This window comes from Lacibacter sediminis (assembly GCF_014168535.1).
Lineage (GTDB): Bacteria > Bacteroidota > Bacteroidia > Chitinophagales > Chitinophagaceae > Lacibacter > Lacibacter sediminis.
In genome coordinates, this window is sequence record NZ_CP060007.1 from 1903164 (window position 1) to 1960834 (window position 57671).

Annotated in this window: 47 protein-coding genes, 1 tRNA gene and 1 riboswitch (2 of these 49 cut by a window edge); of the genes, 36 read left to right on the top strand and 12 right to left on the bottom strand. The window is 40.1% G+C overall.

Annotation, left to right across the window (positions count from 1 at the left end; all coding sequences use genetic code 11):
- Positions 1–769, top strand: partial view of a kynureninase gene (gene kynU / locus H4075_RS08175; RefSeq protein ID WP_182805807.1) — the 3' portion only. Its footprint begins 509 nt before the window's first position; the window shows 769 of its 1278 coding nt (coding positions 510–1278); its start codon lies beyond the left edge, outside the window; its stop codon occupies positions 767–769.
- 61 nt (positions 770–830) lie between these two features.
- Positions 831–1661 (top strand): orotidine-5'-phosphate decarboxylase, encoded by an 831-nt coding sequence (pyrF, locus tag H4075_RS08180; protein WP_182805809.1) that lies wholly within the window; start codon positions 831–833, stop codon positions 1659–1661.
- 21 nt (positions 1662–1682) lie between these two features.
- On the opposite strand, the gene H4075_RS08185 is transcribed toward pyrF, so the two are convergent.
- Together H4075_RS08185 and H4075_RS08190 are read right to left on the bottom strand one after the other, a co-directional pair.
- Positions 1683–2348: an SGNH/GDSL hydrolase family protein gene (locus H4075_RS08185; RefSeq protein WP_182805811.1), complete on the bottom strand. Its 666-nt coding sequence runs from the start codon at positions 2346–2348 to the stop codon at positions 1683–1685.
- Between the two features lie 2 nt (positions 2349–2350).
- Positions 2351–2770 carry a YciI family protein gene (locus tag H4075_RS08190; protein ID WP_182805813.1) on the bottom strand — a complete coding sequence of 140 codons (420 nt, stop codon included), beginning with the start codon at positions 2768–2770 and terminating at the stop codon, positions 2351–2353.
- Positions 2771–2861: 91 nt separating this feature from the next.
- Here H4075_RS08190 and H4075_RS08195 point away from each other — a divergent pair, with 91 nt between their 5' ends.
- From H4075_RS08195 to H4075_RS08205, 3 genes are all read left to right on the top strand, one after another.
- Complete coding sequence (locus H4075_RS08195; protein WP_220494902.1) at positions 2862–4046, top strand: acyl-CoA dehydrogenase family protein; 1185 nt, start codon at positions 2862–2864, stop codon at positions 4044–4046.
- A 244-nt stretch (positions 4047–4290) separates the two neighbouring features.
- Positions 4291–5667, top strand: a complete 1377-nt coding sequence (locus H4075_RS08200) for an HAD-IB family phosphatase (RefSeq protein WP_182805815.1) — start codon at positions 4291–4293, stop codon at positions 5665–5667.
- Positions 5668–5672: 5 nt separating this feature from the next.
- Positions 5673–7451 carry a chloride channel protein gene (locus tag H4075_RS08205; protein WP_182805817.1) on the top strand — a complete coding sequence of 593 codons (1779 nt, stop codon included), beginning with the start codon at positions 5673–5675 and terminating at the stop codon, positions 7449–7451.
- On the opposite strand, the gene hxpB is transcribed toward H4075_RS08205, so the two are convergent.
- The gene (hxpB, locus tag H4075_RS08210; protein ID WP_182805819.1) at positions 7446–8105 is read right to left on the bottom strand and encodes a hexitol phosphatase HxpB; all 660 of its coding nucleotides are present in this window, start codon (positions 8103–8105) and stop codon (positions 7446–7448) included. The two genes, H4075_RS08205 and hxpB, sit on opposite strands and share 6 nt — an antisense overlap.
- 40 nt (positions 8106–8145) lie before the next feature.
- On the bottom strand, positions 8146–8877 hold the full coding sequence (locus H4075_RS08215) for an SIMPL domain-containing protein (RefSeq protein WP_182805820.1): 732 nt from the start codon (positions 8875–8877) through the stop codon (positions 8146–8148).
- 103 nt (positions 8878–8980) lie between these two features.
- On the opposite strand from H4075_RS08215, the gene H4075_RS08220 reads away from it, so the two are divergent.
- Positions 8981–9751 carry a lysophospholipid acyltransferase family protein gene (locus H4075_RS08220; RefSeq protein ID WP_182805822.1) on the top strand — a complete coding sequence of 257 codons (771 nt, stop codon included), beginning with the start codon at positions 8981–8983 and terminating at the stop codon, positions 9749–9751.
- A gap of 123 nt (positions 9752–9874) precedes the next feature.
- On the top strand, positions 9875–10702 hold the full coding sequence (locus tag H4075_RS08225) for an ion transporter (RefSeq protein ID WP_182805824.1): 828 nt from the start codon (positions 9875–9877) through the stop codon (positions 10700–10702).
- Between the two features lie 48 nt (positions 10703–10750).
- On the opposite strand, the gene H4075_RS08230 is transcribed toward H4075_RS08225, so the two are convergent.
- The 4 genes from H4075_RS08230 to H4075_RS08245 all read right to left on the bottom strand — a co-directional run bounded on the left by H4075_RS08230 (position 10751) and on the right by H4075_RS08245 (position 15099).
- Positions 10751–11266: an acyl-CoA thioesterase gene (locus H4075_RS08230; RefSeq protein WP_182805826.1), complete on the bottom strand. Its 516-nt coding sequence runs from the start codon at positions 11264–11266 to the stop codon at positions 10751–10753.
- Positions 11267–11387: 121 nt separating this feature from the next.
- A complete protein-coding gene (gene queA, locus H4075_RS08235; protein ID WP_182805828.1) occupies positions 11388–12437 on the bottom strand; it encodes a tRNA preQ1(34) S-adenosylmethionine ribosyltransferase-isomerase QueA in 1050 nt (349 codons plus the stop codon).
- A 164-nt stretch (positions 12438–12601) separates the two neighbouring features.
- Entirely contained in the window at positions 12602–14326 is a 1725-nt protein-coding gene (locus tag H4075_RS08240) for an ABC transporter ATP-binding protein (protein WP_182805830.1), read from the bottom strand.
- Positions 14323–15099 (bottom strand): AMP nucleosidase, encoded by a 777-nt coding sequence (locus H4075_RS08245; protein WP_182805832.1) that lies wholly within the window; start codon positions 15097–15099, stop codon positions 14323–14325. The genes H4075_RS08240 and H4075_RS08245 overlap by 4 nt, the downstream gene beginning before the upstream one ends.
- Before the next feature lie 47 nt (positions 15100–15146).
- Between H4075_RS08245 and H4075_RS08250 the strand changes: the two genes are divergently transcribed.
- From H4075_RS08250 to cydB, 3 genes are all read left to right on the top strand, one after another.
- Entirely contained in the window at positions 15147–15584 is a 438-nt protein-coding gene (locus H4075_RS08250; RefSeq protein WP_182805834.1) for a type I restriction enzyme HsdR N-terminal domain-containing protein, read from the top strand.
- A gap of 269 nt (positions 15585–15853) precedes the next feature.
- A complete protein-coding gene (locus H4075_RS08255; RefSeq protein WP_182805836.1) occupies positions 15854–17233 on the top strand; it encodes a cytochrome ubiquinol oxidase subunit I in 1380 nt (459 codons plus the stop codon).
- 2 nt (positions 17234–17235) lie between these two features.
- Positions 17236–18270 (top strand): cytochrome d ubiquinol oxidase subunit II, encoded by a 1035-nt coding sequence (cydB, locus tag H4075_RS08260; protein ID WP_182805838.1) that lies wholly within the window; start codon positions 17236–17238, stop codon positions 18268–18270.
- An 81-nt stretch (positions 18271–18351) separates the two neighbouring features.
- Here cydB and H4075_RS08265 read toward each other — a convergent pair whose 3' ends face one another.
- The 3 genes from H4075_RS08265 to H4075_RS08275 all read right to left on the bottom strand — a co-directional run bounded on the left by H4075_RS08265 (position 18352) and on the right by H4075_RS08275 (position 21336).
- Positions 18352–18759 carry a DoxX family protein gene (locus tag H4075_RS08265; RefSeq protein WP_182805840.1) on the bottom strand — a complete coding sequence of 136 codons (408 nt, stop codon included), beginning with the start codon at positions 18757–18759 and terminating at the stop codon, positions 18352–18354.
- Between the two features lie 238 nt (positions 18760–18997).
- Positions 18998–20140, bottom strand: coding sequence for a fibronectin type III domain-containing protein (locus H4075_RS08270; protein WP_182805842.1), 1143 nt, complete (start codon positions 20138–20140; stop codon positions 18998–19000).
- 200 nt (positions 20141–20340) lie between these two features.
- Positions 20341–21336: an acyl-CoA reductase gene (locus H4075_RS08275; RefSeq protein WP_182805844.1), complete on the bottom strand. Its 996-nt coding sequence runs from the start codon at positions 21334–21336 to the stop codon at positions 20341–20343.
- Between the two features lie 67 nt (positions 21337–21403).
- On the opposite strand from H4075_RS08275, the gene H4075_RS08280 reads away from it, so the two are divergent.
- The 5 genes from H4075_RS08280 (at position 21404) to H4075_RS08300 (ending at position 24640) form a co-directional block, all read left to right on the top strand.
- A complete protein-coding gene (locus tag H4075_RS08280) occupies positions 21404–21754 on the top strand; it encodes a 4Fe-4S dicluster domain-containing protein (protein WP_182805846.1) in 351 nt (116 codons plus the stop codon).
- A gap of 120 nt (positions 21755–21874) precedes the next feature.
- Entirely contained in the window at positions 21875–22360 is a 486-nt protein-coding gene (locus tag H4075_RS08285) for a YybH family protein (RefSeq protein WP_182805848.1), read from the top strand.
- Between the two features lie 104 nt (positions 22361–22464).
- Positions 22465–23466 (top strand): D-alanine--D-alanine ligase, encoded by a 1002-nt coding sequence (locus H4075_RS08290; RefSeq protein WP_182805850.1) that lies wholly within the window; start codon positions 22465–22467, stop codon positions 23464–23466.
- A 21-nt stretch (positions 23467–23487) separates the two neighbouring features.
- The gene (locus H4075_RS08295) at positions 23488–24321 is read left to right on the top strand and encodes a PASTA domain-containing protein (protein WP_182805852.1); all 834 of its coding nucleotides are present in this window, start codon (positions 23488–23490) and stop codon (positions 24319–24321) included.
- Between the two features lie 10 nt (positions 24322–24331).
- Positions 24332–24640, top strand: a complete 309-nt coding sequence (locus H4075_RS08300) for a rhodanese-like domain-containing protein (protein ID WP_182805854.1) — start codon at positions 24332–24334, stop codon at positions 24638–24640.
- A gap of 55 nt (positions 24641–24695) precedes the next feature.
- On the opposite strand, the gene H4075_RS08305 is transcribed toward H4075_RS08300, so the two are convergent.
- Positions 24696–27119 (bottom strand): TonB-dependent receptor, encoded by a 2424-nt coding sequence (locus H4075_RS08305; protein WP_182805855.1) that lies wholly within the window; start codon positions 27117–27119, stop codon positions 24696–24698.
- 62 nt (positions 27120–27181) lie between these two features.
- A riboswitch (TPP riboswitch) is annotated at positions 27182–27302 on the bottom strand.
- A gap of 103 nt (positions 27303–27405) precedes the next feature.
- Between H4075_RS08305 and H4075_RS08310 the strand changes: the two genes are divergently transcribed.
- The 21 genes from H4075_RS08310 to H4075_RS08410 form a co-directional block, all read left to right on the top strand.
- Positions 27406–28128 carry a head GIN domain-containing protein gene (locus H4075_RS08310; RefSeq protein WP_182805857.1) on the top strand — a complete coding sequence of 241 codons (723 nt, stop codon included), beginning with the start codon at positions 27406–27408 and terminating at the stop codon, positions 28126–28128.
- Positions 28129–28154: 26 nt separating this feature from the next.
- Positions 28155–28883: a head GIN domain-containing protein gene (locus H4075_RS08315; RefSeq protein ID WP_182805859.1), complete on the top strand. Its 729-nt coding sequence runs from the start codon at positions 28155–28157 to the stop codon at positions 28881–28883.
- 109 nt (positions 28884–28992) lie between these two features.
- Positions 28993–29064 (top strand) — tRNA-Met (locus H4075_RS08320).
- Between the two features lie 81 nt (positions 29065–29145).
- Positions 29146–30015, top strand: a complete 870-nt coding sequence (gene era / locus H4075_RS08325) for a GTPase Era (protein WP_182805860.1) — start codon at positions 29146–29148, stop codon at positions 30013–30015.
- A gap of 95 nt (positions 30016–30110) precedes the next feature.
- The gene (gene der / locus H4075_RS08330) at positions 30111–31421 is read left to right on the top strand and encodes a ribosome biogenesis GTPase Der (protein ID WP_182805862.1); all 1311 of its coding nucleotides are present in this window, start codon (positions 30111–30113) and stop codon (positions 31419–31421) included.
- Positions 31422–31464: 43 nt separating this feature from the next.
- Positions 31465–31755, top strand: coding sequence for a hypothetical protein (locus tag H4075_RS08335; RefSeq protein WP_182805864.1), 291 nt, complete (start codon positions 31465–31467; stop codon positions 31753–31755).
- Positions 31756–31941: 186 nt separating this feature from the next.
- A complete protein-coding gene (locus H4075_RS08340) occupies positions 31942–32517 on the top strand; it encodes an RNA polymerase sigma-70 factor (RefSeq protein ID WP_182805865.1) in 576 nt (191 codons plus the stop codon).
- Between the two features lie 50 nt (positions 32518–32567).
- Positions 32568–33677 (top strand): FecR family protein, encoded by a 1110-nt coding sequence (locus tag H4075_RS08345; RefSeq protein WP_182805867.1) that lies wholly within the window; start codon positions 32568–32570, stop codon positions 33675–33677.
- Between the two features lie 241 nt (positions 33678–33918).
- Entirely contained in the window at positions 33919–37278 is a 3360-nt protein-coding gene (locus H4075_RS08350; RefSeq protein WP_182805869.1) for a TonB-dependent receptor, read from the top strand.
- Between the two features lie 25 nt (positions 37279–37303).
- A complete protein-coding gene (locus tag H4075_RS08355; protein WP_182805871.1) occupies positions 37304–38827 on the top strand; it encodes a RagB/SusD family nutrient uptake outer membrane protein in 1524 nt (507 codons plus the stop codon).
- A gap of 34 nt (positions 38828–38861) precedes the next feature.
- The gene (locus H4075_RS08360) at positions 38862–39749 is read left to right on the top strand and encodes a LamG domain-containing protein (protein ID WP_182805873.1); all 888 of its coding nucleotides are present in this window, start codon (positions 38862–38864) and stop codon (positions 39747–39749) included.
- Positions 39750–39842: 93 nt separating this feature from the next.
- Positions 39843–43148, top strand: a complete 3306-nt coding sequence (locus H4075_RS08365) for a VCBS repeat-containing protein (RefSeq protein WP_182805874.1) — start codon at positions 39843–39845, stop codon at positions 43146–43148.
- Between the two features lie 28 nt (positions 43149–43176).
- On the top strand, positions 43177–44613 hold the full coding sequence (locus tag H4075_RS08370) for a glycoside hydrolase family 30 protein (RefSeq protein WP_182805876.1): 1437 nt from the start codon (positions 43177–43179) through the stop codon (positions 44611–44613).
- A 20-nt stretch (positions 44614–44633) separates the two neighbouring features.
- Positions 44634–46094 (top strand): glycoside hydrolase family 30 protein, encoded by a 1461-nt coding sequence (locus H4075_RS08375; protein ID WP_182805878.1) that lies wholly within the window; start codon positions 44634–44636, stop codon positions 46092–46094.
- Positions 46095–46112: 18 nt separating this feature from the next.
- On the top strand, positions 46113–47789 hold the full coding sequence (locus tag H4075_RS08380; RefSeq protein WP_182805880.1) for a glucoamylase family protein: 1677 nt from the start codon (positions 46113–46115) through the stop codon (positions 47787–47789).
- Between the two features lie 2 nt (positions 47790–47791).
- Positions 47792–49135, top strand: coding sequence for a glucoamylase family protein (locus H4075_RS08385; protein WP_182805881.1), 1344 nt, complete (start codon positions 47792–47794; stop codon positions 49133–49135).
- Between the two features lie 55 nt (positions 49136–49190).
- Positions 49191–49607: a DoxX family protein gene (locus tag H4075_RS08390; protein ID WP_182805882.1), complete on the top strand. Its 417-nt coding sequence runs from the start codon at positions 49191–49193 to the stop codon at positions 49605–49607.
- Complete coding sequence (locus tag H4075_RS08395) at positions 49607–51391, top strand: family 43 glycosylhydrolase (protein WP_182805883.1); 1785 nt, start codon at positions 49607–49609, stop codon at positions 51389–51391. Before H4075_RS08390 ends, H4075_RS08395 begins: the two co-directional genes overlap by 1 nt.
- Position 51392: 1 nt before the next feature.
- On the top strand, positions 51393–52061 hold the full coding sequence (locus tag H4075_RS08400; protein WP_182805885.1) for a GDSL-type esterase/lipase family protein: 669 nt from the start codon (positions 51393–51395) through the stop codon (positions 52059–52061).
- 13 nt (positions 52062–52074) lie between these two features.
- Positions 52075–54363: a beta-glucosidase BglX gene (bglX, locus tag H4075_RS08405; RefSeq protein ID WP_182805886.1), complete on the top strand. Its 2289-nt coding sequence runs from the start codon at positions 52075–52077 to the stop codon at positions 54361–54363.
- Between the two features lie 386 nt (positions 54364–54749).
- Positions 54750–57671: the 5' portion of a PAS domain S-box protein gene (locus H4075_RS08410; protein WP_182805888.1), read on the top strand. Its footprint extends 831 nt past the window's final position; the window shows 2922 of its 3753 coding nt (coding positions 1–2922); its start codon is at positions 54750–54752; its stop codon lies beyond the right edge, outside the window.

Consider the following 57671-nt stretch of genomic DNA (forward strand, 5'->3'; position numbering starts at 1 on the left):
AGATTTGTTGCAGATTATTGTGCAACACCGGGAAGAGTTGGCATTGGTGTTATTCGGGGGTATCAATTACTATAGTGGACAAGTATTCGATATGCAAACTATTACACAGCTCGCAAAGCAAGCCGGTGCAAAAGTTGGTTTCGATCTGGCACATGCAGCTGGTAATATTGAATTAAATCTACATGATTGGAATGTTGATTTTGCCTGCTGGTGCAACTACAAATATCTTAATTCCGGTCCGGGTGCAGTGGCAGCAGCTTATGTACATGAGCGTTATCACACCGATCCATCAATGCAGCGTTTTGCAGGTTGGTGGGGATATGAAAAAAACACCCGCTTTCAAATGGAGAAGGGATTTAAACCGGTTCAATCAGCTGAAGGTTGGCAATTGGGCACACCTGCTTTGTTGTTATATGCATCGCAACTGGCTGCATTGGAAGTTGTGGAAGAAGCTGGCTGGGAAAACATCAATCGCAAACGAAAATTACTTACTGAATATTTGTGGTACATCCTCGACGAAGTAAATACTTCACAAAAACAACCCATCATTGAGTTTATCACTCCACGTAAAGAAACCGAGCATGGTTGCCAGGTGAGTATGAATATGCTGCAACGTGGCAAAGAAATTTACAATGCGTTGATGGAACAGGATTTCTTTGTCGATTGGCGTGAACCATCGGTTATCCGTTTGGCTCCCGTGCCGCTGTACAATACATTCGAAGAAGTGTGGAAGTTTGGTGAGGCGATGAAGAAAATCTTAGCGTCTTAAAATCACTCAAGATTCGTACCCCGTACTTCTTACATCGTACATCTTTCTATATCTTCGCCGCATGACGAGGCAGCAACTTATTGAGCAGATCAACCAAAAGCAATCATACCTGTGTGTTGGTTTAGATACTGATCTTACCAAGATCCCAAAACATTTACAATCGCATCCTGATGCGATGTTTGAATTTAATAAAGCCATCATTGATGCTGCCTTGCCGCATTGTGTGAGTTACAAGATCAATACAGCTTTCTATGAAGCAATGGGAGTGAAAGGATGGGAGGTGATGGAACGCACAGTCAATTATATTCCCGACACACATTTTAAAATTGCTGATGCCAAACGGGGCGATATTGGTAATACGTCCACTCAATATGCACGTGCTTTTTTTGAAGCAATGAATTTTGATGCAGTAACTGTAGCACCCTACATGGGTGAAGATAGTGTTCGTCCGTTTTTAGAATACGAAGGTAAGTGGGCGATTGTGTTGGGCTTAACATCAAACAAAGGCGCCAACGATTTTGAATTGAAACAATTGCTCAGCGAAAATGGTGAAACATATTTGCGTGCAGAGTTTTTATACGAACGTGTATTGCGAACAGTTGCTAAATGGGGCACGCCTGACAATTTAATGTTTGTTGTTGGAGCAACACAAGCTGAAGAATTTGTAAACATCCGCAGCATTATACCCGATCATTTTTTATTAGTGCCGGGTGTTGGTGCGCAAGGCGGCAGCTTAAAGGATATTTCCGAAAAAGCGATGAACGATGATTGCGGACTTTTAGTAAACGCAAGTCGTGCAGTAATTTATGCATCAGGCAGAGAAGATTTTGCAACTGAAGCAAAAGCTATTGCTGAACAGTACCAGTTTGAGATGAAGAGTTACTTATCGTAATGTAAAAACGGTGGTGAAAGTTTATTTCAGTTCTTTCATCATCACCTCCTTCACCTTCTCCGCCCAACGTGCATAATCTTTTGCTGAAGGATGAAGCCCATCGTCAGCAACCAATGTTTTATCAGTTGCTGCATCTCTTGTGAACGGCGTAATGTTGATGTAATGCACTTTATATTTCTTCGCTATTTTTTCATTGATGGCATTGAACGCATCGATCTCCTTTGCAATTTTTTTCCTGTTCCTGTCTTTTGCAAATGGCGTTACACCCCAATCAGGAATACTCAACACAATTACATGGTTCGTTTTATCACCTGCATAACCAATTGCCTGTTGCAATAATTCTTCAAACTGTTGTGCATATTCTTTTTCGCTGCGTCCACGGTATTGATTATTGACACCGATCAACAATGTTACAAAATCAAAGGGCACAGCCAAACGCACACGGCTTAATTGTTCTTGTAATTCATCGGTCGTCCATCCGGTTTTAGCAATAATCGCCGGATCATCGATATTGATTTTTTCTTTTCGTAGAAGTGCAACAACCTGGTGCGGAAAGTTTTTTTCCAAGGGCACACTTTCGCCAATGGTATAAGAATCACCAAGAGCCAAATAGGTAAGTGGTTTGCTTTGCGTAAATGCAGTAGTCATAAAAAGTATAGATATAAATAAGCTGAAGTAATTTTTCATGTTCATTCGTTTTTTGGAATACCCGTTTTAAAACTGCCGCTGCCCATCGTCCACCGGGGCCTGATATCGTAGGTTAAACGACCGGCAATAATTGCAGGATCTGTTTTAACCAACAATTCGATCTCTTCTTTTGTTTTGCAGCCGGGAGCCGATGCATCAAAAATAAAAAGTCCAACCCAGTCGCCGCCGTCACCAAACGGTCCGGCAACTTTCAGTTTTCCTTCTTTATGCAGGCGAGCCATATTCGCCATATGGCCTTCCTGTATTGTGGCGGCAGTAGTTGAATCCTGCGAACGATTCGGTCCTTTTAACAGCATCACAAACCAATAAGGCTGTATTTTTTCTTTCGGTTTTTCAGTTCCCTGTTGAGCATAAGTTGTGCAGGTTGCAAACAATAAAAAGAAGAGCAGGAATTGTTTCATACAGAAGTCGTTTGTATGGCGAAAAAGTACAACTTTTTTGTGTGGATGCGCACACGTACATTTGTTATCTTTTAAAACGAACGTCTTTGCTATGTCAGTGAAACAAGACTTATTTCAAAGCCCCGATTATTTTTTAGTAGATGAATTGTTAACCGAAGAACATAAGTTAATTCGAGATGCCGTTCGCAGCTACGTAAAAAAAGAAATTTCTCCCATCATTGAAGACTATGCACAAAAAGCAGAGTTCCCGGTGCAGATCGTTAAACAAATGGGCGACTTAGGTTGCTTTGGTCCAACTGTGCCGGTTGAATATGGCGGCGGTGGTTTGGATTATATCAGTTATGGTTTGATGATGCAGGAACTTGAACGTGGTGATAGTGGTGTGCGTTCAACTGCAAGTGTGCAGGGAAGTTTAGTGATGTATCCGATCTATGCTTATGGTAACGAAGAACAACGTAAAAAATATTTACCGAAGTTGGCAAGTGGTGAATGGTTAGGTTGTTTTGGATTAACAGAGCCCAATCATGGCAGTGATCCGAGCAGTATGTTGACGAATATAAAAGATGCAGGTGATCATGTTATTTTGAATGGTGCAAAAATGTGGATCAGTAATGCGCCATTTTCGCAGGTCGCAGTTGTTTGGGCAAAAGATGAAGAAGGTATTGTGCGTGGTGTGATTGTGGAAAGAGGAATGGAAGGTTTTTCAACTCCAACAACACATGGCAAGTGGAGTTTGCGTGCAAGTGCAACAGGTGAATTGGTTTTTGATAATGTAAAAGTGCCTAAAGAAAATATTTTACCGAATGTAAAAGGATTGAAAGGGCCGTTGGGTTGTTTAACAAAAGCACGCTACGGCATTGCATGGGGTGTGTTAGGTGCGGCAATGGATTGTTATGACACTGCTTTGCGTTACAGCAAGGAACGTATTCAGTTCGACAGACCAATCGCCGGATTTCAATTGCAACAAAAAAAATTGGCAGAGATGATCACTGAAATAACCAAAGCGCAATTATTAAATTGGCGCCTTGGTGTATTAATGAGTGAAGGAAGAGCTACGCCGCAACAGGTGAGTATGGCTAAACGTAACAGTTGCGAAATTGCAACCAATATTTGTCGTGATGCACGGCAGATGCTTGGAGGAATGGGCATTACTGGTGAGTACTCTGTTATGCGCCACATGATGAACCTCGAAAGTGTGATCACGTATGAAGGTACGCACGACATTCACCTGCTCATTACAGGAATGGACGTAACAGGTATCAATGCGTTTAAATAATTATTATTTATTTCTGGTGGAAAGGATATCTCAACAGGATATCCTTTTTTTATGGCTATCTTTCTAACAGAAAGAATTTCAACAGTTTTTAAACTTTCTCAGGCAATCGGGTTCTTTTTTTCGATGCAACCATTTTTTATGGCATTCATCTTGCAATACACCCGGCGGGAATTTATTGTTCTGCCAGTACTCTGTGTCAACTGACTGTAATTCATCCCGATTTCTAACTAAAAAATGTATCTGTATGGTAACAGTAATCATCCCTGTATTGAATGAAGCCGAAACAGTTGAGAGTGTTATTAAGTTTGCATTTGAAAATAAACATGTGTCAGAAGTAATTGTAGTGGATGATAAATCATTCGATGACACTGTTAAACGATCAATCGCAGCCGGGGCAAAAGTAATTACCAGCACACAACTCGGCAAAGGAGCTTCCATGAAAGAAGGTATGCTCTGTGCAACAAATGATATTCTTCTTTTTCTGGATGGCGATATTAATCCTTATCCGCCAAAAACAATTTGTAACCTGATCGATCCGATCATTAACGATACGCATGACTTTGTAAAGGCAACATTCGAACGTAATGCCGGCCGTGTAACAGAGCTTGTTGCAAAGCCATTGCTCAATATTTTATTTCCTGATCTCTCAGACTTTGAACAACCGTTGAGTGGTATGATCGCAGGCCGTAAACAGTTTTTTGAAAAGATCGATTTTTATGATGATTATGGCGTTGATATCGGGATACTCATCGATATGTATCTGCAAAAGGCACGTATTACCGAAGTGAATATTGGCTATATCGATAATAAAAGTAAACCGTGGCAGGCATTGGGTAAAATGAGTAAAGAAGTGTCACGTGCCATTATTCAGAAAGCAATGCAGCAAAACAAACCCAATGCGAACCTGGAAGAGCTGCAGTCTTTTTCCGAAATACGTGACCAAATGGATTTTGCTATTCGTGAAAGTTTGATGGGGTTGGAAAAGATCGCCATTTTTGATATGGATAATACAATACTCCGTGGCCGTTTTATTGATACCTGTGCCAAACTTTATGGCTTTGAAAAGGAATTACTCGATATACGCACCAGTGGAAGCGATGCAACAAGTGTAACAAAAAATATTGCAAAGCTGCTGAAGGGATTGAATCTTTCGCAGATACTTGCTGTGGCAGAGAGTATTCCTGTTGTGCATCACACAAAAGAAGTGATCACCGAATTAAAGCGCAGGGGTTATGTAGTCGGTATCATCAGCGATAGCTATGATGTTGTTACCAATCACATCAAAACAAAAATTGGTGCCGACTTTTCATTGGCCAATGAACTGGAGTTTTCAAAAAGTGTGGCAACGGGCGAAGTGAAATTGCCATCCTTCTTTTTTAATACACAACATTCACTTTGTAAACACACCATTTGCAAAACAAATGCTGTGCAGCATATTCTCAAACATTACAGTATAGATATCAATAACGCTATTGCAGTTGGTGATGGCGAGAATGATCTTTGTATGATCAAGCATGTAGGCGTTGGAATTGCTTTCTGTTCATCCAACGAATTATTGAATTATCTTGCCGACAGGCAGATCACAGTTCCTTCATTTGATGAACTGTTGGAATTCGCCTGATCACTATGTCCATTAGGTCTGTTGTAAAAAATATTAATCAGTACAGGGCCGCTCATATCAGCGACAGAAATTTTCTTTTAGTCGCAAGCATCATCGTGGGCGTGGCTGTGGGTTTGGTTGCAGTAGCCTTAAAAAAATCAGTTCATGCCTTACAGTATATTTTGCGTGAAGGATTTAAGGGGCACAACTGGCAGTATCTCTATTATCTTCTGCCACTCATTGGTATTCTTATTACTGTTTTTTTTGTACAGAAGATAAGGAAGGGCAAAATAGGCAATGGTATAAGTAATATTATCCAGTCGATTTCAAAACGGCACGGCAATATTTCACCTGATAATATGTACAGCCATATGGTAAGCAGTGCTGTTACAGTTGGCTTTGGTGGTTCAGTAGGTTTGGAAGCACCGATTGTGATAACAGGTTCCGCTTTCGGATCAAATATTGCACGTGTTTTTTTATTGAGTCATAAAGAACGGGTGGTTCTGCTTGCCTGCGGTGCAGCAGCGGGCATTGCAGCAGTATTCAATACACCTGTTGCCGGTGTGTTATTTGCGATGGAAGTATTGCTGGCTGAATTTTCAATTCCTACATTCATTCCGGTATTGATCGCTTCCGCAAGCGGAGCAGTAGTTTCCCGGCTGCTTTATAATGAACATTTATTTTACCTGCTCACTAAAGATTGGCGAACAGATGCAATTCCATTTTATCTTTTATTAGGCGGTTTATGCGGATTGGTATCGGTTTATTTCATGCGGGTTTATTTCTGGACGGAAAAGAAAATTGCTTCTGCAAAAAAAGTATTACCGAAAGCAATTGGCGGCGGATTGCTGCTTGGCTTTCTTATTTTTTTATTCCCTGTTTTATATGGCGAAGGTTATTCAACCATTGCAGCATTGTTTAAAAGTGATACATCAAAATTATTGAGTAATACGTTTTATAAAGAGTGGGTAACTAATCCTTATGTGTTATTGCTGATTGCCATCGGAGTTGTATTATTCAAAGTAATTGCATCGGCAGTTACCATTCATGCAGGAGGTAACGGGGGCATTTTTGCGCCAACATTATTTACTGGAGCTGTTACCGGTTTTACATTTGCTCATTTCTTTAATACAACCGGATGGAAAGAGTTACTTACTGTTAATTTTGTAGCTGCAGGAATGGCCGGCATTCTCAGCGGGGTAGTGCATGCGCCGCTCACAGCTATCTTCTTAATTGCAGAAGTAACAGGAGGCTATACACTGTTTGTTCCATTGATGATTGTGGCAGCAGTGAGTTATTTTATTACCCGTGCGTTTGAACCTTATTCCATTTATACAGAGAAACTTGCGCAAAAAGGATTTAAAATTGATGATAAAGAACTTGTGTTGCTGAATAATATTAAACCTGAAGCGGTTGTTGATCGAAACTTTATTGCGTTACGACCCAATGATGCTTTTCGAAAATTATCTGATGCTTTTTTAATTACCGATCAAACGGTATTCCCTGTCTTAAATGAAGAACGCAAGCTGATTGGGCTTGTTTATCTTGACGATGTAAAATCAATTTTATTAAAGGAGGAAGTATTTGACAGAAAGCTGATCTCTGAAGTGATGGTAAAACCACAGTACACTGTTTCGGTAAAAGACGATATTCAAAAAATTATGCGATTGTTTGATATCTCAGGATTATGGTGCCTTTCAGTAATAAACACCGACGGAAGCTTTATTGGCTTTGCCGATAAACGGAAACTACTTGCGCTTTTGCGTGAAACGCTAACGTCGCATCAGTTGATGGAGCAATTATAAAAACAACTGCAATTTCTGTTCGTCAAATTCAGTAAGCGAACCTAATTTCAAATCTGCAGCATTCCATTTTGGATGTTCATAGTCTGCAACAGCAGGAACAATTACACATTTCATTCGGGCAGCCTTTGCAGCGATCATGCCATTGAATGAATCTTCAAATGCAATACAGTCCATTCCTGCCACACCTAATTCTGCAGCGCAATTGAGATATACCTCAGGATGTGGTTTGCCAAACGGAAGTTTTTCTGCCGATGTAATTGCGTCGAAACTGTTTTGCAGATGAAGTTTTTTCAACACCACATCAACCAATGAAAGTGGAGAAGAGGTTGCAAGACCAACTTTCAGCGAATGGGCTTTAACGAACGGGATAATATGATCAACCCCGGGAAAGGCAATCCCTTTTTCGTCAATTTTTGAAATGGCTTTACTGATAATGGTATCAATTGCAGCTGCCGCATGCTCCATCGGCACATCAAAATAATGGAACCAATGCTGGATCCATTCTTCCGTGCGCAAACCCGTAGAAGTATGGTATTGCTCAAGTGTAAGTTCTTTGCCGAATTCTGCAAGCGTTTCGCTGCCGGCCTCCTGCCATAACGGTTCACTGTCAATGAGTAAACCATCCATATCGAAAATAACCGCCTTCAACTTCATGACGCAAACTTTAACCAAAAAAACTTACTGAAAAAATAAATTAATGTAATGCATAAACAACATCAATTGAAAATTCAATTTTTATTTTTTTGAAGCTTACATTACCGCTACCGTTTCCGTCACCAGATACTTTGTCTTCAGATAATATTGAATTGGAATTGTTGAGCCTATGTTGCATTGGATAAACTAAATTGTTCTGGTCCTTCTCTATGATTGTGATCGCATGACTTATTTTTTCACCAATTGCTTCCGTTAAATAAATGCATTTTTCTTTGGCTGCTTTTATGGCATTAACTTTTAGTTGTTTCCTGAATTCTGTCATCTGTGTATGCCAGACACGTGCAACTCTAAAACTAACTGTTGCTTCATCATTGAGTTTCTCTGCCAGTAGTTGCATTTTACTATTTTCAGAAAATTTTATTTGATAAGAAATGGATGATAATAATTGCGGGTCAGTTTTTTTCTTACGCCACCAATCATCTCCGTTTGCACCTTCAAAAGAGGCGATAGTTATTAGCGAATCAGGAATGCCAACAGATTTGCAATTACGCAAAAAATCCTGTTTGATTGTTTCCAATTCAACTTTTTCTTCTCCCTTTTTTTTATATTCTTTTAGATCTACCTGCACATATATTTCATTTGGCACAATTTCCATTTCTGAAGTACCTGTTACAGTGATCGTTTTTGGATAAGGGTTGCAGGTCGGAAGGTTTTGTGCAACTAAAGTTCTGGTAAAAAGTAAAATGACGACAAAGACGTATAACTGTTTCATGATCAAAGGTTATTTGTGTGATAATTATTGGAAAAATAATGTTTGGAATGTTACCAAATTGTTATCTTGCACGTCCCATCAGGGACGTCAATCAACTTTAACCATGTCAACTTTTTTCGAACGAATTAAGAATTTGAATTTGTTGCGTCGTGTGGTGTACGGTGTTGTTGGTGCAGCTACTTACCCGGGCATTGCCCTCATTAACAAGCTGCAGGTAAATGGCGCAGAACGATTAAAAGATCTTCCTAAACGGAATGTGTTATTTGTAAGTAATCACCAGACCTATTTTGCTGATGTCATCACCTTCCTGCATATCTTTTTTGCAGCGAAATGGGGCAGGTACAAAGGCCTCGGGATTCCTTATTATCTGCTGAATCCCATCACAAAAATTTATTATGTGGCAGCTGCAGAAACCATGAAAGATACATGGCTCACCCGTTTGTTTGCGAGTGCCGGTGCACTCACGGTGAAGCGTACGTGGCGTGCAGAAGGTAAAGAAGTGCAGCGTGGCCTTGATCCGGGGGATACAAGAAAAATTGCAAGAGCGTTGAATGATAGCTGGGTAATTACATTCCCGCAGGGAACAACAAAACCATTTGCTCCCGGTCGTAAAGGAACGGCATACATCATTAAACAGAACCAGCCCATTGTTGTGCCGATTGTGATCAATGGATTTTGGCGTGCATTCAATAAAAAGGGATTGAAGTTTAAAAAGCGAGGAAGCCTTCTTTCTGTTACAATTAAAGAACCAATGAACATTGATTACAATGCTCCTGTTGAAGAAATTCTTGACCAGGTAATGGATGCAATTGAACAAAGTAAGAAATACATGCTCAAAGGAAAACACCACCTGATGAGCGTGATCGATAAATAATTCTGGCAGCAGACCAAACAAAAGGATGAATAACGATTCATCCTTTTTTGTTTTTAAGCCATGCCGGAATGGGTTGTACTACTTGTATTATTCACTAACTTTAAAATTGCCAAAAACTACTGCATGTATCACGCAACGAGGAAAAAAGTACATATCCTTCTTCACCCGGAGCTGGGTGAAACCAAATGGGATAAGACCGTTAATGCATTTATTATCTTTCTCATTATATCAAATGTGTTAGTGGTTATTCTTGAAACGGTACCATCGTTACATGATAAATACCTGACATTCTTTTATTACTTCGATCTGATCTCCGTGATCATTTTTACAATTGAGTATGTATTGCGGGTATGGAGTTCTGATCATGATCCCCGGTATAAACATACTTTTTTCGGACGCATCAAATATATGTTTTCGGCTGAAGGGTTGATCGATCTGCTGGCAATACTTCCTTTTTATGTGCATGTTATTGTTGGGCTTGATCTGCGGATGCTGCGTATTCTTCGCCTGCTTCGTTTTTTACGTCTGTTCAGGCTCACGGCTTATATGAAGTCGGCAAAAATGATCAGGAATGTATTTGTAAAAAGGGCAAGCGATCTGAAGCTGAGTGTGGTGCTTATTCTTATCCTTATCATTATCGCATCCAGTATAATGTATTTTGCTGAACACACTGCGCAGCCCACTGTTTTCTCCAGCATACCTGCAACACTATGGTATGCTATTGTAACGCTCACCACTGTTGGTTTTGGTGATATGATACCTGTTACAATAATCGGAAAAGTAATGACAGGTGTCATCATGCTGAGTGGCGTTGCCATCTTTGCTTTACCCGCAGGGATTATAACAGCAGGCTTCCTGGAAGAGGTGCAGCACCTGCGTGGTAAGAAAACAATAAAATGTCCTCATTGCGGAGAGAGTTTTCACCTGGAGCAACAGCATCATGAGCATTGAGGAGCAAAATCATTTTGTTGATCCAATCTGTTCTATTGCTAATAGAATTTACTCACCTGTAAACAAAGCCTTCAATTCCGCTGCATCATTTGGTTTCATCTTTCCGCCAAGAATTAAACGCAATTGTCTGCGACGCAATGCACCTTCAAACAGTTTTATTTCTTCTTCTGTTTCAGGAATTAATTGTGCTACAGGTTTAGGCTTGCGGTTTGGATCAAGCGCAACAAATGTATAATACGCTTCGTTGCTTTTGTAACGGTATTGCTGAACAGTATCTTCTCCCCACACTTTCATATGTACTTCCATAGAACTGTTGAATGCTCTTGAAACTTTTGCTTCAATATGTACTACGTTCCCCAGCTTGATGGGGTTCTCAAACGAAATATTATCAACGCTTGCTGTTACTACCGGTGAGTTACAATGCTTGCCTGCTGCCAATGCAGAGGCAATATCCATCCAATACATTAAACGGCCACCCATGAGGTTACCAAATACATTAGTGTCGTTGGGAAGTACCAACTCTGTCATTATTATAAACGATTCTTTTGCTGTTTTGCTATTCATTTGAATAAGTTTGATCACAAAGTCATCAGGCCGCAAATTACACGAAGAAAATACTTTGTGCTGCTTTCTGTATTTGTGGTAAAAGAAAAAATCCCTCTCGGTTGGGAGAGGGATTGTATAATCAGATCACCAACATCGCATCTCCATAACTGAAGAAACGGTATTTGTCTTTAATTGCTTTTTTGTAAGCTTCCATCGTAAGATCGTAACCGGCAAATGCACAGGTCATAATTAACAGACTTGTTTTTGGCAAGTGGAAGTTTGTAACCAGTGAATCGGCAATATTAAAATTATAAGGAGGGTGAATGAAAATATTCGTCCAGCCTTCGCTTGGTTTTAATAATTGCTGTGCAGTAAATGAAGTTTCCAATGCACGCATTGTAGTAGTGCCAATAGAACAAATACGATTCTTTCCTTCTTTTGCTTTGTTTACGATCTTACAAGAGAAATCATCGATCTTATAATACTCGGCATCCATTTTATGTTTGCTCAGGTCTTCCACTTCAATAGGACGGAAAGTTCCTAAACCTGTATGCAATGTTACTTCTGCAAAACGTACTCCTTGTATTTCCAAACGTTTGATCAACTCCTGGCTAAAGTGCATACCTGCAGTAGGAGCTGCAACAGCACCTTCGTGTTTTGCAAATACTGTTTGGTAACGCTCACGATCTTCATCATCAGGTTTACGCTTAATGTATTTTGGAAGTGGAGTTTCGCCCATTGCATACAACACTGTGCGGAACTCTTCATCTGTACCATCAAACAAGAAACGAATGGTACGACCACGTGAAGTGGTATTGTCAATTACTTCTGCAACCAGGTCTTCTGTATCGCCGAAATATAATTTGTTACCAACACGTATCTTTCTTGCGGGATCAACAATTACATCCCATAAACGGTTTTGCTTATTTAATTCACGAAGAAGAAATACTTCGATTTTAGCGCCTGTTTTTTCCTTACGACCATACATTCGGGCAGGAAATACTTTGGTGTTATTCACTACAAAAACATCCTTGTCGTCGAAATATTCCATGATATCACGGAACTGACGGTTTTCAATTTGGCCTGTTTTGCGGTGAACCACCATCAAACGGCTGTCTTCACGTTTTTTTGTAGGGTTTTGGGCAATGAGGTTGAGGGGTAGGTCGAACGTAAACTGTGATAACTTCATACTGCGTTTTATAATTTTAGTAACGGGTGCAAACGCAGCGTTAAGGTGAGTATTCGGGAGTGACTCTCCAAACCCCGTCTTACGGCACCGGGTTTGAACCTGTTACTTTTTAATGCGTGCAAAGGTAAGGAATTCAGGCGAAAATCAGGGAAACTTATCCACTCTTAACTAACCTGTGCTGTTCGCCCGGGAATAGCATCCAGTAATTGACGTGTGTAGGCAGTTTTGGGGCTGAAATAGATCTCTTCTGCGTTGCCCATTTCCTCAATTTGGCCTTTATTCATCACAACAATACGGTCGCAGATATAACGCACCACCGAAAGATCATGTGAAATGAAGATAGAGGTGAAGTTGAATTCCTGTTTCAGATCGTTTAGCAGGTTGAGTACCTGGGCCTGAACACTTACATCAAGAGCCGAGACAGATTCATCCCATACTATAAACGAGGGATGCAACGCCAATGCCCTTGCTATTACAATCCGTTGCCGTTGTCCGCCACTGAACTCATGCGGATAACGATTGAAATGATCTGGAGTTAGATTTACTTTCTCCAGCAGCTCCATCACTTTTTCTTTTGCCTTTTTTTGGTTGGGTTTGAGTTGATGCACCAGCATCGGCTCGGCAATAGCATCACCGATGCTGATACGTGGATTCAATGATGAGTATGGATCCTGGAAAACGATCTGCAGATCTTTGCGTTGTTGTTTGAATGCCGCAGATGATTTGCTCAGTATATTTTCACCATTCAACAAAATACTACCCGATGTTGTATCAACCAAACGAAGCAATGCACGGCCCAATGTTGTTTTGCCACAACCACTTTCACCCACAAGCCCTAAAGTTTCACCATTGTAAACATCAAAACTTACATTGTTCACTGCTTTGATGTAAGAAGAAGATTTTCCAAACAGTTTCTTTTGCTCAGGAAACCAAACGTTGAGGTTTTGAATTTGAAGAAGCGGTGTTGGGGATTTGTGGTTTGGAATTTGGATATTGGGATTTGGGTTTTCATTTTCCACCTTCCACTTTTCATTTTCTACTTCTAAGAAATCACTCACCACCGGCAATTTTTTTCCTTTTGAATGTAGTGCAGGTCTGCAAGCAAGCAATGCTTTTGTATAGGGATGTTGAGGATTGTCGAAAATATCTCGTACCGAACCTTGTTCAACAATTTGTCCTTTATACATCACTACAATCTTATCTGCAATGTCATGTACAACACCAAGATCATGCGTAATAAACAAAACACCCATCCCTGTTTCCTGTTGCAATTCTTTTATGAGTTGGAGAATGGTGTTTTGTACTGTCACATCCAATGCTGTAGTTGGTTCGTCAGCAATTAATAGTGATGGATTGCAACTCATGGCCATAGCGATCATTACCCGTTGCTTTTGTCCACCGCTTAGCTGATGTGGATAACGGCTAAGCATAGATGCCGGGTTCGGCAGCTTTACTTTTTCAAATAATTGCAATGTTCGCTTTGATGCTTCTTCTTTGTTTACTTTTTGATGCAGTTGTATGGCTTCCATAACCTGCATTCCACAGGTGAAAACGGGGTTTAGTGATGTCATTGGTTCCTGGAAGATCATGGCAATTTCATTACCACGAATACCTTGCATTTCTTTTGCTGAAGCTTTAAGCAAATCAATAACAGAACCGTCTTTTTTGGTGAAATTGATATTGCCGTTGGGATAAGAAGCCGGAGGTTGCGGAATTAATTGCAATGCAGATAGTGCAGTAACAGATTTTCCAGATCCGCTTTCGCCCACCACAGCAACAGTTTCTCCTTTGCCAACACTGAATGAAATACCATGAATGGCTTTCACCAAGCCTTCTTCTGTTTTGAAGTTTACTTCAAGATTCGTGATATCAAGCAGTGGTTTTATCATTCTTCAAAACGAAGATGTTTAACAGTGTTGCCATTATTGATGAGTTGTTTCAATGAATCAATGCCGATCTTGATATGATTTTCTACAAAATGTGTCGTTACTTTTTTATCACTCTCTTCTGTCTTTACACCTTCTGGTGTCATCGGGCTGTCGCTCACAAGTAACAATGCACCGGTTGGAATATGATTAGCGAAGCCAACCATAAAAATTGTTGCTGTTTCCATATCAATGGCCATGGCTCTCACTTTCTCAAGATAAGCTTTGAACTCTTCGTCATGCTCCCACACTCGTCGGTTGGTGGTGTAAACTGTTCCTGTCCAGTAGTCACTATCATAGTCACGAATGGTGGTTGATACCGCTTTTTGCAATGCGAACGATGGTAATGCGGGCACTTCCGGTGGGAAATAGTCACGGCTTGTACCTTCGCCACGTATAGCTGCAATAGGGAGAATAAGATCACCGATTTTATTTTTTGCTTTTAAACCACCACATTTACCAAGAAACAAAACAGCTTTTGGTTGAATGGCTGATAACAGATCCATCACTGTTGCTGCTGTGGCGCTACCCATTCCAAAGTTAATGATCGTGATGCCATCTGCAGTGGCACATTGCATCGGTTTATCCTTGCCCGTAACTTCTACACCGTTCCATTCTGCAAACAGATTTACATAATTGCTGAAGTTGGTAAGGAGGATGTAATCACCAAATTCTTTGAGTTGTTTGCCGGTGTAACGGGGTAGCCAGTTCTTAACAATGTCTTCTTTTGTTTTCATGCTTTCATCTTTTTGAATTCTGCTAAATTAATCATTTACTTTGGAGCATGATTAAGGTTGAATTTCCTGCACCCACATTTCGTATAAGAGAAGAAGACGGGAAAGAACTGATCTTTGATGACTTGCGTAAGCAATGGGTGCGTTTGACTCCCGAAGAATGGGTGCGGCAAAATCTCATTCAATACATGTTGCAGGTAAAACAATACCCGTCGGCATTTATTGGTATTGAAAAAGAAATTGCTTTGGGTGAATTGAAGAAACGTTTTGATCTGTTGGTGTTTGATCGTAATCACCAACCCTGGATGATGATCGAATGCAAAGCGATGGATGTGGAGTTAACGGAAAATGTGTTGGAACAGATCATACGTTACAACATGTCGGTTCCTGTAAACTACCTGGTGATCAGCAACGGAACATATACTTATGCCTGGGTAAAAGAAAAAAACCGACTCAACAGTATAACTGAGTTGCCGGTTTTTGATTAGCTTATAATCGATCCTACAAGTGTTTCAGGTGCTCCGTTTGAAAATAGGTGTGTTGATTCTCTTTCAGGTTAGCAACGGCTTTTTGATAAAACAAATCTACTGTTGCAGGAATGCTTAAAAAAAGGTGTTTTAACGGATTCTTTCTGAGGTACAAACACCTGTATGTATATCTCAAAAACATTTTCGGTGCTTCCTGAATGTGCTTTTGTTCCTCAAGTATCTTTGTTCTGCTGTTTACTTTAAACAGTATTACATCAATCACCACGCTCATGGATGTAGAGATTCTTTCCCGCATACAATTCGCTTTTACAATTGCCTTTCATTATATCTATCCCCCAATGAGTATAGGTTTGGGGTTGATCCTCGTGATCATGGAAGGGATGTATCTCAAAACCGGTCGCAAGATCTATGAAGACGCCACCCGTTTCTGGATAAAGATCTTTGCACTCATTTTTGGTATTGGTGTAGCAACTGGTATCATCATGGAATTTGAATTTGGTACAAACTGGGCAACGTATTCAAAATATGTGGGTGATATTTTCGGAAGTGCCCTTGCGGCTGAAGGCATTTTTGCTTTTGCACTTGAATCAGGTTTTTTGGGGATTCTCATCTTTGGTTGGAACAGGGTGAGTTCAAGAGTGCATTTCTTCTCCACCATTATGGTGTTTCTTGGTTCGTTGTTTTCTGCAATCTGGATCGTTGTTGCAAACTCCTGGCAGCAAACACCTGCAGGTTATCATATTGTAGGTGAGGGCATGAATGCACGGGCAGAGATCACCGATTTCTGGGCAATGGTATTTAATCCATCCAGTGTTGATCGTTTGACGCATGTGTGGATAGGTGCGTTTCTTTCAGGCGCTTTCTTAGTGTTGAGTGTAAATGCTTACTACATTATCCGCAAACGTCATCTTGAAATTGCACGGCCTTCTTTTAAAATTGCACTGATCGTTGCTACAGCCTGTTCCTTAATGCAATTAGTTGTAGGGCATCGAAGTGCAGATGGTGTAGCAAAAAATCAACCGGCTAAACTTGCAGCAATTGAAGGGCATTATGATACGTTGGCGAAAGCCGATATGTTTCTGTTGGGTTATGTAAATAACAAAACGCAAGAGGTGAGTGGATTGAAAATTCCGGGCGGACTTTCGTTTTTACTTCATGGAAATTTTAATGAACCTGTAAAAGGATTGAATGCATTTCCCGAAAGTGATCGTCCAAAACAGATCAATGCCATCTTTCAGTTCTATCATATGATGGTGGCATGTGGCATCAGCATGATAGCACTGACATTATTCGCCGTTTGGCAATGGAAGCGCAATCGTTTATTTGAAACAAAATGGTTGATGTGGATCTTTGTGTTCAGTGTAATATTACCTCAAATCGCAAACCAGGCGGGATGGTTTGCAGCAGAAATGGGAAGGCAACCATGGGTAGTGTATGGATTGCTTCGCACGTCTGATGCATTATCGAAAACAGTAACAGCTAACCAGGTTTTGTTTTCACTGATCATGTTTACAGTTGTGTACATGTTGCTTTTGGTTTTATTTCTGTATTTGCTAAACAAAAAAATAAAACATGGGCCGGTAAGTGATCATGCAAAAGAGGATATTGAAGAAAGCAGTAAACGTAACAACCCAATCATGAAACAATAAGTATGGAAACATTTCTCGGATTAGATTACAACGTTTGGTGGTTCCTGGTATTTGGTGGCGTTATCAGTGGCTATGCAATTCTTGATGGGTTCGATCTTGGTGCAGGTGCACTGCATCTCTTACTCAATAAAGAACAGAGTCGTCGTATAGCTATGAATGCAATCGGTCCTGTGTGGGATGGCAACGAAGTGTGGCTGGTAATTGGTGGTGGTGCTTTGTTTGCCGGTTTCCCTGTGGCCTATGCTGCAATCTTTTCGGCATTTTATGTTCCTTTTATGATCTTCATGGTAGGCTTGATCTTTCGTGCAGTAGCAATCGAATTTCGAAGTAAAGAGCCGATGCTGTGGTGGCGCAAAACATGGGATATTGTTTATAACATCGCCTGCATTGTTATAGCACTTTCATTAGGATTGATGTTGGGTAACGTGGCGTATGGTATTCCGTTGAATGCAGACAAAGAGTTTGCAGGTAACTGGATGTCGTTCTTTCACCCGTTTCCAATTATGGTCTCCATCACAACCTTAGCACTTTTTCTCATGCATGGAGCCATATATCTTACTATGAAAACAGAGAACCGACTGTACACAAAAATGCATTTATTGGCGAATAACTTTACGGTGTTTTTTGTGTTGAGTTTTGTTATTACAACATTGTACACCTTGCTTTATATTCCGCACTTGTGTGATCAGTTCAGACAAAATCCAAGTTTGTTTTTATTACCGGTGCTGATGATCCTTGCTATTGCTAATATTCCCAGACAAATCAAGAAGGGGTTGTACCGATATGCTTTTCTGAGTTCAGCAGTAACGATAGCGTTATTACTGATCATGGTGGCAGTTGAAATATTTCCATACCTTCTTTATGCCAGTAACGATATTAAGAACAGCATCACCATTCACAATGCCGCAGCCTCTGCAAAAACAATGAAGATATTGCTCATTATTGCGCTCATTGGTACACCGTTAGTTGGCTTGTACACTGCATTTGTCTTCTGGACCTTTAAAGGAAAGGTGAAGCTGGATGAGATGAGTTACTAAAGGCAAACACAATACACTATTACTTGCTGTTTGCTACAGTAAGAAAGTTCAATTCAAAAGCAGTTAGAGATGATTGTTTAATTAATCGTTATGATCAAAATGCAGATGCTGTTTGTATGCACCGGCAGCAACATGCAACGCAAACGCTGCAATAGCTGTATCCTTTAATAAATTGATGAGGGCCATTTGCCGCATTTCAGGTGCACCTGCATTCATCGAATTCGGGAAGTGGATGGTTAATACAAAAAAGATCAACATACCTGCCAGCAGATAACCGGCAATCTTCACAAATTTGTTTGTGAGGAAGGAAATGCCTGCTAAAATGAAGGCTGTGCCCACAATATAAACCCAGATTACTCCACCGGGTAAACCATCGGGAACGTATATCAGTAAATCGTACGGATTCTTGTAATGAAAAATGCCAAATGCAATCAATATTACGGAAAGTAAATAGATGGCAATGCGTGAGACGATGTGGTAATGTTTCATAACAGAAGGCTTTTAATGAAAAAATATATGTCTGTCGTTAACTTTTTCTCTGTCGATGCTACTAGGTGCTGTAATGAAACCGTTTCTTACAGTAATTTAAGAATTTATTTTGATGAATTAAAAAAGGAATTCTTGACAGACGCCAGAAATGATAAGTACCCAAGTTTGACCAATGAGCAAATAAAAAGGGTGTAGTTTGTTTTAGAGCGAAGTTTTAGCAGCAGATAAGGACTGGTTATTACTTCCCGACATTGATTTGCCTTGCTATTCGTTTCCTTCTCGTTTCTGCATGCAAAATGAAATTGCCCTCCGGGAGACTGTTAACATGTATGGCTAACTGATTTTTGTTAAATGAGTTTTTAATGAGGTTAATAAGAGAGCCGTCGGCCCTGAATATTTTACAGGAAACGATAGGCTCACTTGAAAACACTAAAATAGTTTTGTTACTGCTGTTCACATCAACGATGAGATCATCAGATGACTTTTTCAATTTTACATTTGATATTTCAGAATAAGAAACGTTATTACTTTTGTCGATGAGTTTTAGCCGGTAATTATTGTTTGTCTGTGGCCGAAGATCATATGCTCGGAATGTTTTTTTCTCATTCATTGTATTTGCGGCATCAATCTCGTGAATTGTTTCCCAGCTTGAATGACTTGATTGCCGTTCAACAATGAATTTTTTTATACCATGTTCTGCTTTTGTTTCCCAGGTTAATTCAATGGCATTCCCTTTTTGAGTGCCCTGAAATCCCGTAATAGTTACCGGTAACACAATATGTTGATAGTAAACCGTGATCCGAACATTATCAATATCAGCAGAAAGAAATACCCCAAGCAAACCACTGATTTCAGCTGAAAGAGCAAAGCCAAAATTTCCACTGTTGATATCAGCTGGAGTCCACGTTGTGCCCCACAAATCTGAGGAGCTTCCATAAGTGGCTGTCGTTTCACTGCCCGCCCATCCGCTTCCGCTGGCGTTATTGTTGCCGGTAATAGCGCCACCCTTTACAAGACGCACACGATAATCTCTAACCACGGCACCAAGACTTAGCCCGCTTGCTTTTCGGTCAATTTGTACAACTATTCCACAAATAGTTACTGCTGCAGGAATTGACATGCTGAAATTGGTCAATGTCATATAATTTGAATACTTACTGGGGTTTAGTAAAGTAAGTGTTGCTCCTGCGTAAGCATAATCGTTATTTGATGTGAGTACATCACTTGCATCGTCCCAACCAAAATCACTTCCGGATAAATTGGTTTCAGTTACGGTTCCTGGCGGACGCTCACTAGAAACACTGCACTGTGCGAGGCTGCTTTTGTAGAGAAGGTTAAGAAAGGTAGCAAGTAGCAGGGCGATGTTTTTTACGCTTTTCATAGTAGGATATTGGGTTAGAGCCTGATTCTATAACAAAAAAGAATCATAAGTAAAATACTCTCCGGAGGCCTGAAAAGCAAGATGCTGTCTAGGGAAGTCGAAAAAATATAGAGAAACACTTAAACAAATTATGGCGTATTTAAGTGTTTATATGTATCCCAATCTAGAGTAATATGTTTGAATGAGGGTTGGTCTTAAACTCACAATCCCAGTAAAAAAGCCATCACATCAACTCCGTCTGCATAGTCCATCAGTCCCGGTTGCTGTGCCTGGCCAAACGGAATAAGATCATTGCCAACAATTGCCTGTACCTGTTCATTTCCTTTAAGGCTATTGATCACATCGGCTTGTTGCTCATAGTAGCTGTAATGTAGCGTGCCAATAGGTGAGAAGACCTGTTCGTTCTCGATCAACACAACACAATCATTGGTCATGTAGTAAATATTATTCATGAGGTAGATCGCCAACTGGTAATCGTAATTGTTGCGATACTTATGATGATCAAACATCCAGCTGTATTTCCTGAGTGCATTTAACAGTGGTACAAAATCGTAACCGTTTGGTACGTATAACTTGGTAATGTTGCGGCAACCCAAACCGAAATATTGCATTACATCATCCGCTAACAACGACAATTCATTTTCCGTTTCACTGCCTGTTAATATACCTACCGAAGTTCTGTTTTTTCTTATGATGGAAGGATAGCGCCCAAAGTAATAATCAAAATAACGGGCACTGTTATCGCTGCCTGTTGCAATGTATGCATCGCAATCTTTCAACATACTGTTGAATTGAACACGTTCTGCTACAGCAGGATTCCACTCTGTCATCTTTGTTACAAGATGTTTCAGCAGCACATCGTCTTTCGATGAGAGTTTACATACTTGTTTATGTCCACTCACAAAAGCACAAAGAAAATCGTGAAAGCCAACAAGCGGAATATTTCCGGCCATTACAATGCCAACAGTCTTGGGAGTAACGTTGTCATCGAGATGATAGTGATCAGCCCAATCACGTAATAGATCATTGTTTAAAAAATTGTTGGCAACAGCTTCTGCTGCTGTTTGTATAAATCTTTGTGTAAACCAATTGTTTAGTTGTTCAGCCTGTCTGCAGGCATTTTGCCATTCGATGGGTTGTTCAGAAATATATTGCCTTAGTTGGTGTAAAATTTCCAGTCTTTGTTGTAAATTCATTCAGTGCTTTGCTTTACATTTGAGATGCAAAAGTAATTCAAAACTAACCCTAAAATTTTCAAACAGTATGGCTATAAAAATTACAGAAGAATGCATTAATTGTGGTGCATGCGAACCGGAGTGTCCAAATAATGCAATTTATGAAGGTGGTGTAGAATGGGCGATAGCAGATGGAACAACCGTTAAAGGTTCTTATACCTTAATTGATGGCAGTGTGGTTGATGCCGCTGCTAAGAACGCACCGGTAAGTATGGATACATATTATATAACTCCAAACAAGTGTACGGAGTGCCAGGGTTTTCACGAAGAACCTCAGTGTGCTTCGGTTTGCCCGGTTGACTGCTGTGTGCCTGATGAAATGTATGTAGAAACAGTTGAAGACCTGATGGCAAGAAAGGATCGTTTACACTTGGCATAATTTTTCTCTCAGATGGATGAGTTCCCGTAAGAACGATTCCGGAATACAGCGGGTGATATTTCCCGTTAAAAAAAGGTGAAGGCTTGAAAACCTTCACCTTGCTTTTTATATCTTGCACGCATGAAGAAGTTATCGTTTGTAGCAGTGTTGCTTGTGTTTTTGGTTTCATGCCGTTGGGAATTCAACAAAACAGATAAGACTGAAAATATGGTAGCTGCAGAGCAGCAACTGCAGGAAATGGTTGATACCGATAAAGCTTTTTCAGCCGCAAGCGAAAAAAGCGGAATGAAAAAGGCCTTTCTTGAATACATTGCTGATGATGCGGTATTGCTTCGCCCCGGTTTTTTACCAATTGTAGAAGGAGACGTTATTAAATTTTTAAATGCCCAGGAAGACACTTCCTTTACAATGACATGGGAACCTAAAGGTGGAGACATTGCATCTTCAGGTGATATGGGGTATACTTACGGTGTGTACAAGGTTGCAACAGCCGATACCACCTTAATGGGTACTTACTTAAATGTTTGGCGCAAGCAAGACGACGGCAAATGGAAATTTGTGATCGACACCGGCAACCCCGGCATTGACAAGGAAGGCATCGAATAATAGAAATTACTGGCAGGATTCTTGACAAGGAAAGCCTGCCTGAAAATACAATACAAACCCGGTTCATGAACAAAACCGGTAGCAGCAATAAAACCATCCGGTAAATGAATCAACCATTGAATATTGCCCTTGTTACGGGCGGGTATAGCGGCGAAGCAGTGATCTCTTACAAAAGCGCTACTACCATCTATAATCATCTCGATAAGTCGAAATTTAACGTGTTTGTAATTGATGTTACAAACGAAGGCTGGTTTTATAAAGTGGGAGATAAGCACGTTTCACCCGTAGATAAAAACGATTTTACGATTATCGTTGACGGTAAGAAAATCAGTTTCGATTGCGTCTTCATCGGCATGCATGGCACACCGGGTGAAGATGGAAAACTGCAAGGTTATTTTGATGTGCTAGGATTGCCATATACATCCTGCAGTTCGGCTACATCAGCCATTACATTCAATAAACGATACACAGTTGCGGTTGCTGCTTTTGCAGGGATCAATGTGGCCAAGAGTGTACATCTGTTCAAACATCAGCCAATTGATGCAAGTGCCATCAAATTGAAGCTACCTGTATTTGTAAAACCGAATAATGGCGGCAGCAGTATTGGTATGAGCAAAGTAAGCAAACAGGAAGATCTTGCGGCCGCAATTGAAAAAGCATTTAATGAAGATAGTCAGGTGTTGGTGGAAGAAATGATCACCGGCCGAGAATTCACTATTGGTGTGTTTAAACATAAGGGCGAAATAGTAGCAATGCCAATGACCGAAGTAAAGGCCGATGCCGATATGGAGTTCTTCGATTTTGTAGCAAAATACCAGGGTAAGAGTACAGAAATAACACCCGCTGAAGCAAGTGATGAGGTTTATCAAAAGGTGAGCGATACCGCAAAAAAGGTTTATGCGGTTTTTAACTGTGCGGGTGTAATCAGGATCGATTTTATCTACAATGAAGAGCGTAACGAACCGTTTATGCTTGAGATCAATACCATTCCCGGGCAAAGTGATGCGAGTATTGTGCCACAACAGGTGAAAGCGATGGGTTGGAATCTTGATGATTTTTATGCAGCTTTAATTGATCAGGCAATGACCGATCGCCAAATAAGATAGTTTACATTAAATTCAATACCCGTGTTTCAATTCGTTACAAACCGTTCTTTTTTTATCAACCTGCTCATCGCCATTTTACTTGGCCTTGCAGTAGTGTTTGTGTTTTTTCAATTGCTTGATCGCATTACGCAACATGGTAAATATGTGAAAGTGCCTGAGGTTAAAGGAAAGAATATAGATGAAGCCCGTACAATGCTGGAGCAACAGGGTTTCCAGGTAGAGGTGCAGGATAGTATTTATTACGACAGTCTTCCCCGCTTGTCGGTGGTAAAACAATCGCCGCTTCCGGAAGAATTGGTAAAGATCAACCGGACCGTATATCTCACTGTTAACCGGGCCCAACCACCATTGGTTTCAATGCCCAATTTTGTAGGCCAGACATTCCGTAGTGTTTTACTGCAATTAAATGCGCTTGGATTAAAACTTGGAGATACTTCTCAACGACCTGATTTTGCTGTGGGCTCAATCCTTGAGCAAACGTATAATGGTAATCTTATACGACAGGGAACGAAGATCCCAATGGGCAGCCGCATCAGTCTTGTGTTAGGAGGGGGTATTAAACAAACGGAAGTGCCAGTTCCTGTGTTGCTGGGGCTTACCTTTGCGGAAGCAAAAGTATTACTGGAAAGTAATGATCTTTTGTTGGGTGCAGTTGTGGTTGATGGGGCAGTGGCAGACAGTTCAGCTGCATTTGTCATCAGACAAAACCCGCCAGTGCGTGATGATGAAGGCAGACCAATTCGCATCCGTGGCGGACAGTTAATTGATCTTTGGATCAGTATGGATCGTACAAAGATCGATAGCATTCAACGACCAAAACCTGTGGTTGAACAAAAAACAGAAAACGAATATTAAAACTATAGAAATGAAGACCATTACTGCTGAAGAATTAAAAGCAAGAATTGATGCAGGTGAACAATTGAATATTGTTGATGTGCGTGAACCGCATGAGCATGCAGATTTCAATATTGGTGGCACATTATATCCGCTTGGACGTATTTTGTCAATGGATGTGGATGAACTGGAAAGTTTAAAAGACCAGGAAGTGATTTTTTATTGCCGCAGTGGTAACCGCAGCGGACAGGCTTGCATGTTTGCAGAGACAATGGGTTTTACCAATGTGATTAATCTTACAGGCGGTATGCTTAACTGGAGAGAAAAATTCGGTGTTTGAAATAAATAAATCGAAATAAAAAAGAAGGGCACTTATTTAAGTGCCCTTTCTTTTTTTATAATTTGATGTTGATTCCGGCCATGAAATTTCTTCCGGCCATTGGATAGTAATAATTTTCTGTAACGGTTTGTGCAGCATAAATGTAGCTGAAGCTGTAACCATTCGTTTCATATATCCTGTTAAACAAATTGCTTAACTGGAAGGTAAGATTGATCTCTTTTACGCCTTTAAAGCGTATGGCGTAATTCAAACGAAGATCACTTACAAAAAACGGATCAATGCTTCTTGCTTTATTTCCTGTATTGTCAAGATACTGGCGTGATACATATTTATTCAGCAAACTGATTTCACCATTTTTAACCGGAATAAAGTTGAGTGTAAAGCCTGCAACTGCAGAAGGAGAGAAGGAGAGCGCCGGACTGTTAAAGGAATTTTCTTTTTGTCCGCCATTATCATAATCATCCACATATTCAGTAAAATTGAGAATGCGGTTATCACTCAATGTAAGGTTGCCTGCAAAATTGAACCATGAAGCTGGTTTAACTCCTGCCTGTAATTCAACACCGGCACGATAACTTTTTGGAACATTGATCCGATTGTAAGCGCCAACATCATTTACTTTTCCTGTAAGAACAAGTTGGTTGTTATAATGCATATAATAACCGGTAACGCTCCAGTTATACATTTCTTTCCGCTGTTCAATATTCAATTCGAAGTCGTACAACGTTTCATGCTTTGGCTGTTGGTTTACACCTGCTTCAAAATCATCACGGTTGGGTTCTTTGTTGCCAATGCTGAAAGATGCAAAGCCAAGCCAGCCATTTCCATCAGCATAGGAGATGCCGATCTTTGGATTAACAAAGTTGAAGTTGCCTCCTGACTGCAATGATGGATTCTTTCGGAACCCTTTAATCACATGATTAACATTTCGGTATTGCACATCAGCAAATGCTTCCCAGCGACTGTTGATGCGACGCTGATACTTTGTATAAAAATTAAAATCGGTTTTATAAGCAGTAAGATCATACCATTTATAATCTTTCGTCACCGGCTCTTCACTCCAAATGATCTTTCCATAATGCTTGCCATCATAACGGGTAAAAGCGCCACCAAAAGTTAATTGATCATTGTTACGTTTGTATTGTGCCGAAAATGTAGATCCATAAAACCAGTTATCTAACCAAAGCTGGCGAATGATATCTGATTCAACAGCTGCAAGACCATAATCATCCAATGATTCATTGCGTTTGTATTCTTCGTAATAACCGAGTCCACGTGTGGCAAATAATGCGGCGTTGATATTCCAGCTTTTATTTACTTCATGATTTAACAACAGTTGATAATGATCCTGACGATAGTTGTCGGTTTGATTGTTATAAAGGAAGTAATTATAAGTACGATTATTATCTTGTCTGAAAAGATTTATTGAATCTTCCCTTGTATCGTACAAGTAATAGTTGTTATAATAATGTTCCAGCAGTTTTGCTTCATCTCCTCTGAGTTTTGCCTCAGGAATTCCATTCCACGATTGGTAAGTTTTCTCTTTTCCGGTGAACGCATTTAAACGAAGAGAAGTTTTTTCATTAATATAAGCTGCAGATAAATAAGCCGAACGCAGGTTTGATGAACCTCTGTCGATGAATCCATCACTTTTAATTAACGATACACGGCCATCGATGGTGAAATGTTTGCCGATCAAACCAGATCCTGCTTTAATCGTATGACGCAAGCTGCTGAAAGTCCCGAATCCATTATTCAATTCAGCATACGGCTTTTCATTGAAGTCATTTGTGCTCAGGTTGAGCGTGGCACCAAACGCACCTGCACCATTTGATGAGGTGCCAACGCCACGTTGTATTTGAATAGAATTTACTGACGAAGAAAAATCGGGCAGGTTCACAAAAAACAAACCCTGACTTTCTGCGTCATTATAAGGTATTCCATTCAACGTCATGTTGATCCGTGTAGCATCAGTACCACGTATGCGGATGCCTGTATAACCAATGCCGTTGCCTGCATCAGAATTTATTACCACTGATGGCGTTTGATTAAGAATAAACGGGAGATCCTGTCCCAAATTCATCTTCTCAATTTCTTTTTTGTTGAGATTGGTTTTGGCAAACGGCATACGGTCGCCTGCACGTATGGCCGAAACTTCTACAGGTTTCAGGAACAACGGCTGTGCTTCCAACGTTGCAGTGAGCTTTGTTTCTTTTTCAGTAACTGCAATTGTTTCTTCAAATTGTTTAAAGGCAACAGTACTGATGCGTACGAGATAATTGCCTTTTTGCCTTAGTAAAATAGAGAATCTTCCTTCACTGTCGGTTTGTGTTGTGCCATTGCCTGCAACTTCAACCGTTGCACCTGAAACGGCGATCTCATTGTTGTTTTTTTCTTTGACGACACCACTCAGTTTGTACTGAGCCATTGCGAGTTGTTGTGAAATAATCATCAACATTCCCAGCATCAATTTTTTCATTTCTGAATCACTTTTACGGTTAAAAATTGAATTGGAAATGCTGCGTAACGGAGAGAGGAATATGCATGAAGAACCTCCTTCCCTGCGCAGGCATTACCCTGATCAGGTTCTACGGGTTTGATCTCAGCCTCCGTACTGGTTCCGGGCCCTGGAACCGACGGGTAAGCACCCCGGGGAATCTGTGTCAAAAACCGGCTAACCGCTTTTTTGACGGCACAAAGATAAATTCTTTCAGGTTTGCTGTAACATTTTCCTTTCAACTGCCGTATCACATAAAACAGAAATTATGAAGAAGTGGATTTTCAGCCTGTTTACCTTATCAATTGCCCTGTTTGCAAAAGCACAGGATACACAAATACAAGATGCCAACGCCGAAAAAAGAACCATTAAACCTTTTCACACTATTAAAGTAGGAGATGGGATCGATCTTTTTTTATCACAGTCAACCGAAGAATCAGTGGCAGCAAGTGCTTCACGTGATGAATTTCTCGGCCGTTTAAAAACGGAAGTGGAAGATGGAGTACTGAGGATCTATTACGATCGTGAATCATTTGCCGACTGGACCAGCTCCGGAAAGAAACTGAAGGTGTACGTTTCGTTTAAAAGTCTTGATCAGTTAACTGCAACAGCAGGCAGTCATGTAAATGTGAATGGAAAGATCAAAGAAGAAACACTGCGACTTTTCCTGAAATCAGGTGCCCAATTCAAGGGTACTGTTGAAGCAGGAAAATTAACGGTGGAAACAGAAAGCGGATCAAGTTCAACTCTTTCCGGTTCGGCTGGAACCTTTAATGTGAGCGCCAATAGTGGTGCAAGAATGCGGGCTTACGATCTGGCGGCGGGCAAAGCTGATATACGCTCAACCAGCGGTGCCAAAGTGGAAGTAACCGTGCAGGAAGAAATGAAACTCTACTCTTCAAGCGGTGGAAGTATTTATTACAAAGGAAAAGGAAAAATCAGCGAAGTGGGCACTCATATAGGTGCAGTGATTCGCAGAGCAGATAGTTAATTCACATATAAAAAACCTTATTAAAAATGAAAAAGATTGTTTTATCCATCCTGTTATTTGTTGCAGCAACTCCTGTTTTGTTTGCACAGGAAACAACTGTGATCAATGATAAAAATGCTGAAGCAAGAAAAGTAAGTGGCTTTCATGGCATTAAAATTTCTAATGCGTTTGATGTGATCATAAAACAGGGAAATGAAGAAGCAGTTGTGGTAAGCGCAAGCGAAGAGAAATTCAGAGACCGTATTAAAGTCAACGTAGTGAACGGCATTTTGCAAATTTCTTACGATAATGAAAAAGTATGGAAGTGGACAAATGAAAACAGGAAGCTGCGTGCTTATATTTCAGTAAAGAATATTGATAAGTTAGATGTTTCAGGCGCAACAGATATTAAGATCGATGGAGTACTGAAAGGATCGAACCTGAAAGTTGATTTAAGTGGTGCTTCCAGTTTAAAAGGAGCTATCAGCTATGCAAGTGTAACAGTAGATCAGAGTGGTGCATCTAATTCAAAATTATCAGGCACTGTTACAAATCTTGATGTGGATGTAAGTGGTGCAAGTGATTTTACAGGGTTTGATCTTATCACCGAAAATTGCAGGGCAGAAGCTTCCGGTGCATCTGATGTGAAGATCACCGTAAATAAAGATCTGAAAGTGGATGCAAGCGGCGCAAGTGATATTCAATATAAAGGCACTGCGTCAGTTAGTGATTTCAGAACAACAGGAGCTTCCAGTTTAAAGAAACGTACGAAATAAGTTTTCGATAATTATCCAGATGATGAACAGAAAGGCAGAAAATATTTTCTGCCTTTCTGTTTTTTCTTTTGGGAGCTAACCTCAGAACCCTTAATTTTGCACTCCATTCCGCGAAGTAGAGCAGCGGTAGCTCGTCGGGCTCATAACCCGAAGGTCGGGAGTTCGATCCTCCCCTTCGCAACAAAAGTCCTCCGCCAAGCGGGGGATTTTCTTTTTATTTCATAGCTTGTAGCTTGCGGCTTTTAGCAGGCAGCGTTTTTTCATGAAAGTTGGATTTGTAAACATATTTGGTAAGCCTAACGCCGGCAAAAGCACTTTAATGAATGCGTTGCTTGGTGAAAAATTGGCCATTGTTTCATCGAAAGTGCAAACAACAAGGCATCGCATCAAAGGCATTCTCACAACTTCCGATTACCAGTTGGTGTTTTCTGATACACCGGGCATCATTGATCCCAAATACAAGCTGCAGGAAAAAATGATGGCCAGTGTAAAGAGTGCATTGGAAGATGCAGATGTGGCGCTGTTGCTGGTAGATGTAAAAGACAGCTGGCAGGAAAATGAAGACCTGTTTACGTCACTCAGATTAAAAGTGCCGGCCATGGTTGTATTAAACAAGCTTGATCTTGTTGATACGGCTAAACTGGAAGAAGCAAAAACCTTCTTTGAAGGAAAGCCTTACTGCAAAAAAGTAGTAACGATCTCTGCGTTGTCAGGCGTTAATAAGAAAACTTTCATCAATCATATACTTGAGTTTGTTCCTGTAGGGGAGCCTTTCTTTGAGGAAGATCAGCTAACGGATCTCAGCACCCGCTTTTTTGTGGCAGAGCTGGTTCGTGAAAAAATATTTGATCTGTTCTCTGAAGAGATCCCTTATCACACAACAGTAGTGGTAACGGCTTTTGAACAAAAGCAATCATTGATCAAAATTTCTGCAGACATCATTGTGCAACGTGAAACTCAAAAAGGAATTCTTCTCGGCACTAAAGGTGAAATGATCAAGAAGTTAGGGACACTTGCCCGTGTGGACATCGAGAAATTTGTTGATTCAAAAGTATTCCTGGAGCTGTTTGTAAAAGTGCGTCCTAAATGGAGAGACAGCGATCTGTTTTTGAAAGAATACGGGTACAATTAATCTTTTTTAATCTGTTTGTGAACGTGCTGAGGCAGGTAGTGATTGCATTGCTTTCTGTTTAATTCAGTACTTTTGTCAACTTTATCTGTTTTATTATGAGTGGTTTTACTGTAGCAATTGTGGGTCGGCCCAACGTGGGCAAGAGTACATTCTTCAATCGTTTATTGCAGGAGCGTAAAGCAATTGTGGATGATGTGAGCGGGGTTACCCGTGACCGTCAGTATGGAGTGGCTGATTGGAATGGCAAATCGTTCAACCTGATCGATACCGGTGGGTTTGTACCTGACAGTACCGATGTATTTGAAACAGAGATCCGCAAGCAGGTAAAAATTGCTTTGGATGAAGCAAATGCTGTTGTATTTATGTGCGATGCTGCAACAGGTATTACTGATCTGGATGAAGCAATGAGCGATGTGTTACGTCGTACAACCAAACCCGTTTTCCTGGCGGTAAATAAAGTTGATAACCACGAACGCTTGCTGGAAGCAAGTGAATTTTATGCATTGGGTATTGAAAAGATATTTTTTCTCAGTAGTATGACCGGAAGCGGCAGTGGTGAATTACTTGATGCTGTTGCAGAAATTATTCCTGAAGACCAGGCTGAAGTTGAGGTGTCAACTGTTCCAAAGTTTGCGATCATTGGTCAACCTAACGTAGGTAAATCTTCTTTACTGAATGCATTGCTTGGTGAAGAGCGCACAATTGTAAGTGATATTGCCGGCACAACAAGAGATACTATTCATACACATTATAATCTCTTCAATAAAGAATTTATATTGATCGATACTGCAGGTATCCGTCGTAAAACAAAGGTGAATGAAGACCTGGAATTCTATTCTGTGATCCGTGCTATTCGTGCATTGGATGAAGCCGATGTTTGTTTATTGGTACTTGATGCAGAGAAAGGAATTTCACAACAGGATCTTAATATTTATTCGTTAGCGGTCAAGAAAGGAAAGGGCATTGTTGTACTGGTGAACAAATGGGATCTCATTAAAAAAGAAACAAACACTGCACGTGACTATGAAAAGGAACTGAAGCAACGTTTGCTTCCTTTTAATGATGTACCCATCCTGTTTATTTCTGCTGTTGAGAAAACACGCATCATGCAGGCAATTGAAATGGCATTGCAGGTGGTAGAAAACAGGCAACGTAAAATATCTACTTCAGAATTGAATGAGGCAATTCAGAAATCGCTTCAGGCTTATCATCCACCGGTTGTAAGAGGTGTGCCGGTAAGTATTAAGTATGTAACACAATTGCCAACACCTGTTCCATCGTTTGCTTTTTTCTGCAATCATCCTGATGATGTGAAACAACCGTACAAAAATTATCTGGAAAATCAATTACGTAAAACATTTCAATTTACAGGAACGCCTATGCGTTTGTTCTTCCGTAAAAAATAAGAACGATTTTTGTATACTATCAGCAAAAATAAAATTATCGAAAATGAAAAGACTTTTGATCGTACTGTTTGCAGCATCATTCTTAACTGCCTGCAATAACGAAGCACAAAAAACGGACAACGAAAAAACAGAAACATCTTCTGAAGCAGCTGAAGCTTCTGATACCGGCAACCTTGTTGATAAAGCGCAGGAAGGAATGAATGAAGTAATTGATACCCTTCAAAGCAAAGGCGGCAAGCTTGCAGATACACTAAAAAAGAAAGTAGTGGAGCCGGTTAAAATCGAAGTGAAAAAGGCTGCTGAAAAAGTAAAAGAGAAAGTAAGTCAGGAATAATCTACAGAATTTCATATTATCAGGGCTGCACCAAATGCAGCCCTTTTTTTATGTTATCATTCGAGCTGCTTTTGTCGAGATTTCGATTTTTCATTTCAACATTTTTCGAAGAATTTGCAAGACATGATCAAAATCAGTTTGGCTCGTATTGTAAAATAAAATTAATTTACGTTCAGATTGATTGTTGTGCCAAACAAGAAGCCACATAAAAGTATCAAAGATCTTCAGCGGCAAATTGCTGTTTATGAAGATGAAACTGCTTATAAAGAGTTGTTCTTTATTCTATTCAATTCGCTTACACGCTTCGCTACAGGTATTGTTCAATCAAAAGAAGTTGCTGAGGAAATCGTATCGGATGTCTTTATGGGTATCTGGACAGACCGGGCAAAACTCAATGCAATTGACGACTTGCAACTCTACATCTTTATAGCTGTAAAAAATAATTCCATCCGCAAAGCAAAGCAATTGCATAAACGCACAACTATTTCCATTGATGAGATAGACGTGAACATGGAATCGATTTATCAAAATCCCGAACAACGGTTGATATCGGCCGAAAGTGTTAGCCGTATTGAAACAGCGATCAATCATTTGCCTCAACGGGCACGACTTATTTTTAAACTGGCCAAGGAAGATAATATGCGTTATAAGGATATTGCTACCTTACTCAATATCTCTGTAAAAACGGTTGATAACCAGCTGGCCATTGCCCTCAAAAAGATCACAACCGCCCTTGGCGCACCCTTCCGCAAAAAAAGTTGAATTGTCTTTAGGGGATTTTCTCTATTTCGCACTCCTTACTATTACCAACTATGAGCAGAGATAAAATCTGGCATCTGTTTTCACGCAAACTGGCAAATGAAGCCAGCATAGAAGAATTGCATGAATTGCAACAGCTTCTCGAAGATAATCCCACCCTTTTTCACGAGATGGAAGCCATAGAACAGCTATGGAATTCTGAGGCACAGGAGGATTCTGATTATCTTGAAGCAACCTATCATCTCCATTACGAAAAAATGAAAAAGCTCGGTATCGAGCCTAAACATATTGATGAGCCAGAGCTAGAGCCTGAGAAAATAAATATTTCCTTTTTCACCCCTAAAAGAAAAAAAGCGATTGCCATGGTCAGCTTGTTTGCTGTTACAGTGATTGCATTTTTCTTTATAAAGAAGCCGTCAGCAGAAGAATCAGCGCTTACAGCCGATGTAGCAGCAGCTCCAAAAGAAGTAGCAACAAAGAATGGCGTTAGCACTAAAATGCTGTTACCCGATGGTTCTACGGTTTGGTTAAATGCAGGAAGTAAGCTTGATTATACACGTATTGGCAAATCAGGTAACAGGGAAGTGCAACTTACAGGTGAAGCATTCTTTGATATCGTAAAAAATCCGGAACGTCCATTTATTATACACACATCAAAGATTGATGTGAAGGTGTTGGGAACAAAATTTAATGTGAAGGCTTATCCGGATGATAAAACAGTTGAAACCAGTTTGGTGCAGGGGAGTGTGGAAGTATTTGTAAAGAATCGCCCCGGAGAAAAGTACCTGTTGAAACCTAACCAGAAATTAGTGTTATTGAACAATGCAGAGGCTGATGTTTTGCCAAAGGCTACAGTAAACAAAAGTCCCAAGTTTCCAATCATTGCAATTGATCATTTAACATACCGTGACAATGATACAATGGCAGTAGAAACATCATGGATGCAAAACAAGTTGGTTTTTGAAGATGAAGCATTTGCCGAAGTAGCAAGAAAAATGGAGCGATGGTATGATGTGCGGATTCAATTCAGGAACAGGTCGCTTGAAGATGAATTGCTGAACGGCGATTTTCGAAAAGAAACACTCAAACAGGCGCTTGACGCCTTGCGGATCACAACAGATTTTCGATATAAGATTGAAGATAAAACTGTCCTTATTTATTAACAACCCCCAAACTGCAACTGATTATGACCCAACATCAAAACTCTTCATAATTAAGCGGCAAAAAAAACGGGAAATGCGCCAACATTCCCCGTATCAGTAGTACAATTTTCTTTCATCTGGAAGCCGCTTGCTATGTAAAAAGAAACGGTTTCCTCTATTTATACTACCAAAGCTTAAAAGTATGAAAAAAAGGACTTCGATTGCTAAGGCACTCTATGCCTTAAAAAAGCCGCTATTGATTATGAAACTAACGATTATGCTTGTTGTGTTGTGTACGTTTCATGCCTCGGCAGGCCTCACCGCACAAACAATAACACTCAAAATTCAAAACACGGAAATTTCGCAGGTGCTGAACAGCATCCAAAAACAGGGAGATTTCAGATTTCTCTATAATTCCAAACTAAAAGATCTAAAGCAGAAAGTATCTGTTGAGTTCGAAAATCTCAACATCAGGGAAGTGATGGAACGCCTGTTTGCAGGCACAAGCCTCACTTATGTTCAGCTGGAAAACAACCTCGTTGCTATCCGCTCATCAAACCCCGATGAAAAAGATATTCGTGTTACCGGTAAAGTAACCAGTGAAACAGGAGAAGCGATCTCTGCAGCATCAGTTATTCTGAAAGGAACCAACAACGGTACTGTTACAGACGGAGATGGTAATTTTGCAATTACTGTTCCTGAAAATGCAGTGTTGATCATTTCTGCAGTAGGTTATCTCACAACAGAAGTATCGGTTGCAGGAAAGCAACAACTTACTGTTAAGCTGGTACAATCAACACAAAAAATGGATGAGGTTGTGGTGATTGGTTATGGTACTGCCAGCAGAAGAGATCTTACCGGTTCTATTGCCAAAGTAAAAGGTGAAGAAATTGCTTCCCAGCCAAATACAAACCCGCTTGCATCATTGCAATCAAAAGTAGCAGGTTTGAACATTGTGAACACTGCCATCCCCGGTTCAGCACCTGATGTAAGGATCAGAGGAACGATCAGTGTTGGTACCATTCGCCCCGTTTATATTATCGATGGTATTTTCAGTGATAACATGGATTTTGTTAATCCAAGTGAAATTGAAAGTATTGAAGTATTGAAAGATCCTTCTTCACTTGCCATCTTTGGTATTAAAGGTGCGGCAGGTGCAATTCTTGTTACAACGAAGCGTGCAAAAGTTGGACAAACAAATATCAATTTCAATACAACGTTTGGCGTTAAAAACCTGGTTGATAAAATTCAACTGGCCAATGGCGATGAATTCAGATCATTGTTAACATTTGAAGCCAACAATCGTGTGGCAGATGATCCTGCATCAAATTCATTGTTGAGCTTTGTTAATAATGTTGGTGGTCCGGGTATGTCAGCATTTCCAGGCAATACAGATTGGATCGATGCGGTAACACGCACAGCAACATTCAGCACAACCAATCTTAGTATTGATGGAAGTACCGATAAGAACAGGTTCCATTTTGGGTTAGGTTATACATACGATGAAGGTTTGGTGAAACACGTGAAATACGAACGTTTGACCATGAACATTAATGATGAATTTAAAATAAACAGAAAATGGAAGGTTGGTTTTGGTATTATTGGTTCTAAAGAAAATCTGCCTTATAACAGTGGCGCTTTAGAAAATGCAAGGAGATCATTACCGATCGTTCCTACTGCAACTAAACAATTCTACACAAGAAATCCATACGGTGTTGATTCTGGTTATTACGATCTGTATTCTAACACACCCATCATTCAGAATTCAGAAACCAATCCATTGGCAACATTGGAATACAACTGGAACAAACGGATTGATGGCCGTTACCGCTTTGTTGGAAATACATTTGTTGATATCAACATCACAAAGGACCTCAACTTCAGAAGTACATGGTATGCTGATATGAGTTTCCGTAATAACAGGGAATACACTCCGTTGTATTATCTGTACGATCCAACTGCAACAGGAAGCAACCAGGTATTCTTAAGAAACAGTCTTACAGCTGTTCGCCAGGATATCATCAACACCAAAGCATTCCAACAGGATTATATTGCTACTTACAAAAAGAAATTTGGTGATCATTCAATAACTGCAACAGGAGGTTTTACAACTTATTACAGCAGTTACGAGCAGGTGAGTGGTACATTAAGCCAAAGAACTCAGGGTGTAAATATCATTCCTGATGAGAAGCGTTTCTGGTATCTCAATACAGGTTTTGGTGATCTTAAAAGTATTATACCAACCGGCCAAAGTGAGTACACAACTGTATCAGGTTTGGCAAGGGTACTTTACAATTACAAGAACAAATATTATCTGAACGGAAGTTTCCGTAGAGATGGTGCAAGCCAGATCAACAGAGAGTATTCAAAGAAATTCCAAAACTTCTGGGCAGTTGGTGCGGCTTGGGAAATTTCGAAAGAAAGCTTCATGGATAACCAAAAAGTATTCGACTTCCTGAAGTTAAAAGCATCAACAGGTTTGCTGGGTAACTTTACTGCACAAGGAAAAGCATATCCTGCATATCCAACATTCTCTACCACATCTTCAGCTGTATTTGGTGATAATTTAATTCCTGTTTATGTTCCGGATTATCTTTTCGATCCGAACCTGAAATGGGAAACTGTAAGCTCATCAGAAGTTGGTGTTGAAGCAGACATGTTAAACAGACGTTTACATTTTGAAGCAGCTTATTATTACAAGAAAACAAATGACCTCATCGTTCTTCTCGAACCATCAGGTATTTTACCAACACTTACTAATAACGGTTCAATTGAGAACAGAGGTTTTGAGTTTGTTGCAGGATGGACACAGCAAATCACAAAAGATATGAGTTTTTCTATTGGCGGTAACCTTACAACGTATGCAAACAAAGTGTTGCATCTTGAGTTTGCTGCAAGAAAAACAATTTCTTCAAGTGAGCAAACGCCTAACCAGGCTGAAACAGGTTTCCCGATTGGTTATTTCTACGGTCTTATTGCTGATGGTATTTATCAATCATATGCCGACATTCTTGCATCACCTGTGAATACAATTAATGGTGGTGGTGTTAAGCCGGGTGATCTCAAGTACAGAGATTTGAATAAGGATGGCATTATAAATGATAAGGACAGAACAATGATCGGTAACCCGACCCCTGATTTCACGTATGCCATCAATGGAACATTCCGTTACAAATCATTCGATCTGAATGTAGATTTTGCAGGAAGCTATGGTAATGAAATTTACAGAGTGTGGGGAACATCAGAACAAAAGAACTCTGTTTACAACTATCCGAAATATTATACTCAGGCATGGACAGCAGCCGGCACTTCCAGTACCGTTCCGATCGTAAATCAGAACCACCTTGTAAACAGGGCGCCTTCTACTTACGGTATTGAAGATGGAAGTTATTTCAGGGTCAGAAACCTCGGACTGGGATATACATTCGGAAAGTTTCCTAAGGTAACAGGTTTAAAGAATCTGAAGTTAACCTTCAATGTACAAAACCTGATGACATGGAAACGTAACTTAGGCTATTCACCTGAATTTGCAGGAGATGCATTTTCTTTCGGAATGGATTTTGGCGGAGCAGGAAGTGCATTACCACGTGTTATAACATTTGGACTCAATGCAAATTTTTAATCTAAACCGAATTAAACTTTTGAACATGATCAAGATAAAAAAATTAGTAGTTGCTGCAATGCTTGCGTTGCCCACTATTACACTTATTACCGGTTGCAAAAAATTTCTCGACAGACAGCCCTTACAGGCAACTGTTGATGATATTAAAGTTGGTGCATTGGAAGGAAAGGCATTGGGCTTATATGGTGCCATCCGTAACTCTGCTGCACAACCTTATTGTGGAGATGGCTTTCAAAGCATTCCATGGGTGGCTATGAATGGTTTCCGTTCAGACGATGCTGAGATCGTTTCAGATCCCGGTGCTTCTGCCTGGCACCAAACGTATGATAATTTCCAATACACAAAAGATGATTGGGGAGCAGGTTTGTATTGGGATAAGCACTATGTTTTCATTGGTCTTTGTAACGATGCGTTGGATGAAGCTGAGAAAGGTGGTTACACCGATCCCGGTTCAATGATCAATATAGCTGAAGCGAGATTCTTTAGAGCATACGCTTACTTTGATCTGGTGAGAACGTTTGGCGATGTGCCTAAAATTGATTTCAAGATCAATACACCATCAGATGGTAACATACAAAAATCACCATCTGCACAGATCTACGCATTGATCGATGCTGATCTTACGTTTGCAGCACAGCATCTTCCTTCAGAATGGGAAACAAAGTATAAAGGCCGTCTCACAACGTATGCAGCAAAAACACTGCATGCAAAAGCTTTGCTTTACAGACAACAATGGGCATCGGCTTTAGCACTTTGTAAAGATGTGATCGCTTCAACTAAATACGATTTGTTTACGCCTTACTGGAAAATATGGAAGAAAGAAGGTGAACTGAATGTTGAATCGATCTTCGAAATACAGGCATCAAAAACAGCTGGTGATGGTAACACATACTGGAGTCGTCTTGGACAATGCCAGGGCGTACGTGGTTCTGGTACCTGGGATCTTGGCTGGGGTTGGAATACACCATCTGCAAGTCTTGTAAGTGCATATGAAGCAGGTGATGTTCGTAAAGATGCGACCATTCTTTTCTCAAATCAGTCAGACGGTGGTACTAATACCGGTGGATATGGATTAGTGGTTCCCAATCTTACCAATGCTTTGTACTGGAACAAGAAAGTATATAATCAATACAGCGATTACCAGGCTGCAGGTTTGGGTACACCAAATAATGAAGCCCAGAACACATGGGTTAACCACAGAGTGTTGCGTTATTCAGATGTATTGTTGATGGCTGCAGAAGCTGCTAATGAAATTGGTGGTGCTGCTAATCAAAATGATGCAAAGACATGGGTTAACAAGGTTCGTACAAGAGCAGGGTTGCCTGATATAAATTTTGTTGATCAGGCACAGATGCGTGCAGCAGTGAAGAAAGAAAGAAGATTTGAATTTGCAATGGAGTTTGAACGTTTCTTTGATCTGGTTCGTTGGGGTGATGCAGCTACTGTATTAAGCGCCAACGGCTATCAGAATAAGCATCGTTACTTCCCGATTCCGACATCTGCATTGAATTCAAACCCGAATCTTACACAAAATCCTGAATGGCCGTAAACACAGTTTATTCATATTTATAAACACAACAATTATGAAAAATGGTATCAAAATAATATTTGCATCGGCTGTATTGATGCTGGCTCTTTTTGGTTGCCAGAAAATGAATAAGCCACCGTTGGGAGATTATCCGCAGGATAGTAATCCGCCTGATGGTCCCCTGAAATTCTATGCAGCGTTTGATGGCTCAACCACTAATTCACTGATGAATGCTGTGGATAGTATTAAAGCAAATTTCCCTTCTGATAACCCACTTGCTTCTGTTGCAGGAGTTAGAGGAAAAGGAATACAAGGTGCTTCCAAGAAGTTTATCAAATACCCCTCATTCAACTCATGGGTTGGTAGCAGCAGTAGTTTTTCTATTTCCGTTTGGTTCAAGAAAAACGGACAAACACTGAATAATGCTGGAGGCAATGGGCCTGAACACATTTTTTCCTTAAGAGGTTCTGACGGAAATTATCATTGGAGTAATGCAGTAATGTTTTTATTTCTTGAGGGCAATAATACTTCTTGCGCAATAAAATGTATGGTAGTAAGCCCATCAAACGCCGCTGATCCAAACAGTTCTGCTACTGATAAGTGGTTTGAGTGGGCTGGTGGGGAAGCGATTTCCGGATTAGTGAATGATCAATGGCGTCATATGGTTTTAGTATATGATGCAAATACAAGTGGAATGACGCTTTATATTGATGGCGTGGCAAACTCTAATGTTAAAACATGGGGAGGACACGGAGCTATTCGTCTTGCTGGTGCAAAAGTGGGTGAATTCAGAGTAGGAAGAGGACCAAGAAATGATGGTGATGGCGATGGAGAAGGTGGATGGTTACAAAGTTCTTTCAAGGGCCAAATGGATCAATTCAGATTGTACAGCAAAGCGCTCACTGCAGCTGAAGTTCAAACGCTTTTTACCGGTAAAATGTAATACGTTTCTTAGCAGTTGGGTATTCATAAAAAGGGCTGAACAAGTTTTGTTTCAGCCCTTTTATTCTTGATTGGTTTTAATTTTTCTTTTCTTATGGTTCATCAGAAACCTTTTTCTCTTGTCTTGCTCGCAGCAGGCTTCTTCGTTATTTCATGTAGTTCTTGTAAAGAGAAAAAAGAAAACCCTTTATTCGTAAGTCTTCCTTCATCACAAACAAATATTCAGTTTGTAAATGAGGTGAAGGATAAAGATATGTTCAATATCCTGTATTATTTGTATTTCTATAACGGAGGTGGCGTAGCTATCGGCGACCTGAATAATGATGGCTTGCCGGATATTTATTTTACGGCTAATTCTAAAGGAAACAATAAACTCTATTTAAACAAAGGTAATTTTCAATTCGAGGATATAACCGAAAAAGCAGGCGTTAAAGGAACGGCCGATTGGTGTTCAGGTGTTACCATGGCCGATGTGAATGCTGATGGCTTGTTAGATATCTACGTTTCTGCATCAAGTCTTCATCATGGATTGAAAGGACAAAATGAACTCTTTATCAATAATGGCAACGGCACATTTACTGAAAGTGCTGAAAAGTTCGGTTTAAATTTTTCGGGTTTCGGTACACAGGCAGCTTTTTTTGATTACGATCATGATGGTGATCTTGATTGTTATTTGCTCAATCATTCACAAAAACCAAACGCAAATATTTTCGATACTTCTGCACGAAGAAAACCAGACATGCTATCAGGCGATCTGCTTTACAGAAATGAACTTTCAACTTCCGGAAAGTTCAAAGATGTTTCAGCAGAAGCAGGCATTTACCAAAGCAGTCTTGGTTACGGATTAGGCATTGCAGTTGCAGATTTTAATAACGATGGCTGGGAAGATATTTATGTGGGTAATGATTTTCATGAGAATGATTACTACTATCTCAATAACGGCAATGGTACGTTTACCGAAGATGGTGCCGGGCATTTTAAACATTACAGCCGTTTCAGTATGGGTAATGATGCTGCTGATATTAATAATGATGGGCAACTGGATATTGTAACGGTTGATATGCTTCCTTACGATGAGAAAGTATTGAAAACATATGGTAGTGATGAGAACCCGGATACGTATAAGTTTAAGCTGATGGGCCATGGTTATCAAAATCAATATTCAAGAAACTGTTTACAGTTGAATAATGGAAATGGCAGCAGTTATAGCGAAACTGCTTTACAAAGTGGTATCTCAGCTACTGATTGGAGCTGGAGTCCTTTGTTTGCTGACTTTGATAATGATGGTAATAAAGATCTGTTCATTTCTACCGGGATAGTAAAGCGCCCTGTTGATCTGGATTATGTTCGTTTTGTTTCTGATCTCGTGTTGAAAATGGATGTGAACAAAACGAATAAGTATGATCAGGTAGCAATTGATAAAATGCCTGATGGTGCATCGCATCCTTTTTTCTACAAGGGTGATGGCGGCATAAATTTTAAAGATGTAAGTAAGGAGTGGGGTACACTGAATATGAAAGGTTATTTCAATGGTGCATCTTACGCTGATTTAAATAACGACGGCAATCTTGATGTAGTGATCAATTGTATCAATTCGCCTGCCTTGATCTTAAAGAATCAATCACCTGCTAAATTAACCATTGATATTGCATTTATTGGTAATAACGGCAACACGTATGGTATCGGTTCGAAAGCATGGGTGTATTCAGGTGGTAAAGTGCAGTATCAGCAACTGATGCTTACAAGAGGCTTTCAATCATCAAGTGATACAAAACTTCATTTTGGGCTGGATAGTGTAAGATATATCGACAGTATATTGGTGGTTTGGCCCAATCAGAAATACCAGGTGGTCAAGAATATTCCGGCAAGAGGTTTTATGGAAGTAAATCAATCAGCAGCCGGTGGTAAGTTTGATTATACAGCGTGGTTCCCTGCAAAGCAAAGACAATTTACAGATATCAGTCAGCAGTTGCTGGTGAATTATGCTCACCGGGAAAATGATTTTCTTGATTACAATAAACAATATCTCATTCCTCATCAACTTTCAACCAAAGGGCCAAAAGTTGCGGTTGCTGATGTAAACAAAGATGGGCTGCAGGATTTTTATGTATGCGGCGCATCCGGTCAGCCTGGTAAGTTAATGGTTCAAACAACCGCAGGAAAATTTACAAATATTGATACAGCAATTTTTTCTGCAACAAAAATGAGTGAAGAAGTAGATGCTGTTTTTTTTGATGCCGATAACGATGGCAACCAGGATCTGTATGTAGTGAGTGGAGGTAATGAATACAAAGATGGCGACAGTTCCTTATCTGATCATTTATACATGAACAATGGTGCCGGGCATTTTACAGTTGCAACGAACAGGATTCCGAACTTGCTGAAGAACAAATCCTGTGTAAGTGTTGCTGATATTGATAAAGATGGTGATACAGATCTGTTTGTTGGCGGTTTGGTTGATGCCAGGCAATATGGCAAAGCACAACCTTCTTACTTGTTGTTGAATGATGGGAAGGGCAATTTCTCAATCGCACCTCCGGCAGTAGTTGATCTAGAGAATACAGGCATGGTTACTGCTGCATCTTTTGCTGATATGAATAATGATGGCTGGAATGATCTTGTTGTTACAGGTGAGTGGATGCCGGTAAAAGTATTCATCAACAAGAACGGTAAGTTTATTTCAACTGATATTCCTGCATCAACAGGATTATGGCAAACAATTCATACTGCCGATGTAAATGGCGATGGACTCATGGATATACTGGCAGGAAATTGGGGGCATAATTCAAAACTCTATGCAGGTAAAGATGGACCGCTGAAATTGTATGTAAGAGATTTTGACGGAAATGGTTCCGTTGAGCAGGTCATGGCTTATACGGTAGCTGGTAATGAATATACCTTCCTTGCAAAAGATGAATTGGAAAGAGCGTTGCCGGTTCTAAAAAAAGTATATCTGCAATACAGCGAGGTTGCAGGCAAAACGGTACAGTATATGTTCTACGACCTGTTTAAAGATTATACAGAACTAAAAGCTGAAACATTAAGTTCTTCCGTTTTTTTAAATGATGGTAAAGGGCATTTTACACGAGTAGAATTGCCGGAAGAGTTGCAATTGGCTCCTGTTTTTTCGTTTTCTGCAGCACCTGCAACTAAGCCCGGTAGTTTTATAGCAGCCGGTAATTTCTATGGAACAATTCCATACGAAGGCCGTTACGATGCTTTGTGCCCGGGTATATTTTCATTCGATAAAACAAAAAATAAATTCACTGTCGATAAAAACGTAATAGATATTGATGGCGAAGTGAGAGATATGAAATGGTTGAATTTGCAGGGAAGTAAACCTGTATTGATGGTCGCAAGAAATAACATGCCGTTGAGTTTTTATCAACCGGTCAAATAACTAATGAATCACTAAGAAATTTTTAGAAATGAAAAAGAATCATTTTTTTACTCTTATAGCGCTCAGTACACTTTTTGTTTATGGCGATTGCAATAAGAAAGACACTGGTGGTCAAACTAATCCACCCGCAACTCCTGTTAATGAAGTTGACTTCTGGCTTACCAAAACAGATCAAACTTCCTTGCTTCAAAAGCAAACAACGCCTCTGGCGTTCAGCACAACAAACAACGGCTATCTTACCATCGATGTTGATTCAACAGTTAAATATCAAACAGTAGATGGGTTTGGGTATACACTTACTGGTGGAAGTGCCTACCTGATCAAACGAATGGGAACAACTGAGTCTGCTGCATTGTTAAATGAATTGTTTGGCAGTACCAACAATGCTGCGAATGTGAGCTATCTGCGTATTAGTATTGGCGCTTCAGATCTCAGTCCTTCTGTTTTTAGTTACAATGATTTACCTGCAGGACAAACAGATCCAACGCTTGCTAATTTCAGTCTTTCACAGGATACAGTTGATCTTATTCCGGTGTTGAAACAAATACTTGCCATCAATCCTTCCATAAAAATCATGGGTTCTCCGTGGAGCCCTCCTGTTTGGATGAAAGATAACGGTAGCAGTATTGGCGGAAGTTTATTGCCACAATATTATGCAGTGTATGCACAGTATTTTGTGAAGTACATACAGGCGATGAAAGCAAAAGGTATTACCATTGATGCGATTACATTACAGAACGAACCACAGCATGGTGGCAATAATCCAAGCATGGTAATGTCTGCTGCACAACAGGCCGATTTTGTAAAGAATCATTTAGGTCCGGCATTTGCGGCGGCGAACATCACTACAAAAATTATTGTGTGGGATCATAATTGTGATAATCCGAATTATCCCATCACTGTTTTAAATGATCCGGCTGCAAAAGCATTTATAGATGGTTCAGCTTTTCATTTGTATGCAGGAGATATCAGTGCATTGTCAACTGTTCGTAATGCGCATCCTGATAAGAATCTTTATTTTACTGAACAATGGACTGGAGCAAACGGAACATTCGGTGGTGATCTTACGTGGCATGTAAAAAATGTGGTTATAGGTTCTATGCGCAACTGGAGTAAAATTGCATTGGAGTGGAATCTTGCAAATGATCCATCATTCGGTCCGCACACGCCGGGAGGTTGCACTGAATGTAAAGGAGCGTTAACGATAAGCGGTTCATCGTTCAGCAGAAATGTGGGTTATTACATTATAGCACATGCATCAAGATTTGTTCCGGCAGGATCAATTCGCATTGAAAGCAATGTTATTAATGGTGTAAGCAATGTCGCATTTCTCACACCATCAGGTAGGAAGGTGTTGATCGCCGTAAATGATGGAGGTACAACAGCCATTTTTAATATCAGGTATAAAGGAAAAGTTGCTGCAACAGGTTTACCTGTAGGGGCAGTTGGGACTTATGTATGGTAATACGTTTAAAACAAATAGCGATGAAGAAAATTTTGTTAGCAGCAGTTGTGCTGCAAATGATCGGATGTGCTGAAAAAAAGAATGCAGAAACAACGAACATATCCTTTTCAACTGAAGGAAAGAAAGTATTTGCCTATACCACGGCTGATAGCACCAGCTTCAGATTGTCAGCTACTGACACAGCAAGTTTTACAGATTTTGGTCAGCCCTTTGAAACGCAGGTATGCGTATTTGTTGATCCTTCAAAAACAGATCAGACGTATATGGGCATTGGCGCTGCCATTACCGATGCATCTGCCGAAACATTAGCAAAGCTGCCTGCCAACAAACAAGAGGAATTACTCAAAGCATATTTTGATAAAGAGAATGGCATCGGTTATTCCATTGTGCGTACAAATATCAACAGTTGCGATTTCAGCAGTGATATGTACACGTATGTAGCTGATGGCGATAAAGAATTAAAATCATTCAACATTGAACATGACAGGAAGTATAAAATTCCGATGATCAAAGCTGCAATGAAAGCGGCGGGTGGTTCTGTAACATTCTTTGGTAGTCCTTGGAGCCCACCAGCCTGGATGAAGGATAATAACAACATGCTGCAGGGCGGAAAACTAAAAGCTGAATTCGCAGGAGCGTGGGCGATGTATTATACAAAATTCATCAAAGCATATGAAGCGGAAGGTATTCCTGTATGGGGTATTTCCGTACAGAATGAACCGATGGCAAAACAACGTTGGGAAAGTTGCATTTATACGGCTGAAGAGGAACGTGATTTCCTAAAGAATCACCTTGGGCCAACAATGCACAAAGAAGGATTGCAGGATAAAAAAATAATTGTGTGGGATCATAACAGGGATCTGATCTATCAACGTGCATCAACTTATTTTAACGATCCGGAAGCATCAAAATATGCGTGGGGTATTGGTATGCATTGGTATGAAAACTGGAGTGGTGGTGATCCAATGTTTGAGAATGTGGGATTGGTGCACCAGGCATTTCCGGATAAGAATATTTTATTTACAGAAGGTTGTGTTGAACGTTTTGATTCTACAAAATACAACTGGTGGGCTTTGGGTGAACGTTACGGCCGTTCTATGATCAATGATTTTAATAACGGCATGGTTGGTTTTACTGATTGGAATATTCTGCTTGATGAAACAGGCGGCCCGAATCATGTTGGCAACTTTTGTTTTGCGCCGGTACATGGGCATTCAAAAACAGGCGAGTTGGTTTATACTAATTCCTATTATTACATCGGTCATTTTTCTAAATTCATTCAGGTTGGTGCCAAGAGGATCATCAGCAGCCCAAGCCGCAGTCAATTACTTACAACATCTTTCCTCAATCCTGATGGAAGTGTGGTTGTAGTAGTGATGAATCAGGGAAATATCAATACCGATTTTGTAATATGGATCGATGGAAAAGCGGCACAGGCCAAAGCATTACCACATTCTATGAACACGTATGTGATCAGGTAACAACTGATCGGTAAGATTATGAAGAACTGCATTGCCATATTAGTTATTTCTGTTGTGATTCTTTCTTTTCATTCTTGTAAGAAAAAATCATCTCCACCAACTATTGTTCCACCTGCATCGAAGTTGATGTTAAGTACAATTCAACTCAATAGCAATGGGTGGGGTACAACATTGTATGGTATCAACAGGCAACCGGTTATCAGGATGCGTTTTTCAGGTCCGGTTAAACAAAGCACAGTAGCAACTGCATTAAAATTATCGGATGGAACCAATCCTGCTGTGGCGCTCAGTATATCTTACGAAAGCAAAGATTCAGTTGTGGTGGCACAGCCGGTTGCGGCATTGGCGGGACTTACACAATATTTTTTTACTATCGATCCTTCTTTGCAGTCAGCAGCAGGAACAGATTTTGTTTCATCAGTCGATCAACGTTTTATTACACAGATCGATTCATCAAGAAAATTTCCCGCTATTACTGATGACGAGTTGTTGACGAAAGTGCAACAACAAACGTTTAAATACTTCTGGGATTTTGCACATCCGGTTAGTGGATTGGCAAGAGAACGAAATACATCAGGTGATGTGGTGACATCAGGTGGTTCGGGCTTTGGCGTAATGGCACTTGTAGCAGGTGTCAACCGAAATTTTATTACAAGGGCGCAAGGTCTTGCGAGAATGCAAACCATCATTGCCTTTCTGAAAACGAATGCACAAAAATTTCATGGAGCATTTCCGCATTGGTTAAATGGTGCCAGCGGAACAGCAGTTGCGTTCAGTACAAAAGATAATGGTGCCGATCTTGTAGAAACATCTTTTCTGATGATGGGTTTGTTAACTGCCCGACAGTATTTCAATACTGCAGATGCAGCAGAAGTAAATCTGCGGAATGATATTACAGCATTATATAATGGAGTTGAATGGAGTTGGTTCAGGAAAAATAATGAACAGGTATTATACTGGCATTGGAGTTCCAATTATAATTGGGAAATGAATTTGCCGATACGTGGCTGGAACGAATGTTTAATTACCTATGTGCTGGCAGCCTCTTCACCAACTTATGGTATTCCTAAATCTGTTTACACAGGTGGTTGGGCAGCAAACGGAACGAATGGTTTTGTCAACGGAAGTTCGTATTACAATATTCAATTACCGCTTGGTATCAGTCACGGTGGTCCGTTATTCTTTTCGCATTATTCATTTTTGGGTATCAATCCAAATGGTCTTTCAGATGCTTATGCTAATTACGAAGTGCAGACAAGAAATCATTCACGCATAAATTACCAGCATAGTGTTGTTAATCCAAATAATCATTACGGGTATAGCGATTCTGTTTGGGGGTTAACAGCAAGCGATATTCCAGGTGGATATACTGCCAGCTCGCCAACAAATGATGTAAGTGTGATTGCACCGACAGCAGCATTGTCGTCAATGCCATTCACTCCAACTGAAAGTATGAAGGCGTTGAAGTTTTTCTATTATGTGTTGGGCGATAAGTTGTGGAAAGAGTATGGTTTTGTAGATGCATTTTCATTAAAACAGCTTTGGTTTGCCAATTCATTTCTTGCTATTGATCAGGGACCGATCATTGTAATGATCGAAAATCACCGTAGTGGGTTGTTGTGGAATCTGTTTACAAGTTGTCCTGAAGTAAAAGCAGGTATGTTATCACTTGGGTTTACTGCACCTTATTTATAAATATGAAGAAGAAGTTATTCATACTTGCCGCTGTACTATTTGTTGTACATATTGTTTCTGCTCAGAAACAGAACGCAAAATTTGATCCGCTTAGCCGACCAAAAAATTTATCCGATTCTGCTTTGCTTGATCTTGTGCAAAAACAAACCTTTCGTTATTTCTGGGATTTTGCTCATCCTGTTAGTGGAATGTCAAGGGAGCGGAGTAATAATACTTTTGGTTATGGAGATGAAGTTGTAACAACAGGCGGAACAGGGTTTGGTATTATGAGTGTAATCGTAGCAACAGAACGTAAATGGATCAGCAGGGATACTGCTGCAAAATTTCTGTTACGTATCGTGAAGTTTTTAAGCAAAGCTGATTCCTATCATGGCGTATTTGCGCATTGGCTTCACGGTGCAACAGGCAAAACAATTCCATTCAGCAGGAAAGATGATGGTGCCGATCTTGTTGAATCGTCTTATTTATTCCAGGGATTACTCTGTGCTCGTCAGTATTTTAATGCTGATAATAATCTTGAACGTGAATTGCGCAACCGCATCAACTGGTTATGGAATGATATTGAATGGAACTGGTTTACAAACGGCGGACAGGAAGTGTTGTATTGGCATTGGAGTCCAAATAATGGATGGGCAATGAATTTTCCTGTGCGTGGCTTCAATGAATGTTTGATCATGTATGTGTTGGCTGCATCAACACCTAATGAAAAATATGCAGTGAGCCCGGCGGTATATCATCGTGGCTGGGCAGAAAGTAATTTCTTTAAAAATGGGAAGGAGTTTTACGGAATCAAATTGCCGCTTGGTTTCGACTATGGCGGGCCGTTGTTCTTTTCTCACTATTCTTTTCTTGGTCTTAATCCACAAGGTTTGAAAGATCGTTATGCTGATTATTGGGAGCAAAATAAAAATCATACACTCATCAACCGGGAGCACTGTGTAAGAAACCCCAATAAGTTTAAAGGTTATGGTGCTGATTGCTGGGGGCTTACTGCAAGTGATACTTACAATGGCTATGCTGCACATTCCCCCACAGAAGATCTCGGAACAATTTCACCAACGGCCGCATTGAGTGCATTTCCTTATACACCTGAGTATTCTATGCAGGCATTAAAACATTTTTATTTTAAGTTGGGAGATCAGATATGGAGTGAATATGGTTTTGTGGATGCATTCAACGAATCAAAGAACTGGGTAGCAAAAAGTCATTTGGCCATTGATCAGGGGCCAATTATCGTAATGATTGAAAATTACCGCAGCGGTTTACTCTGGAAATTATTTATGAGCTGTAACGAAGTGCAAAATGGATTGAAGCGTTTACGTTTTGAAAGCCCGGCAATTAAATGATCAGCATGAAGTGTGGTTGCTTTTTCAAGTAGTATGAAATTTAAAATAGAAATCCATGTCTAAATTTCTTTCCTCATCACCAATTTACGAATCATTTGCAATCGGTATTGTGCGCATCATACTGGGTGTTTTTCTCATTTACCATGGTTGGGAAATTTGTGATGAAGCAAAAATGAATGAATACCTCACCTGGGATGCGTTTAAAAAATCATCAAACGGCACCTTCCTTGCGTATGTTGGTAAAGCTGCAGAACTTATTGCAGGCATTCTTTTTATGATTGGATTGTTTACACGCATTGCTTCAGTGCTCATCATTGGGGTGATGTTGTACATATCTTTTGTATTAGGTAACGGTGTTGTCTGGTATAACGATCAGCATCCGTTCATGTTTGTGCTGTTTGGTTTCCTGTTTTTCTTTATCGGCCCGGGAACATTCAGTCTTGATCACTTATTATTTCAAAAGCAGAAGTGATGAAAAAACTAGTCATTCTCATTTTCTCTGTCAGTTGCATGATGCAAACTTTGCATGCGCAACAAAAAACGTATTGCAACCCTATTAATATTGATTATGGCTATACACCCATTCCTAATTTCAGCGAGTGGGGCAGGCACCGTGCAACAGCCGATCCGGTCATTGTTACTTACAAAGGTGATTACTATCTCTTCGGCACCAATCAATGGGGCTATTGGCATAGCAGCGATATGCTTAATTGGAAATTTGTTTCAAGAAAATTTTTACGGCCATGGAATAAAGGGTATGATGAACTCTGTGCGCCTGGTGTTGGTATCATAGGTGATACGATGATCGTTTTTGGTTCAACCTATACAAGACAGTTCAGTATCTGGATGAGTACAAATCCCAAAGCCAATGAATGGAAGCCATTGGTTGATTCATTTGATATTGGCGGTTGGGATCCTTCGTTCTTTACCGATGATGATGGAAGGTTGTATATGTATAATGGCAGCAGCAATAAATTTCCGATGTATGGTATTGAACTCAATCGTAAAACCATGCAGCCTGTTGGTACAAGAAAAGAAATGTATGTGCTGGAGCCATGGCGGTTTGGCTGGCAACGTTTTGGTGAGCACATGGATAATACCTTTCTTGATCCGTTTATTGAAGGCAGTCACATGACGAAACATAACGGAAAATATTATTTGCAGTATGGTGCACCTGGTACTGAGTTCAGCGGTTATGCAGATGGTTTACTTGTCGGAAACAGTCCGTTGGATTTTTTTGAAGCGCAGAGCGATCCGCTAAGTATTAAGTTAGGTGGATTTGTAAGAGGTGCGGGTCATGGTACAACATTTTCCGATAAGTTTAATCAATACTGGCATATATCTACCACTGTTATCTCAGTGAAAAATACATTTGAACGAAGGCTTGGTATCTGGCCAACAGGTTTTGATAAAGATGGCAACATGTTTTGCAATACAACATTTGGTGATTATCCGCATTACATTCCATCAGCGAAAACGGATGGATCAACTTATGGAAAAGATGGCAAGTCACCTTACTTCACCGGGTGGATGTTGCTCAACTATAACAAGCCCGTGCAGGTTTCATCAACCCTCGGTGGCTATCATCCCAATAATGCAGTTGATGAGCTGATCAAAACTTATTGGAGTGCAGCTTCAGGAAATAAAGGAGAGTGGATACAAACCGATCTTGGAAATGTTTCAACTGTAAATGCGGTACAGATCAATTATGCTGATCAGGATGTAAGTTTCCCCAAAGAAATGGATACGATATTCCTTGGAAAAACAATTGGACTGTATCATCAATACAAACTTTATTATTCAGTTGATGGAAAGAAGTGGAATGTACTGGTCGATAAAAGTAATAATCAAACAGATGTACCGCATGAATATGTTGAACTGGAAAAACCTGTACAGGCACGTTTCATTAAACTGGAGAATATTCACATGCCAACCGGCAAGTTTGCAATTAGTGGTTTGCGTGTGTTCGGTAATGGCAATGGTGCTAAACCCGAAGCAGTAAAAGGTTTTATTGTATTACGAACCGAAAAAGATAAACGAAGCGCTTTTATTAAATGGAAACCGGTCGACAATGCGTTTGCTTACAATATCTACTACGGTACACATCCTGATAAACTGTACACAAGTATTATGATCCATTCAAATAACGAATATTGGATGAAGGCGATGGATTCTCAAAAGACTTATTATTATACTATTGAATCAATAAACGAAAACGGGGTGAGTGAACGTTCGCCTGTTATTAAAGTTGAGTAAGATGAAAAAACAAATCACAAGCAGTATACTTTTTCTATTCTTTGTTATTTTTTCAAATGCCCAAAACAAAGAACCTTTTCCTTTTTGGAACGAAGTGCAGAAGTTTAAGACTGCAGATAGTGTTGCTTTTCCTGCATCCAATCAAATCCTGTTGATCGGTAGTTCCTCCTTTACGTTGTGGAAAGATGTACAATCTTATTTCCCCGACCGGAAAATATTGAACCGTGCGTTTGGCGGCAGTACTTTGGTTGATGTGATCCGTTACCGTTACGACGTTATTTATCCTTATCAACCAAAACAAGTAGTGATCTATTGTGGTGAAAACGATTTTGCAGCGAGTGATACTGTAACAGTTGAAATGGTCGTGAAGCGTTTTACCACTTTGTTCAATTATATCCGTGCAAAATATAGGAATGTGCCATTGGCTTATGTGTCCATGAAGCCAAGTCCAAGTCGGGTGCGCCTGATGCCGAAATATGTGGAAGCGAATAAGCGTATTCAAACTTTTCTGTCAACAAAGCCCAACACGAAGTTTGTAGATGTGTACAGTGTGATGCTTACTTCAACCGGAGAACCAATGCCTGATATTTTTAAAGAAGACAGATTGCACATGAATGAAAAGGGTTATGCTATCTGGAAAAAGAAACTGCAGAATGTTTTACTCAAATAATAAATGTTGTTTTATGAAAGTCTTAAAAGGATCGCTCATCGGATTTGTCATCTTGCTTTCTGTTCAGTTGCACGCACAACAAACAAAAGAAGCAAAGATGAAAGTCTTCATCGATGCACTGATGAAGAAGATGACAGTAGATGAAAAGATCGGGCAATTGAACTTACCCGGCTCAGGTGATATTGTTACAGGGCAAGCCGGTAATTCTGATATTGGTAAAAAGATCAAAGAAGGAAAAGTTGGCGGTCTCTTTAATATTAAATCTGTTGCAAAGATCAAAGCTGTGCAAAAAGTAGCAGTAGAAGAAACACGTTTGAAAATCCCACTGTTGTTTGGAATGGATGTTATTCATGGTTATCAAACTGTGTTTCCGATTCCGTTGGGATTAAGCTGCAGTTGGGATATGCAATTGATTGAACAAAGTGCACGCATTGCAGCAATTGAAGCAAGTGCTGATGGTATTAACTGGACATTTTCTCCAATGGTTGATCTTACACGTGATCCACGTTGGGGTCGTGTGTCGGAGGGCAGCGGTGAAGATCCCTATCTCGGTGGACAAATTGCAAAAGCAATGGTGCGTGGTTACCAGGGAAAAGATTTGTCGTTGAATAATACCATCATGAGCTGTGTAAAACATTTTGCCTTATACGGAGCAGCAGAAGCAGGCCGTGATTATAATACAACTGATATGAGCCGTTATCGTATGTACAACGAATACTTTTATCCATACCAGGCTGCAGTTGATGCGGGTGTGGGAAGTGTGATGGCTTCGTTTAACGATATTGATGGTGTGCCCGCAACAGGTAATAAATGGTTGTTGACGGATGTGTTGCGAAAACAATGGGGCTTTAAAGGATTTCTTGTTACTGATTACACAGGCATCAACGAAATGATGGATCATGGTATTGGTGATCTCAAAACTGTTTCTGCACGGGCATTGGGTGCAGGGATTGATATGGATATGGTGGGTGAGGGTTTCCTAACCACACTCAAACAATCATTGAGCACTGGTAAAGTAACCATGCAAATGATCGATGCGGCTTGCAGACGAATCCTTGAAGCAAAATACAAACTCGGTTTATTTGATGATCCTTATCGCTATTGTAACGAAGAACGTGCAAAGACAGAAATATTTAATTCTGCTCATCGCAAGATCGCCAGAGAAACAGCAGCGCAGAGTTTTGTGTTGTTAAAGAATCAAAACAATGTATTGCCGTTAAAGAAAAGCGGAACTGTTGCAGTGATTGGTCCACTGGCAAATGATAAACGTAATATGCCCGGTACGTGGAGCGTGGCTGCAGAGTTTGATAAGGCAACAGCAGTGTTAACCGGGTTAAATGAAGTGCACGGAAGTAAAGTAAAATTCATTTATGCAAAAGGTAGTAACCTGGACTATGATGAAAAACTTGAAGAAAGAGCAACAATGTTTGGTAAAAGTTTAGGCAGAGATAAGCGTTCACCCGAAGAGATGATCAATGAAGCGGTTGCTATCGCAAATCAAAGTGATGTTGTGTTGGCTGTGCTCGGTGAAAGCGCAGAGATGAGTGGTGAATCGTCAAGCAGAAGTAATATTGAAATACCGCAGGCACAAAAAGAATTGTTGAAAGCGTTGTTGAAAACCGGTAAGCCGGTTGTATTGGTTTTATTTACCGGTCGGCCACTGGCATTAACATGGGAGCAGCAGAATGTACCTGCTATTCTCAATGTTTGGTTTGGTGGAAGTGAAGCAGGCTATGCAATTGCCGACGTATTGTTCGGCGATGTAAATCCTTCCGGTAAATTATCAATGACGTTTCCGCAGAATGTTGGACAAGTGCCATTGTTTTACAATCACAAGAACACCGGTCGGCCGTTGGCAGAAGGAAAATGGTTTGAAAAATTCCGCAGTAATTATTTAGATGTGAGTAACGATCCGTTATATCCATTCGGCTATGGATTGAGTTATACCAACTTCAGCTATAGTGATGTAAAGATCAGCAACACATCACCGAAAGGCAATCAAACCATTACCGCAAGCGTAACGCTTACCAATACGGGTACTGTTGCCGGTAAAGAAGTAGTGCAGTTATACATCCGTGATGTGGTTGGTTCTGTTACTCGCCCGGTAAAAGAGTTGAAAGATTTTCAGAAAATAGAATTGAAAGCAGGAGAAAGTAAAACGGTCACGTTCAATATTTCAATCAACGATCTGAAATTTTATAATTATGACTTGAAACATGATTGGGAAGCCGGAGAGTTTCAGATCATGATTGGCGGTAACTCAAGGGATGTTAAAAAGGCAACGCTCAGTTGGAGTAAATAGTAACTTCTTTTTTATTACGATCGCAACATAAAAACCTGGTTATGCGAGGGATTTATATTGCGATCTTTCTTTGTAAACCCACCTGCTGATGACTCCCTGCGTCAGCAATAGTTCCATTTGCCCCAAAAACGGATAAGAGAAAATACTTATTTTTTTAATTAAGATTTTATAACAAGTTCATTTCAAAAGAATTTGAACGAAATTCACTTTTATCCAAATCCTGTATCCATGAAACATGTTACCCACGAGATGTTGGTGTACTCCGTTTTTCTGTATTCCTTTTCTTTTTCCCCGAAAGATTTTTCCATTTCTATTTTCGACAGAGCAGGTTTGGCGGTTTACCATAATGGCTATTGTGCATCACCTTCAAACTTTGCTAACCAGCCATGAAGTCATTATTAAAAACAATATTTCCAATCAGCCGGAGTATTGCACTGATATTTCTATTGGCCATTTCCACCATCATCTTTTTTGGACGTATTGTTTATTTAAGTGGCATCTATACCAGCAAAACAGATAAGATGGTTGCCCATACTTACCGGGTAATGGATTATGTTGCAAAGATCAAATCGGGTATAGCAGAAAGCGAAGCAATGGTGAGCAGTTATCTGCTGCAACCTAAAAAAGTAACGTACGATGAATTGGTAAAACTGCAGGCTGAATTGAAACATTCAATGGTAACGGCAAGGCAACTGGCAATTGATCCAACACAGAAGCGGTTTTTGCAGGAGCTCGAAATCATGTTGCTTCAAAAGCAAACTGAACAGTTAGCAATATTTAAACAGCCGTCATTCAAAAGTAATTCATCATCGGTTTCTGATTTTGTGGCAAGGCAACAGCAACTTTTATTTACCATTAACGGAAAGCTTCGTCTTATTACTGACAGGCAAAACTGGTTATTACAATTACGTACCCATGCAAGTGATGCGGCAGAACAAAGATTGATACGCATAGCCTATGCAGGCGCAACGATTATCATTATGTTTATCGCCGTTTTGCTTTGGCAGTTAAATAAAGATATACGTCGGAGAAAGAAAGCAGAACATGATATCAGGGAAAGTGAGATCAAGTACCGTAAACTGATTGAAGGCCCGGGCATGATCACCTTCACTGCAAACCTGAATGGCGAATTTGAATTTGTAAGTGCAAAATCAAAAATATTAACCGGTTACACTCCATTTGAGCTGCAGGGGCAATCATTTTATAAATTAGTACCGGAAGCATGGCACCAACAAGTACTTAAAAGTTTTGAACAACAATTTCATGAATATGCACAGGAAAAGATCATGCGTTTCCCCATCATTACAAAGGATAATGAGGAGAAATGGGTGAAACTTACTTCTCTCATCATTTCAAACGATGAACAGATCGTCGGCTTTCAATGTACGGTCAAAGACATTACTGATGAAATAGAAGCAGAGTCAAAGTTGAAAGAATCAGAAGAGCTGGTGCAAACGCTCCTGAACAATACCAACGAAGGGTTTTTTATGGTTGATCGTGATTTAACCATTCGTGTCATGAACAAACCAGCCCGTGAAGGAATGGAACTACGTACCGGAAAAAAAGTAGAGGTTGGTATGAATTTACTCTCAGTTATTCCGGCACAGGTTATTGATGATGCCGTAATTAATTTCGGGAAAGTGTTTAACGGAGAGTATGTAGAATATGAAGCCCGTTACAATACCGAGAAAGGCGTACAATGGTTACGGATCAGTCATACGCCTGTAAGAGAAAATAATAATGAGATAACCGGGGCAGCTGTTGTAACCTCTGATATTACTTCCATTAAACAGAATGAAGAAAAAGTAGAGGAGGCGAATCGAAAGATAAGGGCTATGCTCTCAAGTACAGAGGAAGGATTTTATATGGTAGCACCTGATTGTACCGTTATTATGGTGAATGAAGCCGGTAAAAATATCATGAAGCTTACAACAGGGAAACTTTGTATTGAAGGCAGTAATATATTCGATTATATCAAGCCGGAACGCAAAGAAATATTCAAGGAGATATTTGAAAAAGTAGTGAATGGAAGTACTGAGGAATCAGAATTGTTTTTTGAAACAGCGGAAGGTGATTTGTGGATACATAACACGTACTTCCCTGTACGAAATGAGGCGAACGTTGTTATAGCCGTATGCTTTGCAGTAAAAAATATTACTGAGCGTAAACTTGTAGAACAGGCATGGGAAAAATTGAGAGAAGAAAAAGAAGAGAATCAGTTCCGTTTGCAGTCAATCCTTGATAATACACCTTTGATCATGTTCATTAAGGATCTGGATGGGAAGTATATGCTTATTAACCGATCATTCAGGGAGGCCTTCCAACGCACAGAAGATGAAGTAATAGGAAAAACCGATTTTGACTTTGATGAAGACGAAGCCTCGATCCGTTACCGTGAAGCAGATGACAAAGTTATTGCTACGTTGGAGCATGTACAAACAGATGAAACGGTGCAAATGCCGGATGGCGAACATCACCTGCTCATTGTGAAATTCCCTTTGTTCGACAGGGATAATATTTTATATGGTGTTGGCGCTATTGCCACTGATATAACGGAGCGTACAAGGTCACGTGAAAAATTAATAGAAGCAAAAAAGAAAGCCGAATCAGCAGAGCAATTACAAGAACAGTTTCTCGCTAATATGAGTCATGAAATCCGCACGCCACTGAATGGTATTATCGGCATGACAAATGTGTTGCAGCATACTGCACTTTCTGAAGAACAGGAAGAGTTTGTGCAGATCATTCGTCAGTCGTCCGATAACTTATTGATGCTGATCAACGATATTCTTGATCTCTCAAAGATAAAAGCCGGAAAACTTTCAGTAGAGCAGGTTTCGTTTGATTTACAAAAAGTCTTGGAGCAGGCCGTGGCGCCATTTCGATTGAAAGCAAAAGAAAAAAGACTTACACTTTCTATTCATTGCGATCGTTCAGTTCCTCTTCAGCTAACAGGCGATCCGTTACGGATCACACAAATACTTTCAAACCTACTGAGCAATGCCTTGAAGTTTACCGAAGCTGGAAGTATCGAGGTAAGAATTTGTGAACTGCAGCAACAGGAAGATGGCAAAACTAATTTATCAATTTCTGTAACAGACACCGGAATCGGCATATCCGACGAAAAACTTGAACATGTATTTGAAAGTTTTGAACAGGCAGCCATTGAAACATCACGCAAATATGGTGGCACAGGTTTAGGATTATCAATTACACGCCAGTTGTGTGAAATGATGGGGGGTGCAATTGCTGTTAGCAGTGAATTTGGGAAAGGCACAACGTTCCGAGTGCAATTACCATTTACAATT

Excerpts from the sequence above, each read along its gene's own strand:
- H4075_RS08315 (WP_182805859.1), top strand. The coding sequence starts at position 28,155 with ATGAAAAAGATTGTTTTATCCATCCTGTTATTTGTTGCAGCAACTCCT.
- H4075_RS08335 (WP_182805864.1), top strand. The coding sequence starts at position 31,465 with ATGAAAAGACTTTTGATCGTACTGTTTGCAGCATCATTCTTAACTGCC.
- H4075_RS08250 (WP_182805834.1), top strand. The coding sequence starts at position 15,147 with ATGATTAAGGTTGAATTTCCTGCACCCACATTTCGTATAAGAGAAGAA.
- H4075_RS08215 (WP_182805820.1), bottom strand. The coding sequence starts at position 8,877 with ATGAAACAGTTATACGTCTTTGTCGTCATTTTACTTTTTACCAGAACT.
- H4075_RS08270 (WP_182805842.1), bottom strand. The coding sequence starts at position 20,140 with ATGAAAAGCGTAAAAAACATCGCCCTGCTACTTGCTACCTTTCTTAAC.
- H4075_RS08360 (WP_182805873.1), top strand. The coding sequence starts at position 38,862 with ATGAAAAATGGTATCAAAATAATATTTGCATCGGCTGTATTGATGCTG.
- H4075_RS08290 (WP_182805850.1), top strand. The coding sequence starts at position 22,465 with ATGAATCAACCATTGAATATTGCCCTTGTTACGGGCGGGTATAGCGGC.
- H4075_RS08380 (WP_182805880.1), top strand. The coding sequence starts at position 46,113 with ATGAAGAACTGCATTGCCATATTAGTTATTTCTGTTGTGATTCTTTCT.
- H4075_RS08370 (WP_182805876.1), top strand. The coding sequence starts at position 43,177 with ATGAAAAAGAATCATTTTTTTACTCTTATAGCGCTCAGTACACTTTTT.
- H4075_RS08200 (WP_182805815.1), top strand. The coding sequence starts at position 4,291 with ATGGTAACAGTAATCATCCCTGTATTGAATGAAGCCGAAACAGTTGAG.
- pyrF (WP_182805809.1), top strand. The coding sequence starts at position 831 with ATGACGAGGCAGCAACTTATTGAGCAGATCAACCAAAAGCAATCATAC.
- H4075_RS08185 (WP_182805811.1), bottom strand. The coding sequence starts at position 2,348 with ATGAAAAATTACTTCAGCTTATTTATATCTATACTTTTTATGACTACT.
- H4075_RS08225 (WP_182805824.1), top strand. The coding sequence starts at position 9,875 with ATGTATCACGCAACGAGGAAAAAAGTACATATCCTTCTTCACCCGGAG.
- hxpB (WP_182805819.1), bottom strand. The coding sequence starts at position 8,105 with ATGAAGTTGAAGGCGGTTATTTTCGATATGGATGGTTTACTCATTGAC.
- H4075_RS08355 (WP_182805871.1), top strand. The coding sequence starts at position 37,304 with ATGATCAAGATAAAAAAATTAGTAGTTGCTGCAATGCTTGCGTTGCCC.
- H4075_RS08195 (WP_220494902.1), top strand. The coding sequence starts at position 2,862 with ATGTCAGTGAAACAAGACTTATTTCAAAGCCCCGATTATTTTTTAGTA.
- H4075_RS08300 (WP_182805854.1), top strand. The coding sequence starts at position 24,332 with ATGAAGACCATTACTGCTGAAGAATTAAAAGCAAGAATTGATGCAGGT.
- H4075_RS08255 (WP_182805836.1), top strand. The coding sequence starts at position 15,854 with ATGGATGTAGAGATTCTTTCCCGCATACAATTCGCTTTTACAATTGCC.
- queA (WP_182805828.1), bottom strand. The coding sequence starts at position 12,437 with ATGAAGTTATCACAGTTTACGTTCGACCTACCCCTCAACCTCATTGCC.
- H4075_RS08220 (WP_182805822.1), top strand. The coding sequence starts at position 8,981 with ATGTCAACTTTTTTCGAACGAATTAAGAATTTGAATTTGTTGCGTCGT.
- H4075_RS08275 (WP_182805844.1), bottom strand. The coding sequence starts at position 21,336 with ATGAATTTACAACAAAGACTGGAAATTTTACACCAACTAAGGCAATAT.
- H4075_RS08265 (WP_182805840.1), bottom strand. The coding sequence starts at position 18,759 with ATGAAACATTACCACATCGTCTCACGCATTGCCATCTATTTACTTTCC.
- der (WP_182805862.1), top strand. The coding sequence starts at position 30,111 with ATGAGTGGTTTTACTGTAGCAATTGTGGGTCGGCCCAACGTGGGCAAG.
- H4075_RS08365 (WP_182805874.1), top strand. The coding sequence starts at position 39,843 with ATGGTTCATCAGAAACCTTTTTCTCTTGTCTTGCTCGCAGCAGGCTTC.
- H4075_RS08245 (WP_182805832.1), bottom strand. The coding sequence starts at position 15,099 with ATGAAAACAAAAGAAGACATTGTTAAGAACTGGCTACCCCGTTACACC.
- H4075_RS08350 (WP_182805869.1), top strand. The coding sequence starts at position 33,919 with ATGAAACTAACGATTATGCTTGTTGTGTTGTGTACGTTTCATGCCTCG.
- H4075_RS08375 (WP_182805878.1), top strand. The coding sequence starts at position 44,634 with ATGAAGAAAATTTTGTTAGCAGCAGTTGTGCTGCAAATGATCGGATGT.
- H4075_RS08285 (WP_182805848.1), top strand. The coding sequence starts at position 21,875 with ATGAAGAAGTTATCGTTTGTAGCAGTGTTGCTTGTGTTTTTGGTTTCA.
- H4075_RS08400 (WP_182805885.1), top strand. The coding sequence starts at position 51,393 with ATGAAAAAACAAATCACAAGCAGTATACTTTTTCTATTCTTTGTTATT.
- H4075_RS08390 (WP_182805882.1), top strand. The coding sequence starts at position 49,191 with ATGTCTAAATTTCTTTCCTCATCACCAATTTACGAATCATTTGCAATC.
- era (WP_182805860.1), top strand. The coding sequence starts at position 29,146 with ATGAAAGTTGGATTTGTAAACATATTTGGTAAGCCTAACGCCGGCAAA.
- H4075_RS08230 (WP_182805826.1), bottom strand. The coding sequence starts at position 11,266 with ATGAATAGCAAAACAGCAAAAGAATCGTTTATAATAATGACAGAGTTG.
- H4075_RS08280 (WP_182805846.1), top strand. The coding sequence starts at position 21,404 with ATGGCTATAAAAATTACAGAAGAATGCATTAATTGTGGTGCATGCGAA.
- H4075_RS08310 (WP_182805857.1), top strand. The coding sequence starts at position 27,406 with ATGAAGAAGTGGATTTTCAGCCTGTTTACCTTATCAATTGCCCTGTTT.
- H4075_RS08385 (WP_182805881.1), top strand. The coding sequence starts at position 47,792 with ATGAAGAAGAAGTTATTCATACTTGCCGCTGTACTATTTGTTGTACAT.
- H4075_RS08240 (WP_182805830.1), bottom strand. The coding sequence starts at position 14,326 with ATGATAAAACCACTGCTTGATATCACGAATCTTGAAGTAAACTTCAAA.
- bglX (WP_182805886.1), top strand. The coding sequence starts at position 52,075 with ATGAAAGTCTTAAAAGGATCGCTCATCGGATTTGTCATCTTGCTTTCT.
- H4075_RS08305 (WP_182805855.1), bottom strand. The coding sequence starts at position 27,119 with ATGAAAAAATTGATGCTGGGAATGTTGATGATTATTTCACAACAACTC.
- H4075_RS08345 (WP_182805867.1), top strand. The coding sequence starts at position 32,568 with ATGAGCAGAGATAAAATCTGGCATCTGTTTTCACGCAAACTGGCAAAT.
- H4075_RS08190 (WP_182805813.1), bottom strand. The coding sequence starts at position 2,770 with ATGAAACAATTCCTGCTCTTCTTTTTATTGTTTGCAACCTGCACAACT.
- H4075_RS08395 (WP_182805883.1), top strand. The coding sequence starts at position 49,607 with ATGAAAAAACTAGTCATTCTCATTTTCTCTGTCAGTTGCATGATGCAA.
- cydB (WP_182805838.1), top strand. The coding sequence starts at position 17,236 with ATGGAAACATTTCTCGGATTAGATTACAACGTTTGGTGGTTCCTGGTA.
- H4075_RS08205 (WP_182805817.1), top strand. The coding sequence starts at position 5,673 with ATGTCCATTAGGTCTGTTGTAAAAAATATTAATCAGTACAGGGCCGCT.